Annotated in this window: 54 protein-coding genes, 1 tRNA gene and 3 pseudogenes (1 of these 58 only partly in view); 25 read left to right on the top strand and 33 right to left on the bottom strand. The window is 66.5% G+C overall.

Features of this window, described 5'->3' with window-relative positions; translation table 11 throughout:
• Both H5395_RS10315 and trxB read right to left on the bottom strand, forming a co-directional pair.
• Window positions 1–1,049: the 5' portion of a bifunctional sulfate adenylyltransferase/adenylylsulfate kinase gene (locus tag H5395_RS10315; protein ID WP_182792491.1), read on the bottom strand. The gene continues 664 nt to the left of window position 1, outside the view; the window shows 1,049 of its 1,713 coding nt (coding positions 1–1,049); the start codon lies at window positions 1,047–1,049; the stop codon falls past the left edge of the window.
• A 143-nt stretch (window positions 1,050–1,192) separates the two neighbouring features.
• Window positions 1,193–2,215: a thioredoxin-disulfide reductase gene (trxB, locus tag H5395_RS10310; protein ID WP_182792490.1), complete on the bottom strand. Its 1,023-nt coding sequence runs from the start codon at window positions 2,213–2,215 to the stop codon at window positions 1,193–1,195.
• 308 nt (window positions 2,216–2,523) lie between these two features.
• On the opposite strand from trxB, the gene H5395_RS10305 reads away from it, so the two are divergent.
• A complete protein-coding gene (locus H5395_RS10305; protein WP_182792489.1) occupies window positions 2,524–3,015 on the top strand; it encodes an Lrp/AsnC family transcriptional regulator in 492 nt (163 codons plus the stop codon).
• On the opposite strand, the gene pgeF is transcribed toward H5395_RS10305, so the two are convergent.
• The 3 genes from pgeF to lgt are packed head-to-tail and all read right to left on the bottom strand — an operon-like array spanning window position 3,005 to window position 5,750.
• A complete protein-coding gene (pgeF, locus tag H5395_RS10300; RefSeq protein ID WP_182792488.1) occupies window positions 3,005–3,763 on the bottom strand; it encodes a peptidoglycan editing factor PgeF in 759 nt (252 codons plus the stop codon). The genes H5395_RS10305 and pgeF overlap by 11 nt on opposite strands.
• A gap of 20 nt (window positions 3,764–3,783) precedes the next feature.
• Window positions 3,784–4,887 carry a class I SAM-dependent methyltransferase gene (locus H5395_RS10295; RefSeq protein WP_182792487.1) on the bottom strand — a complete coding sequence of 368 codons (1,104 nt, stop codon included), beginning with the start codon at window positions 4,885–4,887 and terminating at the stop codon, window positions 3,784–3,786.
• Window positions 4,884–5,750 carry a prolipoprotein diacylglyceryl transferase gene (lgt, locus tag H5395_RS10290; RefSeq protein ID WP_182792486.1) on the bottom strand — a complete coding sequence of 289 codons (867 nt, stop codon included), beginning with the start codon at window positions 5,748–5,750 and terminating at the stop codon, window positions 4,884–4,886. The genes H5395_RS10295 and lgt overlap by 4 nt, the downstream gene beginning before the upstream one ends.
• Before the next feature lie 126 nt (window positions 5,751–5,876).
• On the opposite strand from lgt, the pseudogene H5395_RS18930 reads away from it, so the two are divergent.
• Window positions 5,877–6,125: pseudogene (locus H5395_RS18930) on the top strand (accessory factor UbiK family protein); the annotation flags it as partial.
• A 290-nt stretch (window positions 6,126–6,415) separates the two neighbouring features.
• A complete protein-coding gene (locus tag H5395_RS10280; RefSeq protein ID WP_182792484.1) occupies window positions 6,416–6,913 on the top strand; it encodes a hypothetical protein in 498 nt (165 codons plus the stop codon).
• Here H5395_RS10280 and H5395_RS10275 read toward each other — a convergent pair.
• The gene (locus H5395_RS10275) at window positions 6,898–7,278 is read right to left on the bottom strand and encodes a helix-turn-helix domain-containing protein (protein WP_182792483.1); all 381 of its coding nucleotides are present in this window, start codon (window positions 7,276–7,278) and stop codon (window positions 6,898–6,900) included. The genes H5395_RS10280 and H5395_RS10275 overlap by 16 nt on opposite strands.
• An 85-nt stretch (window positions 7,279–7,363) precedes the next feature.
• Between H5395_RS10275 and H5395_RS10270 the strand changes: the two genes are divergently transcribed.
• Window positions 7,364–7,954, top strand: coding sequence for an NADPH-dependent FMN reductase (locus H5395_RS10270; protein ID WP_182792482.1), 591 nt, complete (start codon window positions 7,364–7,366; stop codon window positions 7,952–7,954).
• 128 nt (window positions 7,955–8,082) lie between these two features.
• Here the strand turns inward: H5395_RS10270 and H5395_RS10265 are convergent, their stop codons facing one another.
• On the bottom strand, window positions 8,083–8,715 hold the full coding sequence (locus tag H5395_RS10265; protein WP_182792481.1) for a BRCT domain-containing protein: 633 nt from the start codon (window positions 8,713–8,715) through the stop codon (window positions 8,083–8,085).
• A gap of 48 nt (window positions 8,716–8,763) precedes the next feature.
• Window positions 8,764–9,735, bottom strand: coding sequence for a cobaltochelatase subunit CobS (cobS, locus tag H5395_RS10260; RefSeq protein ID WP_182792561.1), 972 nt, complete (start codon window positions 9,733–9,735; stop codon window positions 8,764–8,766).
• Window positions 9,736–9,879: 144 nt separating this feature from the next.
• Here cobS and H5395_RS10255 point away from each other — a divergent pair, with 144 nt between their 5' ends.
• Window positions 9,880–10,851 carry a DUF808 domain-containing protein gene (locus H5395_RS10255; RefSeq protein ID WP_182792480.1) on the top strand — a complete coding sequence of 324 codons (972 nt, stop codon included), beginning with the start codon at window positions 9,880–9,882 and terminating at the stop codon, window positions 10,849–10,851.
• Window positions 10,852–10,985: 134 nt separating this feature from the next.
• Here H5395_RS10255 and H5395_RS10250 read toward each other — a convergent pair whose 3' ends face one another.
• The 5 genes from H5395_RS10250 to H5395_RS10230 all read right to left on the bottom strand — a co-directional run bounded on the left by H5395_RS10250 (window position 10,986) and on the right by H5395_RS10230 (window position 14,021).
• Window positions 10,986–11,186 (bottom strand): CsbD family protein, encoded by a 201-nt coding sequence (locus H5395_RS10250; RefSeq protein WP_182792479.1) that lies wholly within the window; start codon window positions 11,184–11,186, stop codon window positions 10,986–10,988.
• An 81-nt stretch (window positions 11,187–11,267) separates the two neighbouring features.
• Window positions 11,268–12,218, bottom strand: a complete 951-nt coding sequence (locus H5395_RS10245) for a D-glycerate dehydrogenase (protein ID WP_182792478.1) — start codon at window positions 12,216–12,218, stop codon at window positions 11,268–11,270.
• On the bottom strand, window positions 12,218–12,568 hold the full coding sequence (locus H5395_RS10240) for a tRNA-binding protein (RefSeq protein ID WP_182792477.1): 351 nt from the start codon (window positions 12,566–12,568) through the stop codon (window positions 12,218–12,220). Before H5395_RS10240 ends, H5395_RS10245 begins: the two co-directional genes overlap by 1 nt.
• The gene (gene proC, locus H5395_RS10235) at window positions 12,565–13,374 is read right to left on the bottom strand and encodes a pyrroline-5-carboxylate reductase (protein ID WP_182792476.1); all 810 of its coding nucleotides are present in this window, start codon (window positions 13,372–13,374) and stop codon (window positions 12,565–12,567) included. Before proC ends, H5395_RS10240 begins: the two co-directional genes overlap by 4 nt.
• Before the next feature lie 143 nt (window positions 13,375–13,517).
• A complete protein-coding gene (locus H5395_RS10230) occupies window positions 13,518–14,021 on the bottom strand; it encodes a YbjN domain-containing protein (RefSeq protein ID WP_182792475.1) in 504 nt (167 codons plus the stop codon).
• A gap of 194 nt (window positions 14,022–14,215) precedes the next feature.
• On the opposite strand from H5395_RS10230, the gene H5395_RS10225 reads away from it, so the two are divergent.
• From H5395_RS10225 to H5395_RS10215, 3 genes are all read left to right on the top strand, one after another.
• On the top strand, window positions 14,216–15,433 hold the full coding sequence (locus H5395_RS10225) for a glutathionylspermidine synthase family protein (protein WP_182792474.1): 1,218 nt from the start codon (window positions 14,216–14,218) through the stop codon (window positions 15,431–15,433).
• 4 nt (window positions 15,434–15,437) lie between these two features.
• Window positions 15,438–16,094: a DUF1190 domain-containing protein gene (locus H5395_RS10220; protein ID WP_182792473.1), complete on the top strand. Its 657-nt coding sequence runs from the start codon at window positions 15,438–15,440 to the stop codon at window positions 16,092–16,094.
• Window positions 16,095–16,283: 189 nt separating this feature from the next.
• The gene (locus tag H5395_RS10215; RefSeq protein WP_255440605.1) at window positions 16,284–17,510 is read left to right on the top strand and encodes an MFS transporter; all 1,227 of its coding nucleotides are present in this window, start codon (window positions 16,284–16,286) and stop codon (window positions 17,508–17,510) included.
• Here H5395_RS10215 and xseA read toward each other — a convergent pair.
• Window positions 17,507–19,192, bottom strand: a complete 1,686-nt coding sequence (gene xseA, locus H5395_RS10210; protein WP_182792472.1) for an exodeoxyribonuclease VII large subunit — start codon at window positions 19,190–19,192, stop codon at window positions 17,507–17,509. The two genes, H5395_RS10215 and xseA, sit on opposite strands and share 4 nt — an antisense overlap.
• A gap of 103 nt (window positions 19,193–19,295) precedes the next feature.
• On the opposite strand from xseA, the gene purD reads away from it, so the two are divergent.
• Complete coding sequence (purD, locus tag H5395_RS10205) at window positions 19,296–20,558, top strand: phosphoribosylamine--glycine ligase (protein ID WP_182792471.1); 1,263 nt, start codon at window positions 19,296–19,298, stop codon at window positions 20,556–20,558.
• 39 nt (window positions 20,559–20,597) lie between these two features.
• Here the strand turns inward: purD and H5395_RS10200 are convergent, their stop codons facing one another.
• Window positions 20,598–21,617 carry a ribose-phosphate pyrophosphokinase gene (locus H5395_RS10200; RefSeq protein WP_182792470.1) on the bottom strand — a complete coding sequence of 340 codons (1,020 nt, stop codon included), beginning with the start codon at window positions 21,615–21,617 and terminating at the stop codon, window positions 20,598–20,600.
• A gap of 101 nt (window positions 21,618–21,718) precedes the next feature.
• Between H5395_RS10200 and H5395_RS10195 the strand changes: the two genes are divergently transcribed.
• Window positions 21,719–22,309, top strand: coding sequence for a 2-hydroxychromene-2-carboxylate isomerase (locus H5395_RS10195; RefSeq protein ID WP_182792469.1), 591 nt, complete (start codon window positions 21,719–21,721; stop codon window positions 22,307–22,309).
• Entirely contained in the window at window positions 22,306–23,079 is a 774-nt protein-coding gene (locus tag H5395_RS10190; protein ID WP_182792468.1) for an alpha/beta fold hydrolase, read from the top strand. Before H5395_RS10195 ends, H5395_RS10190 begins: the two co-directional genes overlap by 4 nt.
• A 3-nt stretch (window positions 23,080–23,082) precedes the next feature.
• On the opposite strand, the gene H5395_RS10185 is transcribed toward H5395_RS10190, so the two are convergent.
• From H5395_RS10185 to H5395_RS10155, 7 genes and pseudogenes are all read right to left on the bottom strand, one after another.
• A complete protein-coding gene (locus tag H5395_RS10185; RefSeq protein WP_182792467.1) occupies window positions 23,083–23,433 on the bottom strand; it encodes an H-type lectin domain-containing protein in 351 nt (116 codons plus the stop codon).
• Between the two features lie 115 nt (window positions 23,434–23,548).
• Window positions 23,549–23,998: a F0F1 ATP synthase subunit epsilon gene (locus H5395_RS10180; RefSeq protein WP_182792466.1), complete on the bottom strand. Its 450-nt coding sequence runs from the start codon at window positions 23,996–23,998 to the stop codon at window positions 23,549–23,551.
• 9 nt (window positions 23,999–24,007) lie between these two features.
• Entirely contained in the window at window positions 24,008–25,477 is a 1,470-nt protein-coding gene (gene atpD / locus H5395_RS10175; RefSeq protein WP_182792465.1) for a F0F1 ATP synthase subunit beta, read from the bottom strand.
• Window positions 25,478–25,500: 23 nt separating this feature from the next.
• On the bottom strand, window positions 25,501–26,373 hold the full coding sequence (locus tag H5395_RS10170; protein ID WP_182792464.1) for a F0F1 ATP synthase subunit gamma: 873 nt from the start codon (window positions 26,371–26,373) through the stop codon (window positions 25,501–25,503).
• A 13-nt stretch (window positions 26,374–26,386) separates the two neighbouring features.
• Window positions 26,387–27,922 carry a F0F1 ATP synthase subunit alpha gene (gene atpA, locus H5395_RS10165; RefSeq protein WP_182792463.1) on the bottom strand — a complete coding sequence of 512 codons (1,536 nt, stop codon included), beginning with the start codon at window positions 27,920–27,922 and terminating at the stop codon, window positions 26,387–26,389.
• Window positions 27,922–28,488 (bottom strand): F0F1 ATP synthase subunit delta, encoded by a 567-nt coding sequence (locus H5395_RS10160; RefSeq protein WP_182792462.1) that lies wholly within the window; start codon window positions 28,486–28,488, stop codon window positions 27,922–27,924. Before H5395_RS10160 ends, atpA begins: the two co-directional genes overlap by 1 nt.
• 336 nt (window positions 28,489–28,824) lie before the next feature.
• Window positions 28,825–29,580, bottom strand: a pseudogene (locus tag H5395_RS10155) (methyltransferase domain-containing protein); the annotation flags it as partial.
• 99 nt (window positions 29,581–29,679) lie between these two features.
• On the opposite strand from H5395_RS10155, the gene gloB reads away from it, so the two are divergent.
• The 10 genes from gloB (at window position 29,680) to H5395_RS10105 (ending at window position 39,569) form a co-directional block, all read left to right on the top strand.
• Window positions 29,680–30,420 carry a hydroxyacylglutathione hydrolase gene (gloB, locus tag H5395_RS10150; RefSeq protein ID WP_182792559.1) on the top strand — a complete coding sequence of 247 codons (741 nt, stop codon included), beginning with the start codon at window positions 29,680–29,682 and terminating at the stop codon, window positions 30,418–30,420.
• A gap of 187 nt (window positions 30,421–30,607) precedes the next feature.
• On the top strand, window positions 30,608–32,923 hold the full coding sequence (gene clpA / locus H5395_RS10145; protein WP_182792460.1) for an ATP-dependent Clp protease ATP-binding subunit ClpA: 2,316 nt from the start codon (window positions 30,608–30,610) through the stop codon (window positions 32,921–32,923).
• Between the two features lie 149 nt (window positions 32,924–33,072).
• Window positions 33,073–33,969 (top strand): polyphosphate kinase 2, encoded by an 897-nt coding sequence (gene ppk2, locus H5395_RS10140; RefSeq protein ID WP_182792459.1) that lies wholly within the window; start codon window positions 33,073–33,075, stop codon window positions 33,967–33,969.
• A gap of 5 nt (window positions 33,970–33,974) precedes the next feature.
• Window positions 33,975–34,292, top strand: coding sequence for a DUF1330 domain-containing protein (locus H5395_RS10135; RefSeq protein WP_182792458.1), 318 nt, complete (start codon window positions 33,975–33,977; stop codon window positions 34,290–34,292).
• 46 nt (window positions 34,293–34,338) lie between these two features.
• Complete coding sequence (locus tag H5395_RS10130) at window positions 34,339–34,788, top strand: TerB family tellurite resistance protein (RefSeq protein WP_182792457.1); 450 nt, start codon at window positions 34,339–34,341, stop codon at window positions 34,786–34,788.
• Window positions 34,789–34,851: 63 nt separating this feature from the next.
• Window positions 34,852–35,679: an ABC transporter ATP-binding protein gene (locus H5395_RS10125; RefSeq protein WP_182792456.1), complete on the top strand. Its 828-nt coding sequence runs from the start codon at window positions 34,852–34,854 to the stop codon at window positions 35,677–35,679.
• A gap of 19 nt (window positions 35,680–35,698) precedes the next feature.
• A complete protein-coding gene (locus H5395_RS10120; protein ID WP_182792455.1) occupies window positions 35,699–36,478 on the top strand; it encodes a transporter substrate-binding domain-containing protein in 780 nt (259 codons plus the stop codon).
• Window positions 36,479–36,527: 49 nt separating this feature from the next.
• Complete coding sequence (locus tag H5395_RS10115) at window positions 36,528–37,406, top strand: ABC transporter permease subunit (protein WP_182792454.1); 879 nt, start codon at window positions 36,528–36,530, stop codon at window positions 37,404–37,406.
• Complete coding sequence (locus H5395_RS10110; RefSeq protein ID WP_182792453.1) at window positions 37,403–38,230, top strand: ABC transporter permease; 828 nt, start codon at window positions 37,403–37,405, stop codon at window positions 38,228–38,230. The genes H5395_RS10115 and H5395_RS10110 overlap by 4 nt, the downstream gene beginning before the upstream one ends.
• A gap of 1 nt (window position 38,231) precedes the next feature.
• A complete protein-coding gene (locus tag H5395_RS10105; RefSeq protein WP_370576439.1) occupies window positions 38,232–39,569 on the top strand; it encodes a glutamine synthetase family protein in 1,338 nt (445 codons plus the stop codon).
• A gap of 252 nt (window positions 39,570–39,821) precedes the next feature.
• Here the strand turns inward: H5395_RS10105 and H5395_RS10100 are convergent, their stop codons facing one another.
• Window positions 39,822–40,670: a neutral zinc metallopeptidase gene (locus H5395_RS10100; protein WP_182792451.1), complete on the bottom strand. Its 849-nt coding sequence runs from the start codon at window positions 40,668–40,670 to the stop codon at window positions 39,822–39,824.
• A 119-nt stretch (window positions 40,671–40,789) separates the two neighbouring features.
• Here H5395_RS10100 and H5395_RS10095 point away from each other — a divergent pair, with 119 nt between their 5' ends.
• The 3 genes from H5395_RS10095 (at window position 40,790) to gyrA (ending at window position 44,741) form a co-directional block, all read left to right on the top strand.
• Window positions 40,790–41,386, top strand: coding sequence for a DedA family protein (locus tag H5395_RS10095; RefSeq protein ID WP_182792450.1), 597 nt, complete (start codon window positions 40,790–40,792; stop codon window positions 41,384–41,386).
• Between the two features lie 13 nt (window positions 41,387–41,399).
• Window positions 41,400–41,879 carry a disulfide bond formation protein B gene (locus tag H5395_RS10090; RefSeq protein WP_182792449.1) on the top strand — a complete coding sequence of 160 codons (480 nt, stop codon included), beginning with the start codon at window positions 41,400–41,402 and terminating at the stop codon, window positions 41,877–41,879.
• 87 nt (window positions 41,880–41,966) lie between these two features.
• Window positions 41,967–44,741 carry a DNA gyrase subunit A gene (gene gyrA, locus H5395_RS10085; protein ID WP_182792448.1) on the top strand — a complete coding sequence of 925 codons (2,775 nt, stop codon included), beginning with the start codon at window positions 41,967–41,969 and terminating at the stop codon, window positions 44,739–44,741.
• Between the two features lie 129 nt (window positions 44,742–44,870).
• On the opposite strand, the gene H5395_RS10080 is transcribed toward gyrA, so the two are convergent.
• From H5395_RS10080 to H5395_RS10065, 4 genes are all read right to left on the bottom strand, one after another.
• Window positions 44,871–47,432, bottom strand: a complete 2,562-nt coding sequence (locus tag H5395_RS10080; protein WP_182792447.1) for a mechanosensitive ion channel family protein — start codon at window positions 47,430–47,432, stop codon at window positions 44,871–44,873.
• 5 nt (window positions 47,433–47,437) lie between these two features.
• Entirely contained in the window at window positions 47,438–48,469 is a 1,032-nt protein-coding gene (locus H5395_RS10075; RefSeq protein WP_182792446.1) for a cysteine synthase A, read from the bottom strand.
• A gap of 72 nt (window positions 48,470–48,541) precedes the next feature.
• Entirely contained in the window at window positions 48,542–49,621 is a 1,080-nt protein-coding gene (locus H5395_RS10070; RefSeq protein WP_370576433.1) for an NUDIX domain-containing protein, read from the bottom strand.
• Complete coding sequence (locus H5395_RS10065; RefSeq protein WP_182792445.1) at window positions 49,618–50,517, bottom strand: hypothetical protein; 900 nt, start codon at window positions 50,515–50,517, stop codon at window positions 49,618–49,620. Before H5395_RS10065 ends, H5395_RS10070 begins: the two co-directional genes overlap by 4 nt.
• 112 nt (window positions 50,518–50,629) lie before the next feature.
• On the opposite strand from H5395_RS10065, the gene H5395_RS10060 reads away from it, so the two are divergent.
• Window positions 50,630–50,719 (top strand) — tRNA-Ser (locus H5395_RS10060).
• A 405-nt stretch (window positions 50,720–51,124) separates the two neighbouring features.
• On the opposite strand, the gene H5395_RS10055 is transcribed toward H5395_RS10060, so the two are convergent.
• From H5395_RS10055 to H5395_RS10035, 6 genes and pseudogenes are all read right to left on the bottom strand, one after another.
• Window positions 51,125–52,309: a GIY-YIG nuclease family protein gene (locus H5395_RS10055; RefSeq protein ID WP_182792444.1), complete on the bottom strand. Its 1,185-nt coding sequence runs from the start codon at window positions 52,307–52,309 to the stop codon at window positions 51,125–51,127.
• Window positions 52,302–54,347: a DEAD/DEAH box helicase gene (locus tag H5395_RS10050; RefSeq protein ID WP_220494961.1), complete on the bottom strand. Its 2,046-nt coding sequence runs from the start codon at window positions 54,345–54,347 to the stop codon at window positions 52,302–52,304. The genes H5395_RS10055 and H5395_RS10050 overlap by 8 nt, the downstream gene beginning before the upstream one ends.
• 3 nt (window positions 54,348–54,350) lie before the next feature.
• The gene (locus H5395_RS10045) at window positions 54,351–55,322 is read right to left on the bottom strand and encodes a hypothetical protein (RefSeq protein WP_182792443.1); all 972 of its coding nucleotides are present in this window, start codon (window positions 55,320–55,322) and stop codon (window positions 54,351–54,353) included.
• On the bottom strand, window positions 55,319–55,579 hold the full coding sequence (locus H5395_RS10040; protein WP_370576438.1) for a type IIL restriction-modification enzyme MmeI: 261 nt from the start codon (window positions 55,577–55,579) through the stop codon (window positions 55,319–55,321). The genes H5395_RS10045 and H5395_RS10040 overlap by 4 nt, the downstream gene beginning before the upstream one ends.
• A 9-nt stretch (window positions 55,580–55,588) precedes the next feature.
• Window positions 55,589–55,666: pseudogene (locus H5395_RS19475) on the bottom strand (type IIL restriction-modification enzyme MmeI); the annotation flags it as partial.
• Between the two features lie 52 nt (window positions 55,667–55,718).
• Window positions 55,719–56,136 (bottom strand): transposase (locus tag H5395_RS10035; RefSeq protein WP_182792442.1); only part of this gene is annotated, 418 nt, incomplete at its 5' end.

Genomic DNA, 56,136 nt, shown 5'->3' with positions numbered 1-56,136 from the left:
GTCGCGCCCTCCTCGACCTCGTCGCGGGGTTCATATTGGGCACGTTCCTGCACATAGACCATCTGTTTGAAATCGACCATCTCGATGCCGATCTCGTCCTGGTGCTGCCGGAACAGATCCTGCGCGGCGTAGGGGTCGTAGAAGTCCTGCCCCTGGCTGTTCTTGCCCGGCCCCGCGTGGTCGCGACCGACGATCATGTGGGTCAGCCCGTGGTTGCGGCGGATCATGCCGTGCCATACCGCCTCGCGCGGGCCGCCCATCCGCATCGCAAGGTTCAGCAGCGACAGATGCGTGGTCGCCTGCGGGTATTTGTCCAGCACGGCCTCGTAGCAGCGGACGCGGGTGAAATGGTCCACGTCGCCCGGCTTGGTCATGCCGACGACCGGGTGGATCAGCAGGTTCGCCTGCGCCTCGCGCGCCGCGCGGAAGGTCAGTTCCTGATGGGCGCGGTGCAGCGGGTTGCGGGTCTGGAAGGCCACGATGCGCCGCCAGCCCATCTTGCGGAAGAAGGCGCGCAACTCGTTCGGCGTGTCGCGGCGGGCGCGGAAGTCGTAATGCGTCGGCGGCTGGATGCCGGTGATCGGCCCACCCAGATAGACCGGACTCGCGACGTTGTGCAGGTAGTTGACCGCCGGATGCGCCACGTCGTCGGCCCCAAAAACCTTTTCGGCCTCGCGCTTCTTGTTCGGCACCCATTTGTCGGTGACCGACAGGATGGCGAGGATCACGCCCTCCTGGTCACGAAGCGCGATGTCGGTGCCCGGCTCGATCTTGTCGGCAAACTCCTGGCTCACGTCCAGGGTGATCGGCATCGGCCACAGCCCGCCCGAGGACAGGCGCATGTTCTCGACCACGCCGTCATAATCGGCCTCGGTCAAAAAACCCTTGAGTGGGTGGAAGCCGCCGTTCATCAGCAGCTCGACATCGCAAAGCTGGCGCGGCGTCAGGTCCCAGGACGGCATGTCGCCGGCGTCCGCCTTGAGCTTCTGCGCCGAGTCGGCGTTGACATAAAGTTCCGGGATCGGCGCGAGGTTCGGCGGCTGGGTCATCTTACACTCGATGGTTCGTGACATGGCGCTGCACCGCGCAACAGGCTCACGGTGTGCGCCCGCCCCTTAGCCCCAAGGCCAGTCTTCTGCAACCTGCGGCCGAGCCGAGGGCTGGGTTTCGCTTAACGCATGGCTGGCGGGTGTCACCCGTCGGCCACTTGCGGCTGGGGAAGCTCGGTCGCGGTGGCGGGCGTGGTCGTGCCCTGAGCCAGACCCTGCGCGGCCAGCCACTGCTCGGCGTCCAGCGCCGCCATGCAGCCCATGCCGGCGCTGGTGATGGCCTGCCGATAGGTGTCGTCGGTCAGGTCGCCCGCAGCGAAGACGCCGGGAACCGAGGTGCGGGTGCTGCCCGGCTCGACCTTCACATAACCGCCATCGCGCAGTTCAAGCTGGCCCTTGACCAGTTCGGACGCGGGCGAGTGGCCGATGGCGATGAAGACGCCGTCGCCGCCGACCATGCGGGTGCTGCCATCCCCGGTCGAGCGCAGCAGCACGCCGGTCACGCCAAGCGGCTGGTCGGTGCCGGTGATCTCGGCAATCTCGTGGTTCCAGATGACCTCGACCTTGGGGTGCTTGAACAGGCGGTCCTGCAGGATGCGCTCGGCCCGCAGGCTGTCGCGGCGGTGGACCAGCGTCACCTTGCTGGCGAAGTTGGTCAGGAACAGCGCCTCCTCGACAGCGGTATTGCCGCCGCCGACGACGATCACCTCGCGGCCGCGATAGAAGAAGCCGTCGCAGGTCGCGCAGGCGCTGACGCCGAAGCCTTGGAAGCGGCTTTCGCTGTCCAGCCCCAGCCAGCGCGCCTGCGCCCCGGTGGCAAGGATCAGCGCATCCGCCGTCAGCCGCGCGCCGCTGTCGCATTCCAGCACGAAGGGTCTTTGCGACAGGTCGAGCCGCGTGACGGTGTCCGAGACGATCCGCGCGCCCATCTCGCGCGCATGGGTTTCCATCCGCAGCATCAGGTCGGGACCCATGACCGAGGCATCGCCCGGCCAGTTCTCGACATCGGTGGTGATGGTCAACTGGCCGCCGGGCTGGATGCCCTGAATCAGCAGCGGCACAAGCATGGCGCGGGCGGCATAAACAGCGGCGGTATAACCCGCAGGGCCGGAACCTATGATGATGAGCCGGTGATGCGTCGGCAGGGTCTCGGCGGTCTGGGTCACGGGCGGGCCTCATGGATGCGTGTTCCGCCCGAGTTAACCCCGCCCGCCCCGCGGTTCAACCGCAAGGGCCCGTGGGGCCGGGTCGGATCGCCGGACTGCCTGTGCTTCACTCTTCCTTGCCGAAAGAAAAGAACTTCCTCCCCCATGTTCCAGCATTTCTCACTGGAGCCAAATACCCCCACCGGAGGCAGGCCGGACCGCACGCCCCGGTCTTCCACAACGGCGCAAACCCTCAGGCCGCGAAACAATGTTGCGAACCGAAGCTGCGGAAGATAGGAAAGCTGCGATTTCCCTTTATCGGATACATCATGGCTGGCGCCCGGCTGGACGACATCGACCGACGCATCCTCAAGGAACTGCAGGCCGACGGCCGAATGACGAATGTCGAACTGGCGCGCCGCGTCGGCATCTCGGCCCCTCCCTGCCTGCGCCGCGTCCGCACGCTCGAGGAGCAGGGCTTCATCCGCGGTTATCACGCCGACGTGGACCCGCGCAGCCTCGGCTTCGAGGTGCAGGTCTTCGCCATGGTCCGCCTGCACAGCCAGTCCGAACGCGACCTGACCGCCTTTGAAAGGCGCGCCCGCGAATGGGCGCTGGTGCGCGAATGCCACATGCTGAACGGCGAGATCGACTTCATCCTGAAATGCGTGGCCCCCGACCTGTCCACCTTCCAGCGCTTCCTGACCGACCAGTTGACGGCTGCCGAGAACGTGGCCAGCGTCAAGACCAGCCTCGTCATCCGCTGCGCCAAGGACGAGCCGGGCGTGCCCTTCGAACTGATCGAGCACGTCAGAGCGTGATGGCCGAGATCAGCCGCCCGTAATCCGCCGCGCCTTCGTGCGTGGAACGGCGATAGCTGAAGAAGCGGTCGGGGTCGGAATAGGTGCAGTGGCGGGTCCATTCGGCCTCGACCCCCAGATCGCGCAGGACAGACAGGCCGAAGCCCGGCAGGTCGAACATGGGCCGCCCGTTCGGCCCGCCTGCGAAGAAGCGGGCATGGCCGTCGTCCTCTGTCAGGAAGCGGTCCATGAAGTCCTCGCCGACCTCATAGGCGCGCTGGCTGATGCAGGGGCCGATGACGGCGCGGATGTCCGTGGCGCCCGCGGCCTTCATGGCGGCGACGGTTTCCTGCAGGATGCCGTCCAGCGCGCCTTTCCATCCCGCATGGGCGGCGGCGATCACGCCCGCCTCGGGGTCGGCAAACAGGATCGGCTGGCAGTCGGCGGTCAGCACCGCGATGGCGATGCCGGGGATGGTGCTGACGATGGCGTCGGCCTCGGTCATCGCCACGGCCTCAAGGTCGTCGCCTTCGGTCAGTGTCACGACCTGCGCGGAATGGGTCTGGTGGACCGTGGCCAGCCGGTCGGGGCCAACGCCCAGCGCCTCGGCCACGCGGGCGCGGTTGATGGCCACCATGTCGCGCTGGTCCGTGGACCCTCGCCCGCAGTTCAGCCCCGAGAACAGGCCCGAGGAGGCCCCGCCCTTGCGGGTGAAGAACCCGTGGCGGATCGGCTGCAGCGAGGGGTGCGTCAGGATTTCCAGCGTCATCGGATCGTCCCGCAATTGCGTCATGATCGGGGGGCGAGGCCGGGCTGCCCGGCAGTCGCAGAGGCTTGGGTCGGGGCGGCGGTCGGCAAGGGCCTGAACCCCGCCGGCGGCGGAAGATGGCGCGGCCAGACCGCCATCGCCTTGAACAGGTGGCCCATCTCGGCCGCGTCGGTCAAGCGGTGAAGCGCGGCTTCGGCCCCCGCATCGCCAGCCGCGGCAAGCCGCGCCGCCCGCGCCTCGATCCCCAATGCGCGCAACCAGTCGCCCTGCCGCTCGGGCGCCGATGCCGCAGCACCCGCCCGGATCGCCGCACCCGCAAGCGGAGCAAAATCGACATGCGCGGTCAGGTCGGCTTCCCCCGGATGGGTGAGGATGCCCTCGGGCGCGTGGCGGCGCAGCGCCTGCAGGCTGTCGCCCTTGCCGTCCCAGGTGCCGTAATCGACCACGATCGCCACGCCGCCATGCACGGCGAGGCGCTGGGCCACGGTGGACATGATGGCGGTCCCCTCGGCGCAGATCTCCCAGATCTCGCCCTCCGGCGCCGCGCGGGGCAGCGCGACCGGCGCAGCAAGCGCCAGGGTCAGCGCGCCGCTGTCGTCCAGCGTCACCATGCGCTCGGCCCAGCCACCCTCGGCGCGCTGCATCTGGCGGATCGGCAGGGCGTCGAAGAACTCGTTGGCGACCAGGAACAGCGGGATCTCGGGCAGGTCCGCGACCGAGGAAAGATGCGTGATCTCGCCCAGCCGCTTGCGCTGGACCTGCCGCAGATGCGGCGAGGTTTCGACCAGCGTCACCCGCGCTGCATCGTGAAAGCCCGGCACCCGGCGGGTCGCCCGCAGCAGGTCCGCCATCAGCGTCCCCCGCCCCGGGCCCAGTTCCGCCAGCGTGAAGGGGGCGGGCGAGCCCTGATCCAGCCAGGCCTGCGCCAGCGCAAGGCCCACCAGTTCCCCGAACATCTGACTGATCTCGGGCGCGGTGGTGAAATCCCCTTGGGCGCCAAAGGGGTCGCGGGTGGCGTAATAGCCGTGATCCGGGTGCATGAGGCAGAGCCGCATGTAGTCGTCCAGCCCCATCGGCCCCTCGGCGGCGATCCGGCCTGCGATGATGCGGCCCAGCGGCGTCATCTCCGCAACGTCCAGAGGACGAAGCCCAGGCCCACCGCGATCATCGGCAGCGACAGAAGCTGCCCCATGGTGATGCCCCAGACCGGCCCGCCGAGGACATGGCCCCAAGGGTTGTCAGGCGTGACGAACTGCGCGTCGGCCTGCCGGAAGAACTCGACCACAAAGCGCGCAAGCCCGTAGCCCGCGAGGAACACGCCCAGCACGAGACCGGGCCGTGCGAGGCCGCCGCGGCGGACAAGCAGAAACAGCACCAGCCCCAGCAGCAGCCCTTCCAGCCCTGCCTCGTAAAGCTGGCTCGGGTGGCGGGCGCAGAGGCCCTCGACGCCGGGGCAGTCCTGCGCGGCCTCGCCGGGAAAGATCACGCCCCAGGGCGCATCGGTAGGACGACCCCAAAGCTCGGCGTTGATGAAATTGGCGATGCGGCCGAGGAACAGCCCCACGGGGGCCGCGACTGCCAGCGCATCGGCCAGCCGCAGGGGCGCGATGCCGTTCTTCCGCGCATAGGCCCAGGCGGCCAGCACGACGCCCAGGAAGCCGCCGTGGAACGACATGCCGCCCTGCCAGACCTTGATGATCTCGGCCGGGTTCGCAAGGTAATAGGCTGGCTCGTAGAACAGGACGAAGCCCAGACGCCCGCCGAGGATCACGCCGACGACGACCCAGGTCAGCAGTTCCTCGACCGCGCCGGGGCGCATGGGGGCGGTGCCGCCCCACAGATGCGGGCGGCGCATCAGCGTGGCGATCATCCACCAGCCCAGCAGCAGCCCGACCAGATAGGCCATCGCATACCATCGCAGGGCGAATTCCCGCCCTGCGATGGTGATGGTGAAGATGTCGGGAGAGATCTCGGGGAAAGGGATCATGGGGGCCTCGCGCGTGCCGGGGCTGCTTGGCTGCGCGTGCCGGGGGTGTCAACCGGCGCGCGGGACATTGAAGCCGGGGGCGGGGGCCGTCATATTGAGCCTACCGCCTTGCGAGAGGATTGCGCGATGACCACCCACAGCAGCGGCCCAGGCCGCTTTTTCGACGATGTGTCCAAGCTGATGACCAACGCCATGGGCGTGGCGCAGGGGGCCAAGGACGAGGCCGAGACCGCCATGAAGGGCTGGGTGGACCGCTGGCTCGCCGACCGCAACCTCGTCACCCGCGAGGAATTCGACGTCGTGCGCGAGATGGCGATCAAGGCCCGGGCCGAGAATGCCGAGCTGCGGGCGATGATTGCGGGCATGAGCGGACAGGCAGGCGGCCCGGACAAGGATGAAGCGCCCCATGTCTCCGAGGCGGACGCGCCGGCGGGCAACATGAACCCGCCGGATGTCGGGGATGTGAACACGGGCGACGCGCCGCATGTCAGCGAGGTTGAAGCTCCGGCGGCGGACATGAACCCGCCGAAAACCGCGGATTCCGACAAGGGCTGAAGATAGCCCCGCAACAGGCGGACGGCAGGCTTCGGCCCGCCGTCCGCCAGAAGGCACGAACCTTGCGGCCCCGTCCTGCGTTCGGGATGCAAACCGCCTGAGGAGTCGTGATGCGCGCCCTTTCCGCCACCCTAGTCCTGTTCGCCCTGCCCGCCTTTGCACAGGATTGCCAGCCCGCCGTGGATGCCGCCTGGCGCAAGGGCTTCACCGAGGGGGTCGATGCGGTGAACGCCCAGCTGGGTGCCGTCACCGCGAAGATGCAGCAGGACGTGCAGGCGCAGGTGAACGCCCAGCTTTCCCAGCTTGAGGAACGCCGCGTGCGCGAGCTGGAACAGCAGCTTGGCGCTGCACAGGCACAGGCCCTGGCCGAACAGGGACCGGTGCGGGCCGAAGGGATGCCGCAACTGCCGCCGCTGATCGTGGCGCCGGGGGGTGGGGTCGCGCCGATGCTGCCACCGGGGATGGCGGCGGCAACCGGGATCACCCAGCGCCCCGCTTCGCCCGGGGACCCCGCGGCCCTGCCTCCCGGGACGACCATCACCATCACCGATCCGCAGAAACTTCCGCCCGAGTTGTTCCGCGCGCTGATGGACTATGCCGCGCGCTGAGCCTCACGCTGATCATAGGCCGCCCGCGCCGCGTCGATGCAGTCGGCATGGGTGATCGTCCAGTCCGACAGCGCGGTGATGGGACCGAACAGGTCCTCTCCCATCGCCGTCAGCGCATATTCCACCTGCGGCGGCGTGCTGGGAGTCACCTTGCGGCTGACCAGTCCGTCGCGTTCGAGGTTCCGCAGCGTTCGCGTCAGCATCTTCTGCGAGATGCTGCCCAGTTCCCGCCGCAGGGCCGAGAAACGACGGGGGCCGTTCCCCAGCGCTCGCACCACCAGCAGCGTCCACTTGTCGCCGATCCGCGACAGCATCTCGCTGATGCGGTGGCAGGTGCCGCTGTCGTGAGTATCCCATGGTTTCATCGAGGTGCCTTCTTGCGGGGTCGTCCCGCGGTCTCTAATTGATACGAAGTATCTTCTGGAAACCTAGTTAATCACGGAGACCACGATGTCCAAGCCCAAGATCGCCGTCATCATCGGATCGACCCGCAAGGCGCGTTTCGCCGACAAGCCCGCCGCCTGGCTGATGGAGAAGGTCAAGGATCACCCCGAACTCGACTTCGAGCTGGTGGACCTGCGCGACTATGACCTGCCCTTCTTCGACGAGGCGGCCTCGAACGCCTGGGTGCCCTCGCAGGACCCGCGCGCGGTGCGCTGGCAGCAGAAGGTGGCCGAATTCGACGGCTATCTGTTCGTGCTGGCGGAATACAACCACTCGATGCCCGCCTCGGTGAAGAACGCCTTCGACCAGGATTACGTGGGCTGGAACCGCAAGCCGATCGGGGCGCTGGCCTATGGCTCGATGGGCGGCGCGCGGTCGCTGGAGCATTTGCGCAATGTCGCAGTGGAATTGCAGATGGTCCCGCTGCGGAACGCTGTCCACATCGGCGGGTCCGAGTTCTTCAAGGTCTGGAGCGGCGGTCAGGATGCGCCGATCAGCGAGATCGAGGGCGTGCTGGAAGGCTCGCTGAAAGGGATGCTGAAGGAACTGGTCTGGTGGACCAAGGCGACGAAGGCGGCGCGCGAGGGTCAGGCGTAAAGCTTAAGATAAACGGGCGCGTGGGCCATGTAGTCCGCGCTTCCGACATGCAGCCTGAATAAATAACTTAATCTTCTCCAGAATTACAGGAATTAATATTTTATTAAACCCAAGCTTGAGGGCACTGATTAATATTCCTGCATAGTTCGTTGCATGATGTCATAGACAATCTTAAAAGTTTCATCTCTCGCTAGTCGAGCATAACTATTGTGAGTTCCTCGGCTGAACCTGCGAGCATTCCAAAGCTTTGCATAGTCGGAAAGGCTGGAGTCGTTCACCAATAAAGCAGCAACCACAACCTCTGCGTCAGAACTTACTCTGCCTCCTTCCCGTCGAATAATGCGTGCAACAGCTTGCACGTAATCCCGTATGCTAAGCAAGGTATTAGCTTGCACCTCGGTCATCTCAAAATCTATTTCAGTATTGTAGAAATTCTCGATTGATGCGAGTTGAGCCTCACTCGCAAGCTTACGTTGAGGAGCAAATCCGGGGAAAAAGTGAGAAAACGGCTTAAAGGCCATCAACTCTAACAGTTTTGATTCATCAACAATTTGTATGTTGCACTCTTTCGCAATACGAATCTTCCTTGCTGAGATGTGATCTTCGCCGACAACAAGGAAAGCAGTCTCGGAATTAACGATATTCGAACACTTAGCTCCGAAGTGGGCAGCTATCGCGCGCTGATCACTTCGGCTCAGCGTAGAAAGCGAACCAGTGAACACTATGGTCTTTCCCGCAAGAGGAAGATCTTTCTCGTTCATGCGGATTAATGTCCAGAGTTTCTGTTGAATGCTACTTTAACGTTGTCCTTACCCCGCCTTCGCAGCCGCGCTTTCCGGCAGTTCCTCGTCGAACAGGCGCTGGTAGAACTCGGCGACCGTCTGGCGTTCCAGTTCGTCGCATTTGTTCAGGAAGGTCAGGCGGAAGGCATAGCCCACGTTGTCGAAGATGCGGCTGTTCTGCGCCCAGGAAATCACGGTGCGGGGCGACATGACCGTGGACAGGTCGCCCTGCATGAAGGCCGTCCGCGTCAGGTCGGCCAGAGTCACCATCTGCGCCACGCATTTGCGGCCCTTTTCGGTGTTCATCTGCGGCACCTTGGCCAGCACGATGGCGACCTCGGCGTCGTGGGACAGGTAGTTCAGCGTCGCCACCAGGTTCCAGCGGTCCATCTGGCCTTGGTTGATCTGCTGGGTGCCGTGATAGAGGCCGGTCGTGTCGCCCAGGCCCACGGTGTTTGCCGTCGCGAACAGTCGGAAATAGGGGTTCGGGGTGATGACCTCGTTCTGGTCCAGAAGGGTCAGCTTGCCCTCGGCCTCCAGAACGCGCTGGATCACGAACATCACGTCGGCGCGCCCCGCGTCATATTCGTCGAAGACGATGGCGGTCGGGTTCCGCAGCGCCCAGGGCAGGATGCCTTCGTGGAACACGGTGACCTGCTTGCCGTCCACCAGCTTGATCGCGTCCTTGCCGATCAGGTCGATCCGCGACACGTGGCTGTCCAGGTTCACCCGCACGGTGGGCCAGTTCAGGCGGGCGGCGACCTGCTCGATATGGGTGGATTTCCCGGTGCCATGATAGCCTTGGATCATCACCCGGCGGTTATAGGCAAAGCCCGCCAGAATCGCGAGGGTGGTATCGGGGTCGAACTTGTAGGTCGGGTCCAGTTCCGGCACGCGGTCGCTGCGCTCGGAGAAGCCCTTGACCTTCATGTCGCTGTCCACGCCGAAGACGTCGCGGACGTCGATCTCCTCGGTCGGTTTCGCGTTCTGCTCCAGCATGGCCATCGCCCGGTCCCCCTTTGGTCCATCCGGCCGGTGATGGAACATCCTTTGGCCGCGCGCAAGGCGTGATGCCCCCGCATGATCGAACCGAAACCCCGCTGCCCGCGTTCGCCAGCACGCAGGATTGCAGAAGAGGCGGGGATGAGCGGGCTGATCGCATTATTGGACGACGTGGCGGGGATAGCCAAGGTCGCGGCGGCATCGGTGGACGATGTCGCGGGCATGTCCGCCAAGGCGGGGATGAAGGCCGCGGGCGCCGTCATCGACGACGCGGCGGTGACGCCGAAATACGTCCACGGCTTCGACGCGGAACGCGAGATTCCCATCGTCTGGCGCATCGCCAAGGGCTCGATCTTCAACAAGGTGGTGATCCTGCTGCCGATCGCGCTGATCCTGTCCGAGTTCGCGCCCGGGGCGATTACGCCCCTGCTGATGATCGGCGGCGCCTATCTGTGCTTCGAGGGCGCCGAGAAGGTCTGGCACGCCATCAGCCCGCACGACCCCCACGACAGCTATGAAGGCGAGGAGGTCGGCGACCCCTGCCAGCTTGAGGAATCCAAGGTCAAGGGCGCGATCAAGACCGACTTCATCCTGTCGGCCGAGATCATGACCATCGCGCTGTCCACCATTCCGCCGGATCAGGGGCTGGTCATGCGCGCCGTGGTCCTGCTGGCGGTGGCCGTGGGGATCACCGTGGCGGTCTATGGCGCGGTTGCGCTGATCGTGAAGGCGGACGACTATGGCATGTCGCTGGCCCGCACGCGGGAAGGTTTCCTGCAGACTGCCGGACGGCGGATCGTCAAGGCGATGCCGGGCTTCATGAAGGCGCTGACCATCGTGGGGACGGCCGCGATGCTGTGGGTCGGCGGCAACATCGTGCTGCACGGGCTGGATACGCTGGGCTTCGGCCTGATGTACGACACCATCCATCACTGGTCCGATTTCGCCGCCCATGCCGTGCCTGCGGCGCAGGGCTTCGTCGGCTGGGCTGTGACGGCCTTCTTCGACGGGCTGTTCGGGCTGGCGCTGGGTCTGGCGCTGATCCCCCTGTCCAAGAACGTCCTTGCGCCGCTATGGCGCGGCGGACAAAGGATGCTGGGGCGCGAGGCATAAGACGCCTCCTTGACCGCCACAACGAAAAGGGGCGTCTTGGACGCCCCATACTCGTTACATCGCGCAACACTCGTCAAAAAAAATCGAGGGTGCCCTTGGGCACCCCCTTTCCTCGTCAACCTCGGACTATCCGCTCAGCTGTTGCGGCGGACGAAGTCGTTCATCTTCTCGTCGACCTCGGTCTTGGCCCAGCCATAGCGTTCCTGCAGCTTCCCGGATAGCTTGTCGCGGTCGCCGTTGATCTGCGTCAGATCGTCGTCGGTCAGATCGCCCCACTGCTGCTTGACCGATCCCTTCATCTGGTCCCACTTGCCCTGGATGATATCCCAGTTCATCGGATGACCTCCTTTATTGCGTCGCTGCATCAACGTGCAGCCAACCTTCGAGTTCCAAAGGAGATTTTTCACGAAATCGTGTCAGGCCACCCGGTCAGGCGGAGCCTCGCCCCGGAAGAAGGCCGTCAGGTTCCCCAGCGCCCGCAGGGCCATGTCGGTGCGGACTTCCTCGGCGGCCGTGCCCAGATGCGGCAGCAGCACGACGTTCTCGCGGTCGCGCAGCGCCTCGGGCACCAGAGGCTCGCGCTCGTAGACGTCGAGGCCGGCACCGGCAAGCTTTCCCGCCTCCAGCGCCGCGATCAGTGCGGCCTCGTCCACCACGTCGCCCCGCGCGATGTTGATCAGGATCGCGCCCGGCTTCATCGCGGCAAGCTCGGCCGCGCCGATCAGGTGGCGGGTCGAGGCGCCGCCGGGCACCGCCGCGACCACGATATCCGCCTGCGCCAGCAGATCCGGCAGCGGCACCTGCCGCGCGGGCAGGTCCAGCCCCGTGACGGTCGAGCGGTTGTGGAAGATCACCGGCATCCCGAAGCCGAGATGCCCCCGCCGGGCGATGGCCTGCCCGATCCGGCCCATGCCGATGATCCCCAGGGTGCGCCCGGTGACATGCATCCCCAGCATTTGGGTCGGGTGCCAGCCCGTCCACCGGCCCGCGCGGACCAGCCGCTCGCCCTCGCCCGCGCGGCGGGCGGTCATCAGGATCAGCGTCAGCGCGATGTCGGCAGTGGCGTCCGTCACCACGTCCGGGGTGTTGGTCACGACGATGCCTGCGGCTTTTGCGGCCGCGATGTCGATATGGTTGAAGCCCGCGCCGAAATTCGCAAGCACCTTCGTGCGTCGTTCGGGCGTGGCAAGCACCGTTGCGTTGAAGGGATCGCCCAGCGTCGGGATGATGGCGTCGTTCTCGCGCAGGGCAGCGGCCGCCTCATTCTCGGTCAGCGGCGTGGTCTCGTCGCGGAACGTCGCGTCGAAGGCGTCCGAGATCGCCTGTTCGGCGGCGGCGGTCATGCGTCGGGTGACGAGCAGGCGCATCAGTACATCCTTCCTCCGTTCGGGACCGGGCTGTCAGGGCCGATCAGGACCACCTGTCCGTCCGCATCCGGCAGACCAAGGACCAGCACGTCCGAGAGGAACTTGCCGATCTGGCGCGGGGGGAAGTTGACCACCCCCAGCACCTGCTGCCCGATCAGGGCGGCAGGCTCGTAATGGCGGGTGATCTGGGCGGAACTGCGGCGCTCTCCGATTTCGGGGCCGAAATCGATCCACAGCTTGATCGCGGGCACCCGCGCTTCCGGGTAGGGTTCGGCGCGCAGGATGGTGCCCACGCGGATATCCACGCGGGCGAAATCGTCAAAGGTGATCTGCGGGGCGGCTGCGCTCATCTGCCAAGCTCCCGTCCCCGTTCGGCGGCGGCGGCCACCGTGCGGCGCATCAGGGGTCCAAGGCCGGTTTCCGGGTCCATCAGGTGCGACAGCCCCGCCGCCGTCGTCCCGGCGGGCGAGGTCACCGCCTCGCGCAGCCGGGCCGGGTCGCCGCCCTCGTGCATCGCCAGCGCCCCTGCCCCCGCCACCGTCGCGCGGGCGAGATCGAGCGCGAGACCGGCGGGCAGCCCCTCGGCCTCGCCTGCCGCGGCAAGGGTTTCGATCAGGTGGAACACATAGGCAGGGCCAGAGCCTGAAACGGCCGTCACCGCGTCCATCTGCGATTCATCGCTCAGGCGGACCACGCGCCCGACCGCCGACAGGAGCGATTCGGAAAGCGCCAGCGCGGCTTCGTCCGCCCGCTCGTTACCGATGATCGCGGTGATCCCCTGCCCGATGGCGGCCGGCGTGTTGGGCATCGCCCGCACCACCGGCGCGCCCGGAAAGGCGCGGCCATAGGCATCAAGCGTCACCCCGGCGGCCACCGACAGCACCAGCCGGTCCCCGGAGGCTGTCGCGGAAAGATCCGACAGCACCGGCCTCATCATCTGCGGCTTGACCGCCAGCACCACGACCGCCGGATCGCCGGGCATTGGACCCTCGACCGAAACGCCCCGGTCGCGCACCCAGTCGGGGACATTCGGATCTACGACGCGCACCCCCGCCGGTGCGAGCCCGCGCGCAAGCCAGCCCTGCAGCAGCGCCCCGCCCATCCGGCCGCAACCGACAAGCACGAGCCCTCTTTCATTCAGATGCGTCAGATCCATGTGCCCCTCTTTCACCGGGGAAGGGGTAACGATCAGGGCGACGCTGTCCAGAGGCACCTGCTTGCCGCGATGCCGGACCGGCGCCCTGCCCGGACCTCGGTATATTTCCAGACAGAAGATGCCCGTGGGGTCGCGCCGGGCATTCAGGCCCTGCCGGCGGGTTCGGCGATGGCGATGCCCATGGCGTCACGCGGCGCAATCTCGCAGCGGCAGGCAAGCTGGAAGGCCGGGTAGAAACGTTCCGAGTTCTCGATGGCGCTGCGGATCATGCGGTCGATCTGCTCGGGCGTGGCAACCGTACCGCCCGCAAGCACCAGCCCATAGCGCCAGACCATCTGCCGGTGCTGCGCCCAGAACGAGAACCCGCCCTCCCACACCGCGTCGTTGGCAAGGTTCAGCGCCTCGTGAAGCGCGCCCATTCGCGCCTCGGGCGGGTCCAGGTCGAAGCTGCAGATCAGCCGCAGCACCTCGTCCCGTTCCGACCAGGCGAGCGTCAGCGCATAGATCCGCCACAGCCCCTCGACCGTCATTGCGATCTGGTCGTCCGCCAGCCGGGCGAAATCCCAGTCGCGGCGGGCGGCGACCGCCTCGACCAGGTCGATGGGATGGCTTTCGTCGCCGAGAAGGTCGTGATCCGGTTGCGCCATGTGCCTGTTCCTGCGCCGAAGGGCGGGGATATCTCAAGCTGTTGTGCTTGCCACCACTGTCTGAGGCAAGAGGCTGGTTCGCCACAATATCATGTCGATGCCGTTTCGCAGCGCCTGACGCCCGGTCTTGCCGCCCTTGCATCCCCCCGCCCTGCTTGCCACATCGGAACGATGACCAGCGGAACGCCCGATTGATGCAGAAACTTTCCCTTCCCGAACGCCCCGGCTGGCGCGAACGTGCCAAAGAACTGGGCTTCACCTTCGCCGACATGAACGGCGAACCCTATTGGGACGAAACCTCGGCCTATCGCTTTACCCTGCGCCAGATCGAGGAGGATATCGAGGCCCCCGGCAGCGAGCTGCACGGGATGTGCCGCAAGGCGGTGGCACATGCCGTCACGTCCGAGGAATGGCTGACCCGGCTGGAGATCCCCCGCGCGCATTGGGACTTTGTCGAACGCAGTTGGGCCAATGGCGAACCTGAGCTTTATGGCCGGTTCGACCTCGCCTATGACGGCAAGGGTCCGGCGAAGCTGCTGGAATACAACGCCGACACGCCGACCTCGCTGTATGAATCCGCCTCCTTCCAATGGCTGTGGTTCGAGGAAAGCCGGGACGCGGGGGGGCTGGGTCCGAACACCGACCAGTTCAACCGCATCCACGAGGCGCTGACCGAACGCTGGGCCGCCATCTGTGTGCCGGGCGAGGATGTCCATTTCGCCGCCGACAAGGAAAACCCCGAGGATTACGCCACCGTCGAGGCGCTGGCCTGGGCCGCGCGCGAGGCCGGGCTTGGCGCGCATTTCACCGATCTCGCGAACATTGGTATCACCGATCAGGGGCAGCTTGCCGACGACCACGACCGGGTGATCGGGACGCTGTTCAAGCTTTATCCGTGGGAAGACATGCTGCGCGATGAGTTCGCGCCGAATCTGCAGCCTTCGCAGACCCGCTTCATCGAGCCGCCGTGGAAGGCGCTTCTTTCCAACAAGGGGCTGCTGCCGCTGCTGTGGCACCTGTTCCCCGATCATCCCAACCTGTTGCCGGCATTCTTTCAGTCAGACCTTGAAGCCGCGCGCCGGGGTGAGGACACGCTCTTCGCCCAGGCGATTGCCGCCGCCGAGCCGCTGCTGGCGCAGGGCCATGTCACCAAGCCCATCTTCTCGCGCGAGGGTGCGGGCGTCGTCATCCACGAGGCCGGGCGGGAAACCGACCGCGCACCGGACGACAGCTACTCGCACCACCCCCAGGTCGTGCAGGCGCTCGCGGCGCTGCCCGACTTCGAGGGTTTCCACCCCGTCCTCGGCGCCTGGATCGTGGGCGAGGACTGCGTGGGGTTGGGCATGCGCGAGGATCGCGCCCGGATCACCCACAACCTGTCGCGCTTCAAGCCGCATTTCATCGAAGGGTAAGGCCATGACCGATCTCGCTGACCGCCCCGAAGAGGCCTCCGCGCCCCGCCGCAAGCGCTCGCGCCATGTCGCGCTGCTGCTGGCAGGAGCGGCCGTCCTGACGCTGGCCGCCTGCGAGGACGACGCGGTGGACGCGCAGGCCTTCCCCGACCTGGACAGTTGCCTTGCCGCCGCGCAGACGGATGGGCTGTGGTTCACCGCCGATGACTGCCGCACCCAGTTCGCCGCCGCCGAGCAGACCCATCTGGAAACCGCCCCCCGCTATGAATCGCGCGAGTTGTGCGAGGAGGAGCATGGCGCGGGCGCCTGCGGGGCCGACCCTGCGGCGGGCGACCCGGCGGCACAGCAGCAGGGCGGCGGCGGCTTCAGTTTCATGCCGCTGCTGGTGGGCTACATGATGGGGTCGATGCTGTCGCGCGGCGGCGGCGTCTTCAGCCAGCCGATGGTGCGGACGCCGGGCGGCTATTCGACGCCCTCGGGCAACCAGACCTTTGCCAGCAACAGCGGCTCGGGCCGCGTTCCGGCGCAGGCCTTCAACCGCGCGCCCACGACCATCGGCCAGCAGCCGATGAGCCGCGCGCAGGTCGCCCAGCGCGGCGGCTTCGGTGCAGGCGCCACGGCCCGGACGGCGACGGGCGGAAGCCGCGGCTTCGGGGGGTGACGGCAGACCACAGCCGCCCCTATTGCAGCCTTGCCGTTCATGGCCGACAAGGCGCGCGATGCGGCTTGCGCGGAAAGGGCTTGCAATGAACTCGGTCAGCCAGTCTGCCCCTGTCGGCGGGATCGGCGCTTTCCGCGGCTGGAGCCTGCCTGAGAGCATCGTCGCCCGCTCTGCAGGCGGTCATTCCCGTTGACGGCAGCGGTCGAGGACAGCCCGGCCAACCGTCGCCGGGCTTGGTCCAACGTCGCGGTGCTGACGCTGGCGCAGGGCATCCTCGGCGCGCAATTGTCGATGATCTTCATCACCGCCGGGCTGGCCGGGGCGATGATCGCGCCGAATCTCTGCTTTGCCACGCTGCCGGTGTCGATGGTGATGCTGAGCTCGGCCGTCTCGGCGCGGTTCCTGTCGGGCTTCATGGCCCGGCACGGACGACGCGCGGGCTTCACCATTGCCTCGTTGATCGCCGCCATCGGGGCGGGGATCGCCTTTGCGGGGCTGGAACGCGGCAGCTTTGCGCTGTTCACGCTCGGCTGCACGCTGATCGGGGCGCAGATGTCGGCGCAGGGCTTCTACCGCTTCGCCGCTGCTGATGTCGCGCCCGCGGCCCTGCAGCCGAAGATGATCAGCCTCGTGCAGGCGGGCGGGCTGGTGTCCGCGTTGATCGGCCCACGCATCGCCACCATCACCGCCGAGGCGAGCGCGATCCCCTTTGCCATGACCTTCGCGGCCATCATCGGGATCAACCTGCTCGGTCCCTTCATCTACGCGCTGCTGCGTATCCCGGTGGCCCCGCAAGCGCGGGCGGGGAGCGCAGGCGGGCGCAGCCTCGGCGAGATCCTGCGGACCCCGGGGATCGTGGTGGCGATGATCTGCGGGACCGTCAGCTATGCGCTGATGAACCTGGTGATGACCTCGACGCCGCTGGCGATGGTCGGCTGCGGCTTTGCGACCGCCGACGCCGCCAACGTCACTGCCGCGCATATGGTGGCGATGTTCGCGCCCGCCTTCTTCACCGGTAACCTGATCGCTCGCTTCGGGGCCGAGCGGATCGTGACGCTGGGGCTGGTGATCCTCGCCGCCGCCGGGGCGTTCGCGCTCAGCGGAGTGGAACTCGACCACTTCTACATCGCGCTGATCCTGCTGGGGCTGGGCTGGAACTTCGGCTTCATCGGGGCGACGGCGATGCTGACCGCGCAGCACACGCCCGAGGAACGCGGCCGGGTGCAGGGGATCAACGACACCATCGTCTTCGGCGGGGTGTTCCTTGCCTCGCTGTCCTCGGGGGCGCTGATGGGCTGCGCGGGTGGCACGGCGCAGCAAGGCTGGTCGGCGGTCAACATGATGATGCTGCCCTTCCTGACGCTGGCCGGCGGAGCGCTGATCTGGATGGCCCTGCGCCCGCGCGACACGCGCTAGAACAGCGAGCCCTGTGCCGGCGGCTTCTTCTTGGGCGCGCGGCGGGACGTGGGCGCAGCCCCTTCGGGATGCACGGCCACGCGACCGTCGTGGAACTCGATCTCAAGCGCCGCGGCCTTGCCCGCCACGCTGGCCGAGGTGACCAGCCCCTCTGTCCCCCGGACGATGGCAAAGCCGCGCCGCAGGGTCTCGGCATGGCCGAGCGTCTGCCGCAGCCGGTCCAACGTCTCAAGCTCGTCCCGCCGTTCGGTTGTCAGCCGGGGCCCGAGCGCGTCAAGCCGTCGCCCGGCCTCGTCCATCCGTGCCCGCCCCTCGGCCTGCCGGCGTTGAAGCCGGCCCTGCGCCGTGTCGTGCCGCAGGGCCGCCGCTTGAAGCCGCTGCGCTGCCAGCGAGGTGGCGCGCCGGATCACCGGATCAAGACGAGGCGCCGCGCCCGCAAGCCTGCGTGCCGCCGAGACCTGCGCCATCCGCACCGCGCCGGGCCGCACCACCGGCAGCGCCGCGCGCCTGCGCTGCTGGTCGCGGGCTTGCGCCTGATCCAGGCCGCGCCCTGCCCGTTCCACCGCCGCGCGGCGGTCGGCCATGAAACCGCGCAGGGCAAACAGCGGCAGGTGCAGCGCCTCGATGCTGCGGCGGCGGTCGCGGGTGAAGGCGCGCAACACCGGCTCCAGCCGCGGGGCGGTCAGGTCCAGCCGCTGCCGCGCCGGGTCGGTCAACGCCTGCGGACGGCCCAGCGCGCGGCCGAGGTCGCCCAGCCGCTGGGTGGAACGGTCCAGCCGCGCGCGGGTGCAGCGCAAAAGCCGCGCCTGCGTCTCGGTCAGCCGCGCGGCAAGGTCGGCCAGCACCGGGACCGCCATCTCGGCCGCGGCCGTGGGCGTGGGCGCCCGCAGGTCGGCGGCATGGTCGATCAGTGTCGTGTCCGTCTCGTGTCCCACGGCCGAGATCAGCGGGATCGTGCCCGCCGCGACCGCGCGGACCACCGCTTCGTCGTTGAAGCCCCACAAATCCTCGACCGAGCCACCGCCGCGGGCCACGATGATGAGGTCGGGGCGCGGCACCGGCCCTCCGGGCTGGATCGCATTCAGCCGGGTGATCGCGTCGGCGACCTGCGGGGCGCAGGCGGTGCCCTGCACGGCCACTGGCCAGATCAGCACCCGGCTGGGAAAGCGGTCGCGCAGCCGGTGCAGGATGTCGCGGATCACCGCGCCCGAAGGCGAAGTCACGACCGCGATCACTCCCGGCAGGTAAGGAATGGGCCGCTTGGCGGATGCGTCGAACAGCCCCTCGGCGGCCAGCGCCTTGCGGCGGCTCTCCAGCATCGCCATCAGCGCGCCGAGACCCGCCGGTTCCACCTGCTCGACGATCAACTGATACCTGGACTGGTTGGCGAAAGTCGTCAGCCGGCCGGTGACGATGATCTCCATCCCCTCTTCGGGACGATGCGCCAGTCGTCCGGCCTGCCCCTTCCAGCAGACCGCGGCGATGCTGGCATTGTCGTCCTTGAGGTCAAAGTAAAGATGCCCCGAGCCGGGCCGGGATACCCGCCCGACCTCTCCCCTCACGCGGACGCGGCCGAACTCGCCCTCGATCACGCGCTTCACCGCGCCCGAGATCTCGGAAACCGACAGGGCGGGGGCGTTGTTGCCTGCCGCTGCAGGGGCGTCGTCTTCGAACAATTCCATGCGCCGAACATGGACCGGCAAGGCCGCGGGGACAAGCTGCGGCCAGTCGCTTGCCGCCCCTGTCCTGTCGCCCTAAAGCGGGCGAAAGCAGAAGGGGCCTTGCATGAACATCCTGATCCTCGGCGGCGGGGGGCGCGAACACGCGCTTGCCTGGGCGATCCGGCAGAACCCGAAATGCGACCGGCTGATCGTAGCGCCGGGCAATGCGGGAATCGGGGAAATCGCCCGCTGCGCGGAGCTTGCCATCGAGGACGGCGCCGCGGTCGCAGGCTTCTGCGAGGAACACGCCATCGACCTCGTGGTGATCGGCCCCGAGGCGCCCCTGGCCGCGGGCGTGGCCGATGCGTTGCGCGCGGCCGGGATCGCCGTCTTCGGCCCGTCGCAGGCGGCGGCGCGGCTTGAGGCGTCCAAGGCCTTCACCAAGGAAATCTGCGACGCCTGCGGCGCGCCGACCGCCACCTGGGCGCGGTTCACCGAGGCCGGGCCGGCCCGCGACTACATCCGCAGCAAGGGCGCGCCCATCGTCGTCAAGGCGGACGGGCTGGCGGGGGGCAAGGGCGTCACCGTCGCCATGACCGAGGACGAGGCCATGCAGGCCATCGACGCGGCCTTCGGCGGAGCATTCGGCGCGGCGGGCGCCGAGGTGGTGATCGAGGAGTTCATGGAAGGCGAGGAGGCGAGCTTCTTCGTCCTCGTCGATGGCACCACCTGCCTGCCAATCGGCACCGCACAGGATCACAAGCGGGTTGGCGAAGGCGACACCGGCCCCAATACCGGCGGCATGGGGGCCTATTCCCCCGCCCCGATCCTGACGGCGCAACTGCAGGCGCAGGTCATGGCCGAGATCATCCAGCCGACAGTGGACGAGATGGCGCGGCGTGGGATGCCGTTCCAAGGGGTCCTCTACGCCGGGCTGATGATCCGCGACGGCCGGGCGCGGCTTGTGGAATACAATGTCCGCTTCGGCGACCCGGAATGTCAGGTGTTGATGATGCGGCTGGGGGCGCAGGCGCTGGACCTGATCCATGCCTGCGCGGAATCGCGGCTGGACAGCGTGTCGGTGACTTGGGCCGACGATCATGCGCTGACCGTAGTGCTGGCGGCCAACGGCTATCCCGGCGACTATGCCAAGGGGGCTGCCATCCGCCTGCCCGAAGACCTGGCCGAAACCTCCTCGGCCATGATCTTCCATGCGGGCACGGCGGAACGGGGCGGGCAGTTGATCTCGGCCGGGGGCCGGGTGCTGAACGCCACCGGCCGAGGGGCCTCGCTGGCCAAGGCCCGCGACCGCGCCTATGCGCTGGCCGAGGCCGTGGACTGGCCGCAGGGCTTCTTCCGCCGCGACATCGGCTGGCGAGCCCTCTGACGAAGAAGGGTGCGGGGAAACCACGCACCCTGCGAGCCCTCACACCGCCGAATACATCCCCTCATAGATCGGCTGCAGCGTTTCCAGCTCGAACAGCGAGGATACCGAGGTGCCGTTCCAGGTGGACATGATCGCCTGCGCGAACAAGGGCGCGGTCGGGACGATGCGGATGTTGCGGGCGTTCTTGACCGACTCGGGCTGAGTGATCGAGTCGGTGATGACCAGCGACTTCATGATCGATCCCTCGATCCGCTCAACCGCAGGCCCCGACAGGACGCCATGGGTGATATAGGCATGGACCTCGGTGGCGCCGTGGTCCGAAAGCAGTTGCGCGGCCTTCACCAGCGTTCCGGCGGTGTCGCAGATGTCGTCCACGATGATGCAGGTCTTGCCCGCCACTTCGCCGATCACCGTCATGTCGGCGATCTCGCCCGCCTTCTCTCGCCGCTTGTCGACGATCGCCAGCGGCGCGTCGATCCGGGCCGCGATCTCGCGCGCCCGCGCCACGCCGCCCACGTCGGGCGAGACGATCATCAGGTCGTCCATGCGGCCCTTGAAATGGTGCATGATGTCCAGAGAGAAGATCGGCGCCGCATAGAGGTTGTCCACGGGGATGTCGAAGAACCCCTGGATCTGGGTCGCGTGCAGATCCAGCGTCAGCACACGGTCCACCCCGGCTTCGGTCAGGATGTTGGCCACCAGCTTGGCGCTGATGGGCGTGCGGGCCTTGGCGCGGCGATCCTGCCGCGCATAGCCGAAATAGGGGATCACGGCGGTGATGCGGTTGGCCGAGCTGCGGCGCAGCGCGTCGGCCATGATCAGCAGCTCCATCAGGTTGTCGTTCGCGGGGTTCGAGGTGGACTGGATGATGTACATGTCCTCGCCGCGAACGTTCTCGTAGACCTCGACGAAGATTTCCTGGTCGTTGAAGCGCTCGACGCGCGCGTTCACCAAGTCCACGTTCATGCCGCGGTGCATCGACATCCGCCGTGCGATTCCGGTGGCCAGCGGGCGATTCGCGTTGCCCGCGATCAGCTTGGGTTCGGTCATGGCAGGCATCGGAATCCTTGATGGCTAGGGCCGCCCGGCCGGGAATCGCCGGATTGCGCCCCGATTAGCACCGCGATAGCGTCCGGGCAAACCGCTGGAAAGGGCAGACCATGGCTCAGATCGACTATTACTTCAGCACGATCAGCCCTTGGGCCTATCTCGCCGGCGACCGGCTGGAGCGGATTGCGCAACGTCACGGCGCGACCATCACCTACCGCCCGCTCGATGTCCTGCAGCTTTTTGACCGCACCGGAGGGGTCCGCCCGCAGGATCGTCACCCTGCGCGGCTTGCGTATCGCGGGCAGGACCTGCCCCGCTGGGCCGAGCATCTGGGAATGCCGATCCGCATCGACGTGCCGATGACGAACGCCGCGCCCTCTTCCTATGCCATCATCGCCGCGCAGGATGCGGGCGGCGACGTGGCGGCACTGGCGCGGGCGATCCTCGCGGCGCGCTTTGCCGAGGGCCTCGATATCGCCGAGGACGAGGTCATCCGCGAGGCGCTGACCAAAAGCGGCTTCGATCCGGGACTGGCCGACCGTGGCCTCTTCGTCGGGGCCGAGACCTATGCCCGCAACCTTGAACGCGCGGTCGAGGCCGGGGTGTTCGGCGTCCCCTTCTACCACGTCCTTGACACCGACCAGCGGTTCTGGGGGCAGGACCGGCTCGACTTCCTTGACCGGCATCTGGCCGCGCTGTGAGCGGCGTCCATGTCCGGCACTGGCCGGGCGATCCCTCGCGTCCGGCGCTGGCGATCCACTGCATGATGGGCAGCGGCCGGGCCTTCGACCCCATGGCGCGGCGGCTGCAGGGTCGGGTGGAGCTGACTGCCTTCGACCTGCCCTCTCACGGGCGCAGCGCCGCGTGGCGGCCTGAGGCGGATGAGGATTACCATTCGGCCGTGACCCGCATCGCGGAAGCCCTGCTGGGGGACCAGCCTGTTGACCTGATCGGCCATTCCATCGGCGGCACGGTCGCCCTACGGCTTGCGGTGGCCGCGCCGCAGCGGCTCAGGTCGCTGACGGTGATCGAGCCGGTGCTGTTCGCCGCCTCGAATTCGGGCCATGCCTTGGACGACGAGCTTGCCGCCCTTGCCGCCGCGGGAAAGATCGAGCAGGCGACGCGGCTTTTCCTCAGCGTCTGGGGCGCCCCGGGCGGATATGACGCAATGCCGCGGTCGATGCAGCAGGCCGCGGTCGCGCTGATGCCGCTGATCCTTGAAACCGACGCGGCGCTGAGCGCCGACATCCACGCCATCCTGCGGCCGGACGCGTTGGAATCGGTTGCAGCCCCCGCCATGCTGATCGCGGGCGCTGAATCGCCTGCAGTCGTGGGCGAGATCCTCGATACGCTCGGCAGCAGGCTGCCAGAGGCTCGCCGCGCGATCGTTCCCGGCGCGGGTCACATGGCCCCGATAACCCACCCTGACGAGGTCACGGCGCTGGTGGCGCAGAACCTCGACCGGGCGTGACGGTCAATCAGGCTCGAAATCGTCGACGTGATCGGCGGGGCCGATGGCCAGCCAGTCGGCCCGGACCCGCGCCACGCGGGTATCGCCCCAGGTGCGGAAGGCAAGGGTGAAGCCTGAAGGCGTCACATCCTCTGCGGTGATGTCGACGCGCTGGTTGGCTTCGACCGAGATGTCCCACATCGACAGGCCGACATGCACCAGCGGGGTATCGCGGAACGGGGTGGCAAAGGCCACTGCGACGCGCTCGACCCGCGGACCACGCTGGGTCCACATCGGGCCGCCATCCTCGAACGCCGAAAACAGGAAGGCCCTGCCTTGCTGAACGCCGACCGCCGTGTGACTGAACCGGAGCATCCGCCCCCTCTTGCGCGGCGCCGCTGCCACGAGCCGCTTTCCAGATGGATGGAACAACAACACCCCGCCCGTGGAAACGAGCGAGGTGCCTGTCTTTACAGATAGTCCCCTGCCTTCAGTCCGGGACGGTGGACTGGTTCGGGTCCAGTCCGATATGGGTTCCCAGCGCCTGCATGTCGCCCAGCATCTTGGCCGAGGCGGCAACCATCTCGTCGCCGACCGACTCGCGCCGGGCCTCGACACCCTGATGGGAACGCTGCGCGTCGCGCATCATCTCGTTGTAGACGTCCTGCGTGATCTCGGCGCGGGCATGACCCCGTTCGGCCAGCAGGCTGACCGATTCGCCATTGATCTCGGCAAAGCCGCCGGTCACGGCGAACTCGGTCGCCGTGCCCTGCGCGTCCACCACCGTGACGAGGCCCGGCCGTAGCGTGACCATCGTCGCGGCGTGACCGGGCATTGCCGTCAGATCGCCGTCGGTGCCCGGCAGGCGAACCTCTCGCACCGGGATCGAGACGAGTCTCCGTTCCGGCGACACCAGGTCGAACTGCATTGTGTCGGCCATGTCGCCCCCTTACGCCGCGTCAGCGGCGAGGCGCTGCGCCTTGGCTTTCACGTCCTCGATGCCGCCCACCATGTAGAAGGCCGATTCCGGCAGATGGTCGTATTCGCCGGCCACGACAGCCTTGAAGCTGCGGATCGTGTCTTCCAGCGGCACCTGCACACCGTCCGAGCCGGTGAAGACCTTGGCCACGTCGAAGGGCTGCGACAGGAAGCGCTGGATCTTCCGGGCGCGGGCGACCGTCAGCTTGTCCTCCTCGCTCAGTTCGTCCATCCCGAGGATGGCGATGATGTCCTGCAGCGACTTGTATTTCTGCAGGATGCCCTGAACGTCGCGAGCGACCTGATAATGCTCCTCGCCCACGACACCCGGATCGAGGATGCGCGAGTTCGAGTCGAGCGGGTCCACGGCCGGGTAGATCCCCAGTTCCGAGATCGCGCGCGACAGAACGGTCGTGGCGTCAAGGTGGGCGAAGGTCGTCGCGGGCGCGGGGTCGGTGAGGTCGTCGGCCGGAACATAGACGGCCTGGATCGAGGTGATCGAACCCGACTTGGTCGAGGTGATGCGTTCCTGCATCGCACCCATGTCGGTCGCCAGCGTCGGCTGATAGCCCACGGCGGACGGGATGCGGCCCAGCAGCGCCGACACCTCGGACCCCGCCTGGGTGAAGCGGAAGATGTTGTCCACGAAGAACAGCACGTCCGTCCCGGTGGAATCGCGGAACTGCTCGGCCACGGTCAGGCCGGTCAGGGCCACCCGCATCCGCGCGCCCGGAGGCTCGTTCATCTGACCATAGACGAGGGCCACCTGCGACTTCTCGAGGTCGGCCTCGTTGATGACGCCCGATTCCACCATCTCGTGGTAAAGGTCGTTGCCTTCGCGGGTCCGCTCGCCCACGCCGGCGAAGACGGAATAGCCCGAGTGCACCTTGGCGATGTTGTTGATCAGTTCCATGATCAGAACGGTCTTGCCGACCCCGGCGCCGCCGAACAGGCCGATCTTGCCGCCCTTGGAATAGGGCGCCAGCAGGTCGATGACCTTGATGCCGGTGACAAGGATTTCCGAGCTGGTCGCCTGCGCCGCGAACGAGGGCGCGGGCTGGTGAATGGCGCGGGTCTCGGTCGCCTCGACCGGACCGCGCTCGTCCACAGGCTCGCCCACGACGTTCAGGATGCGGCCCAACGTCGCCGGCCCAACCGGCACCATGATCGGACCACCGGTATCGGTCACGGGCGCGCCGCGGACCAGGCCCTCGGTCGCGTCCATGGCGATGGTGCGGACGGTGTTCTCGCCCAGGTGCTGGGCGACTTCCAGAACCAGCTTCTTGCCGTTGTTCTCGGTGTCCAGCGCGTTCAGGATCGCCGGCAGGTGTTCGTCGAACTGAACGTCGACGACGGCGCCGATGACCTGGGTGATCTTGCCCTTGGCGCCTGCGCGCGACGGCTCGTCGGCCAGGATGTTGCGGGCTTCAGCCTCTGCCATCTTTCAAACCCCTTATATTCCGGTCAGAGCGCCTCGGCGCCTGCGATGATTTCAATCAGTTCGGTGGTGATCGCCGCCTGACGCGAGCGGTTGTACTGCGTCGTCAGCCTGTCGATCATGTCGCCCGCGTTGCGGGTCGCGTTGTCCATGGCGGTCATCCGCGCGCCCTGTTCCGAGGCCGCGTTTTCCAGCAGCGCCGCAAAGACCTGCGTGGTGATCGACCGCGGCAGCAACTCGGACAGGATCGCTTCCTCACCGGGTTCGTAGTCATACAGCGCGTTCGCCTCGACCTGCCCTTCCTCGATCACGGCCGGGATGATCTGGCGGGCCGTGGGAATCTGGCTGATGACGGATTCGAAGCGGCTGTAGAACAGGGTGGCCACATCGAAGTCGCCCGCCTCGAAACGTTCGAGGATGCCCTGCGCGATCTCGCGGGCGTTCTCGTAGCCCACGCGCTTCACCTCGGACATGTCCACATGATGGACGAAGCGGTTCCCCATGTCGCGGCGCAACTGCTCACGGGCCTTCTTGCCCACGGTGACGATCGCCACTTCCTTGCCTTGGCCCAGCAGCGTTTCCGCCTGCTGGCGCGCGAGCTTGACGATCGCGCTGTTGAATCCGCCGGCAAGCCCGCGTTCCGAGGTCAGCACCACCAGCAGGTGGCGCCGGTCCTCGCCCGTGCCGGCAAGAAGGCGCGGCGCGCCATCCGACCCGCTGGCGGCCGCAGTCAGGCCCGCCATCACGGCGGACATGCGGTCGGCATAGGGGCGTGCAGCCTCCGCCGCTTCCTGCGCGCGGCGCAGCTTGGCGGCGGCGACCATCTGCATCGCCTTGGTGATCTTCCGCGTGTTCTTGACGCTTCCGATCCGGGTTTTAAGCGCCTTGAGGCTGGGCATCTTTCCCCTCTCCTCAGGCGTAGGTCTTGGCGTAGGCGTCCAGGACCGTCTTAAGCCGGGTCTCCGCCTCGCCTTTGATCTTCGGGTCTTCGCGGGTCAGCCAGTCCAGAACGTCGGCGTGCTGGTTGCGCAGGAAGGCGATGAGCCCGTCTTCCCAACGCCCGACCTCGCGCACCGGGATGTTGTCCAGGTAGCCCTTGGTGCCGGCATAGATGACGGCCACGATTTCCGCGTTGGTCAGCGGCGAATACTGCGGCTGCTTCATCAGTTCGGTCAGGCGCGCACCGCGGTTCAGAAGCCGCTGGGTCGCGGCGTCAAGGTCCGAGCCGAACTGCGCGAAGGCCGCCATTTCCCGATACTGCGCCAGTTCCAGCTTGACCGGACCGGCGACCGACTTCATCGCGTTGGTCTGGGCGGCAGAACCCACGCGCGACACCGACAGGCCGGTGTTCACGGCGGGGCGGATGCCTTGGAAGAACAGGTCGGTTTCCAGGAAGATCTGGCCGTCGGTGATCGAGATCACGTTGGTCGGGATATAGGCCGACACGTCGCCCGCCTGCGTCTCGATGATCGGCAGCGCCGTCAGCGAGCCCGCGCCGAAGTCCTCGTTCAGCTTGGCCGAACGTTCCAGCAGGCGCGAATGCAGGTAGAACACGTCGCCCGGATAGGCCTCGCGCCCCGGCGGACGGCGCAGCAGCAGCGACATCTGGCGATAGGCCACGGCCTGCTTGCTGAGGTCGTCATAGATGATCAGCGCGTCCATGCCGTTGTCGCGGAAATATTCCGCCATGGCGGTCGCGGAATAGGGCGCCAGATACTGCATCGGCGCGGGTTCCGACGCGGTCGCGGCGATGACGGTGGTGTAAGCCATCGCGCCGGTTTCTTCCAGCTTCTTGACCAGCTGGGCGACGGTGGACCGCTTCTGGCCGATGGCCACATAGAAGCAGTGCAGCGTCTTCATGCCGTCGTTTTCACGGCCGTTGTAGTTCTTCTGGTTCAGGATGGTGTCCATCGCGATCGCCGACTTGCCGGTCTGGCGGTCGCCGATGATCAGTTCGCGCTGGCCGCGGCCGACCGGGATCATGGCGTCCACGGACTTGAGGCCCGTTGCCATCGGCTCGTGCACCGACTTGCGCGGCATGATGCCGGGGGCCTTCACGTCGGCCACGCGGCGCTCGGTCGTCTCGATCGGGCCCTTGCCGTCGATGGGGTTGCCCAGCGCGTCCACGACGCGGCCCAGCAGGGCGCGGCCCACCGGCACGTCCACGATGGACCGGGTGCGCTTGACGGTGTCGCCTTCCTTGATCGAACGGTCGTCGCCGAAGATCACGATGCCGACGTTGTCGGTTTCAAGGTTCAGCACCATGCCCCGGATGCCACCGGGGAATTCGACCATCTCACCGGCCTGCACCTTGTCCAGGCCGTGAACGCGGGCGATGCCGTCGCCGACCGACAGCACCTGGCCGACCTCGGCCACCTCGGCGTCCTGACCGAAATTCTTGATCTGATCCTTGAGGATCGCCGAAATCTCGGCAGCCTGGATTCCCATTATCCGACCTCTTTCATGACATTCTGGAGAGAAGCGAGCTTCGAGCGGATCGAGCTGTCGATCATCTGCGAGCCCAGCTTGACGATCATTCCGCCGATGAGACCCTCATCGACGCGGGTGTTCAGTTTCACGGTCTTGCCGGATTTCTGCGCCAAGGTCTCGGTCAGGCGGCGCTGCTGTTCGTCGGACAGCGGGGCTGCGCTGACGACATCGGCCGTGACCTCGCCGCGTTCCTTGGCGATCAGGTCGCCCAGGCGCTCGACCAGTTGTGGCAGGGTGAACAGGCGGCGGTTCTGCGCCATCAGCCGCAGGGTGTTGATCAGGATCTGCGACAGGCCCATGCGTTCCGCAATGGCGGTGATGGCCGATTCCTGTTCCTCGCGCGAATACAGCGGCGAGCCGATCAGGGTCCGCAGGTCGGCGCTGTCGTCCAGCGCCGTGCGCAGGCTCTCGACCTCGGAGGAAAGACGGTCGCCGCCGCCTTCCTCCTTGACCAGGTCGAACACGGCTTGCGCATAACGCCCGGCGATGTTTGCGGAAATCGAAGCGGTATTGGCCACGGACACCCCTTTGGTTTGCGCGAAACCCCGCGGTCGGGCCGCCTTGCGGGCGGTCGGGCGCGGGGTGCGGTCAAGGCAGGACGGACCTGTGGACGGCGCGCCCCTGAATCTGGCGCGTCTCTAGCAGCACTCGCCCGTCACACGCAACCGTTCCTGCCGTGTAAAAATGCTGCAGTCGCCCGGCGAGAGGTCCGCGCGACACGACGGGCCGCCCGGACAGGGGCTCCCGGCCGCCTCAAGCGCAGAAGCCTGCCCCGAGTTCCCGCGCGGACGCAGAACCCGCGAATCGTCAGCTTTCGCCCCCTCGCCGCCGCTCCTGCCCTGCCCGCCCGAGGGATGCGGCGCGGGCCGGGCCGAGGGACGCGGCCTGCGGATGCCGTCCAGCAGGTCGAGCGGCCCCGGCACCAGCAGCCGCTGCGCCGGGCCGATCATCGCGGGCACCTGCTTGGCGAATTCGGCGATCACCACCCCTGCGATAAGGACCGAGGCGATGCGGCTTCCTGCCCGTTCCCACATCTGCGCGCTTTTCAGCCAGAAGCGGCGGTCCGAGGGGGGGATGTACAGCGCAGCTCCCGTCACCTCGGAGACGAAGCCCGCGGCGCGGGCCTGACCCTCCAACTGGCCGCGCGTGTAGCTGCGGCCGATCCCGAAGGGAGTCCCCTCGCTTTGCGCCCATAGCCCCGCGCGGTTCGGCACCATGACGATCAGCCGCCCGCCCGGGCCAAGGATGCGCCAGCATTCGGCCAGCAGCGCATCGGCATGATCCGCCGTCTCAAGCCCGTGCAGAAGGATCAGCCGGTCGATGCTGCCGGTGTCCAGCGGCCAGGCGGTTTCCTCGCACAGGACCGAGTGGTTCGGCGCCCCCGCCGGCCAGGGCATCACCCCTTGCCGGGCCGGCATGAGCCCGATCACCCGCCGCGCCCGCGGCAGGTAGGGCCGCAGCAACGGCGCGGCAAAGCCATAGCCCGCGACGGTCATTCCAGTGGCGCGCTCGGGCGGCCACATGGCGGTCAGCCGGTCGCGCAGGATGCGCTGGACCACCCGGCCCAGCGCCCGCTGGTAATAGAAGGCGCGCAGATCGACGACGTCGTGATGCATGGGCCATATCAGGGCCCTGCCCTTGCGGCGGCGTCAAGCCGCCCGCCGGTTTGCCAATGCCGGAACCCGTGCCTATCGTGGCCCCGACACGAGGAGGACATCATGGCCGAACTGGTGACGATCCACTGCCTGAGCGACAACTATGCCTATCTTGTCCACGACCTGGGCTGCACCCTGCTGGTCGATGCGCCCGAGGCGGGGCCGATCCTTTCGGAACTCGACCGCCGAGGCTGGGGCCTCGACGCGGTCCTGCTGACCCACCATCATGACGATCACATTCAGGCGGTGCCCGAAATCGTGGCCGCGACCGGCGCGCAGGTCTGGGGCAACGCCGAGGATACGGGCCGCCTGCCGCCGCTGGACCGGGCGCTTGAGACCGGCGACTGGATCGAGGCCTGCGGCCAGCCGGTCCATGTGATCGACGTGCCGGGCCATACGGTCGGCCATGTCGCCTTTCATCTGCCCAACGCGGGAATGGTCTTCACCGCCGACAGCCTCATGGCGATGGGCTGCGGCCGACTGTTCGAAGGGACAGCCGCGCAGATGTGGGCCTCGCTGTCGAAGCTGGCGGAGCTGCCGGACGAGACGCTGGTCTGCTCGGGCCACGACTATGCCCGCGGCAACGGCGCCTTCGCCCTGTCGGTGGACCCCGACAACAGGGCGCTGAAGGACCGGCTGGATGCCACGCTGGCGGGGAAGCGCCCGGCCTCTCCCGCCACGCTGGCCGAAGAAAAGGCCACCAACCCCTTCCTGCGCGCCGCCGAACTGGCCCGTGCGGGAGAGTCGCCCATGGAAAGCTTTGCCCGCCTGCGCGCGGCAAAGGACTCGTTCCGAGGCTAGGCGGAACTTGAAACACGGGGACCGCGTGATCACATCTGCCTCAGCCGCCGCATCTTCGGCCGGGCGTATCCAAAGTACCCCTTGCATCGCGCCGAAATGCACCGATTCTTAATCGTATCGTGACAGTCTGGTCAGGTGGGACCGTGTATCGGCCCCAGACCGCCAGTCGACTGACAGGAGCAGTGCCGTGCCGTCCTTCTCGACCACCCTGGAACAGGCGATCCATTCCGCCTTGTCGCTGGCCAACCGCCACCGCCATGAACTTGCCACGCTTGAACATCTGCTGCTGGCCCTAACCGAAGAACCCGATGCGGTGCGCGTCATGCGCGCCTGCAACGTCGATCTGGACGAATTGCGCCGGCTGCTGACCGATTTCATCGACGACGATCTTTCGACGCTGATCACCGACGTGGACGGGTCCGAGGCGGTGCCGACCGCCGCCTTCCAGCGCGTCATCCAGCGCGCGGCCATCCACGTCCAAAGCTCGGGCCGCAGCGAGGTCACGGGCGCCAACGTGCTGGTCGCGATCTTCGCCGAGCGGGAATCCAATGCCGCGTTCTTCCTGCAGGAACTCGACATGACCCGCTATGACGCAGTGAACTTCATCGCGCATGGGGTGGCGAAGAACCCGTCCTTCTCGGAATCGCGCTCGGTCAAGGGCGCCGAGGCCGAGCAGGCACAGACCGAGGAACGGCAGGGCAAGGAGGATTCCGCCTTGGCCAAGTATTGCGTCGATCTGAACGTCAAAGCCTCGAAGGGCGACGTGGACCCTCTGATCGGCCGCGCCGACGAGGTCGAGCGCTGCATCCAGGTCCTGTGCCGCCGCCGCAAGAACAACCCGCTGCTGGTGGGCGATCCGGGTGTGGGCAAGACCGCCATCGCCGAAGGGCTGGCGCTGAAGATCACGCGGGGCGAGACGCCGGACGTGCTGGCGGGCGCCACGATCTTCTCGCTCGACATGGGCTCGCTGCTGGCGGGCACCCGCTATCGCGGCGACTTCGAGGAACGCCTGAAGGCCGTCGTGAAGGAGCTTGAGGAGCATCCCGACGCGATCCTGTTCATCGACGAGATCCATACGGTGATCGGCGCGGGCGCGACCTCGGGCGGCGCGATGGACGCCTCGAACCTGCTCAAGCCCGCGCTGTCGGGCGGCAAGCTGCGCTGCATGGGGTCCACGACCTACAAGGAGTTCCGCCAGCACTTCGAGAAGGACCGCGCGCTGTCCCGCCGCTTCCAGAAGATCGACGTGAACGAGCCCTCGGTGCCCGACACGATCAAGATCCTGATGGGCCTCAAGCCCAGCTTCGAGAAGCACCACGAGCTGCGCTATACGTCCGAGGCGATCAAGACCGCGGTGGAACTCGCCTCGCGCTACATCAACGACCGCAAGCTGCCCGACTCGGCCATCGACGTGATCGACGAGGCAGGGGCGGCCCAGCATGTCGTGGCCGAAAGCCGCCGGAAGAAGGTGATCTCGCCCAAGGAGATCGAGGCCGTCGTCGCCAAGATCGCCCGCATCCCCCCGAAAAGCGTCAGCAAGGACGACGCCGAGGTGCTGCGCGACCTTGAAAAGACGCTCAAGCGGCTGGTCTTCGGGCAGGACAACGCCATCGAGGCGCTGGCGTCGTCGATCAAGCTGGCCCGTGCGGGCCTGCGCGAGCCGGAAAAGCCCATCGGCAACTACCTGTTCGCGGGTCCGACCGGCGTCGGCAAAACCGAGGTCGCCAAGCAGTTGGCGAACACGCTTGGGGTGGAACTGCTGCGCTTCGACATGTCGGAATACATGGAGAAGCACGCGGTTTCCCGCCTGATCGGCGCGCCCCCCGGCTATGTAGGCTTTGACCAGGGCGGGCTGCTGACCGACGGCGTGGACCAGCATCCGCATTGCGTGCTGTTGCTCGACGAGATCGAGAAGGCGCACCCGGATGTCTACAACATCCTGCTGCAGGTCATGGACCACGGCAAGCTGACCGACCACAACGGCCGGCAGGTCGATTACCGCAACGTGATCCTGATCATGACCACCAACGCGGGCGCGGCCGACCAGGCCCGTGCGGCCATCGGCTTCGGCCGCGACCGGCGCGAGGGCGAGGACAAGGAAGCGATCGAGCGCACCTTCACGCCCGAGTTCCGCAACCGGCTTGACGCGGTGATCTCCTTCGCGCCACTGCCGCGCGAGGTGATCGTGCAGGTAGTCGAGAAGTTCATCCTGCAACTGGAAGCGCAGCTCATGGACCGCAACGTCCATATCGAGCTGACCTCCGAAGCCGCGAACTGGCTGGCCGAGAAAGGCTACGACGACCGCATGGGCGCGCGTCCGCTGGCCCGTGTGATCCAGGAGACGATCAAGAAGCCTCTGGCCGAGGAGCTACTGTTCGGACGGCTGATGAAAGGCGGGATCGTCAAGGTCCGCATCGAGGACGACAAGCCCGTCTTCGACATAGAGGGGCCGTCCACGCCCCGGCTCGGCAAGGATCGTACGCCCCTGCTTACGGCCGAATGATGCAGATAACGGCAAAGGCGTCCCCCTGGGGCGCCTTTTCCTTTGAGACGTAATGGAGAGTTGCCAGCGCCGTCCTGTCACCTCGCTGTCATGATTTCTTCATTGATCCATGCTTCAAGGGCCGGAGTTGCTTGACAGGAAAGCGCATCATGGCCTCTGACCTCGACCTGCTCACCATCGACGAAGGACTGGACGAGGATTTCGAGCTTGATCTTGAGGATGCGATGCTGCCCTTGCAGATCGCCGCCGCCTATCGCGAGATGCACCCCAGCCCGCTGCCGCGCAGCGTCTATTTCCACGACCTGCTGCGCCTGCAGTCGGAACTGATCAAGCTGCAGGACTGGGTCAGCCACCACAAGGAAAAGGTCGTCGTCCTGTTCGAGGGGCGAGATTCCGCCGGCAAGGGCGGCGTCATCAAGCGCATCACCCAGCGCCTGAACCCCCGCGTGGTCCGCACCGTGGCCCTGCCCGCGCCCTCGGACCGCGAAAAGACCCAGTGGTATTTCCAGCGCTACGTTCCCCACCTGCCCGCCGGCGGCGAGATCGTGCTGTTCGACCGCAGCTGGTACAACCGAGCTGGCGTCGAGCGCGTGATGGGCTTCGCTACCGAACCCGAGGTCGAGCAATTCTTTGACGACGTCCCCGAGTTCGAGCGGATGCTGGTCCGCTCGGGCATCCGGCTGGTGAAATACTGGTTCTCGATCACTGACGTTGAACAGCAGATGCGCTTCCTCATGCGCATCCACGACCCGCTGAAGCAGTGGAAGCTGTCGCCCATGGACCTGCAGTCCCGCATCCGGTGGGAGGCCTATACCAAGGCCAAGGAGGACATGTTCGAGCGCACCTCGATCCCCGAGGCGCCCTGGTACATCGTCCCCGGCAACGACAAGAAGCGGGCGCGGCTGAACTGCATCAGCCACCTGCTGAGTCTCATCCCCTATACCGAGGTCGAGCAGGAGACGATCACCCTGCCCGACCGCGTCTTCAACCCGGACTATGAGCGCGAGGTCCTGCCGCGCGATCTTTACGTCCCCGAACGGTACTGAAAACCATGGCCAAGGCTTACTGGATCGCCCATGTGACCATCGACGACCTTGACGCCTATCAGGCCTATCGACAGGCGAACGCGGCGGCCTTCGCAAAATACGGCGGGCGCTTCCTCGTTCGCGGCGGCCCGCAGACGGTGATGGAGGGCGCCGTCCGCCCACGCGCGGTGGTGATCGAGTTTCCCTCGATGAAGGCCGCGCAGGATTGCTACCGCAGCCCGGAATACCAAGCGGCCTTGGCATTGCGGCAACCTGTCAGCACCGCAGACCTGATCATCGTCGAGGGGCATGACGAGCCGAAGATCTCTGACAAAAGCGACTGATCTTATTTAACTTGCGCCGGATGGAACCGGACCTGATAATCCCCCCATGTTCCGTAGCCTTCTGCCTCGCCTGTTGGGAGAAACCCCGCCCGACGCCACTCTTTCGCATGATGATGCGGAGGTCGCGATCGCAGCGCTTCTGGTGCGCATCGCCCGCGCCGACAATCATTACGGCAAGGATGAGCGCAGGCATATCGATGCCCTGCTGGCACGCCGCCGCGGGTTGTCCGAGGCCGATGCCGCCGACCGCCGCGCCGCGGCCGAGATGGTCGAGGCCGAGGCGCCCGACACCGTCCGCTTCACCCGCGCCATCAAGGACCGCATCCCGCTGGACGAGCGGGCCGAGGTCATCGGCGACATGTGGGAAATCGCGCTCTCCGACGGGAAGCGTTCGGCCGACGAGGACGCGGCGATCAGGCTTGCCGCAAGCCTTCTGGGCGTGACGGATGTCGAAAGCGCAAGGATGCGGCAGAAAGTGACGCAGTCTGCCCGCTGAGGCCAGCCCGCCCTTGACGACATCGTTGCAATCCGTTGCCGATTTGCGCCAGATGCACGGATCATGACTGCCGATCTCTCCGCCCCACAGCCCGGCCCGCCGGGACATGCTGCCCTGGCGGCGGCTGCCCCGGTCATCCAGATCCGCGGGCTGCACAAGTCCTATGGCTCGCTGCAGGTGCTGAAGGGCGTGGACATGACCGCGCCGCGCGGCCATGTGGTGACGCTGATCGGCTCCTCCGGGTCCGGGAAATCCACGCTGCTGCGCTGCTGCAACCTGCTGGAAATCAGCCAGGCGGGCGAGGTGGTGATCGAGGGCGAGCCGGTCCGCTGGACCGGCGCCGGCCCCGACCGCCAGCCCGCCGACCGGGCGCAGGTGCGGCGGCTGCGGACGAACCTGTCGATGGTGTTCCAGCAGTTCAACCTGTGGTCCCACATGACCATCCTGCAGAACGTGATGGAGGCGCCGCTGACCGCGCTGGGCCAGCCTGCAGCACAAGTCGAGGCGCGGGCGCGCAAGCTGCTGGACAAGGTCGGCATCGGCGACAAGGCCGACGCCTGGCCCGCCCAGTTGTCAGGGGGCCAGCAGCAGCGCGCCGCCATCGCCCGCGCCTTGTGCATGGAACCCCGCGCCCTGCTGTTCGACGAGCCGACCAGCGCGCTCGACCCCGAATTGCAGCAGGAGGTCGTCAGGGTGATCAAGGATCTTGCGGGTGAGCATCGGACGATGATCCTCGTGACCCATGACATGCGGCTGGCCGCCGATGTCAGCGACCATGTCGTGTTCCTGCACCAGGGGCGGATCGAGGAGGAAGGCCCGCCCGACCAGATTTTCCGCGCAGCCCGGACGGACCGGCTGCGCCAATTCCTCAGCGCCACCGCAAGCGCCTGAGCACCAACGGGAGACTGCCATGAAGAACCTGCTGATCGCCGCCGCCGTGCTGGCCCTGAGCGCGGGCGCGACCCTCGCCGAGCCGCTGCGGATGGGCACCGAAGGCGCCTATCCTCCCTACAACTTCGTCAATGAAAACGGCCAGGTGGACGGCTTCGAGATCGAGCTGGGCAATGAATTGTGCAAGCGTATCGGCGCCGAATGCACCTGGGTCCGCAATGACTGGGACTCGATCATTCCGAACCTCGTCAGCGGCAACTACGACACGATCATGGCGGGAATGAACATCACCGACGAACGCCGCCAGTCCATCGCCTTTTCCGACGCCTACACCCCACCGCCGCCCTCGGCCTATCTGGCTCTGACGCCCGACGTTGACGTGACCGGCATCGTGGCCGCGCAGACCAACACCATCCAGGCGGGCTATGTGGCCGAATCCGGTGCCACGCTGGTCGAGTTCGCCACCGGCGAGGAAGCCATTGCCGCCGTCCGCAACGGCGAGGCCGACGCCGTCTTCGCCGACCGCGACTTCCTTGTGCCTTTCGAGCGCGACTCGGACGATCTCGTGTGGATCGAGGGCAAGGACCGCGTCGTCGTGGGCGAGGGCCTGGGCATCGGGATGCGCCAGTCGGACACCGAGCTGAAGGCCCGCTTCGACAAGGCCATCGCGGACATGAAGGCCGACGGCTCGCTGGACGCGCTGATCGTCAAGTGGCTGGGCGCCGAGGCCAAGACCTTCGCCGGCATCGCAGCTGAGGGTGCCGCCACGGACGCGGCGCCCGCCGCTGCGTCGAACTGACCCGCTGATGGGACCGCCGTCCTGATCCGGACGGCGGCCTGCACCCGCCATGTTCGCCATCTGCGCCGACCCGAAGGCCCTCGAAGGGCTCGCCTGGATGCTGTGCTACCTCACCTCGGGGACGCACATGCTGTTCTATGCGTCCTTCGGAACGGTGCTGGGGCTGCTGGCCGTGACCACGCCGCTGGCGCTGCTGCTGGGGTTCCTCGGCGCGCTGGCCGCACGATCCCACGCAGCGCCTCTGCGCTGGATCGGGCAGACCTATGCGGCCATCGTGCGCGGCGTGCCGGACGTGGTGTTCTTCCTCTTCGTCCCCATCGCGCTGGATCAGGGGATCGAGTGGCTGCGCTCGCGTTTTCTCTGCGATCCCTCGGTGCCGGTGCGGCAGGGCAACGAGTTCGTCGTCTGCCCCGCCGCCAAGATGCCGCTGTCCACCAGCGCCGAATGGGTGCATGACCTTTACGGCATCGCGCTGGCCATCGCGGCCTTCGCCTTCGTCTTCGGCGCCTTCGCGGCGAACGTGCTTTACGGCGCCATGAAGGCCGTGCCGCAGACCCAGCTTGAAACGGCAGAGGCTTACGGCATGTCCCCGCGCCAGATCAACCGGCGCATCCTGATCCCGCAGATGTGGACCTATGCTCTGCCGGGCCTGTCGAACCTGTGGATGATCCTCATCAAGGCCACGCCGCTGCTGTTCCTGCTGGGGGTCGAGGACATCGTCTACTGGGCGCGGGAACTCGGCGGGACCAAGACCACGACCTTCGCCTATCCGCATGGCGACTGGAGGGTGTGGTATTTCCTGGCGCTGCTGGTCTTCTACCTTGGCATGACCTGGATTTCCCAGCGCCTGATCGACCGGCTGGCGTCGCGCCTGTCGCGGGGGCAGGCCACCATGGCGGGTGAGGCGATGCGGAAGGCCCCCGCATGAACCAGTGCCTGCAGACCATCTCCGACTACGGGCTGCGGTCCATCGGGATCGGGGAACGGCTGCTCCCGCGCAGCGACTTCACGCTCTGCCAGCAGTTCACGCTGATCGGCTCGGGGCTGATCTGGAACCTTTACTTCGCCATCCTGTCGCTCGGCTTCGGCTTCGTGCTGGCGAATGCGCTGGCGCTGGCCAAAGCCAGCCCGAACCCTTGGCTACGGAAGCCTGCCGAGGGCTTCATCTTCGTCTTCCGCGGCAGTCCGCTGTTCATCCAGTTCTTCCTGGCCTATTCGGCGCTGGTGCTGCTGCCGCGCGACGGGCTGTCCTTCCTGGGCCTGACGCTGCCGACAGGCTGGCTGACCCGCGCCTGGGCGGGGGCGCTGATCGTCCTGACGCTGAACACCGCCGCCTATTCGGCCCAGATCTTCCACGGCGCCCTGCGCAACGTCCCCAAGGGCGACCTCGAGGCTGCAGACGCCTATGGTCTGACTGGCTGGAAGCGGTTCCGCCGCATCGTCTGGCCCACGATGATGCGGCTGGCGTGGCCCTCCTACACCAACGAGGCGATCTTCCTCTTCCATGCCACGACGCTGGTCTTCTTCTCGGCCTTCCCGGCGATCCAGCAGAAAGGCGACAGCCTGTATTACGCCAGCTATTTCGCCGACAAGACCTTCAACCCCTTTGTGGCCTATCCCATCGTGGCGGGCTATTTCATCCTCCTGACCCTGTGCCTGATCGGGCTGTTCGGGGTCGTCAACCGGCGGCTGAATCGCCATCTGCCGGGCGCGGCCAAGCGGCTGCGCTATCGGCCGAAACTTATCAGGTGATATCATGGACTGGCTGAGGGATCATCCGGAGGTCAAGACGATCCGCGTGGCGGCATCCGATCTGAACGGCGTTGCCCGCGGCAAGCGGGTGCCCGCGCGCTTTGCCGACAAGCTGCTGACCGAAGGCACCAAGTTCCCCTATTCCGTCCTGAACATGGACATCTGGGGCGAGGACGTCGAGGACAGCCCCCTGGTCTTCCAGGCGGGCGACCCGGACGGGCTGCTGATGCCGACGGAACGCGGCTTCATGCCGATGCCCTGGCTGGACGCGCCCACGGGGCTGCTGCCCTTGTGGATGTTCCACCCGGACGGGCGGCCCTATGACGGCTGCCCGCGGCAGGCGCTCGCCCGCGTCGCGGACCGCTACAAGGCCGCGGGGCTGACGCCTGTGGTCGCGACCGAGCTTGAGTTCTTCCTGATCGACGACAGCAAGTTCGGCGAGTTGCAGGTGCCCCCCTCGCCACGGTCCGGCAAGCGGCGGACGGGTGCGGAAACGCTGTCGCTGCGGGCGCTGGACGCCTTCGACCGCTTCTTCACCCAGCTTTACGACAGTTGCGAGGCGATGGACATTCCCGCCGACACCGCGATTTCCGAGGCGGCGCCGGGACAGTTCGAGATCAACCTGATGCACCAGCCCGATCCCTTGAAGGCGGCGGACGACGCCTGGCTGTTCAAGATGCTGGTCAAGGGCATCGCCCGCCGCTTCGGCTTTGCGGGTTCCTTCATGGCCAAGCCTTACGAGCTTTTCAATGGCAACGGGATGCACATGCATTTCTCGGTCCTCGATGCCGAGGGGAACAACATCTTCGACGACGGAACGGAGGCCGGTTCGGCCATGCTGCGCCATGCCGTCGCGGGCTGCCTGAGGGCGATGCCGGGGTCCACGCTGCTGTTCGCGCCGCATGAGAACAGCTACGACCGGCTGGTGCCGAACGCCCATGCGCCCACCGGCATCGGCTGGGCTTATGAGAACCGGACCTCGGCCATCCGCATCCCTTCCTCTCACCCCAAGGCGCGGCGGATCGAGCATCGGACACCGGGCGGCGACGTGAACCCCTATCTGACCGTGGCGGCCATCCTCGGGGCCGCGCTGAACGGGATCGAGGACCGGCTGGACTGTCCGCCCCCCATCACCGGCAACGCCTATGACCATGACCTTGAGCAGTTGCCGGGGTCATGGGCCGCGGCCATCGACCGCTTCGGCAGGTGCCCGGACATCAAGCGCATCTTCTCGCAGCACCTGATCGACAACCTGCTGATGACCAAGCGGCAGGAACTGCATTACATGGCCGAACTGTCGGACGCAGAGACGATCGAACTGTATCTGGATACGGTCTGAGCCCTGCAGGGCAGAGCAGTCTCGATGGCAAGGGCGCAGGCCATTCGCCTCAACTTGTCCGCTGGAACCTGCGGACAAGGGTGAACCACCGGCGCAGGTGCCCCCAACAGTATCGTGACCTGACACCATGGCCATCTGCGATGGAGGACTTGCAGCGCCATGGGTACCAAGCCGGTATGTTTCAGAAGGCGGAGGTTATACCCGGTTTATCCTTGCGGATCATGCCTGTGGTTCCGGCCACGAGGCACCTCGTCAAAGCCCGGCCTCGGCGAAGGTGTTGCAGTCGGCCATCTCGCCCGACTCCATGCCCCGGATCAGCCACCCGCTGCGCTCGGCCGCCGAGCCATGGGTGAAGCTGTCGGGCATGGGCGCGCGGCCCGCCTTTTCCATCAGGATGTCATCGCCCACGGCGCGGGCGGCGTTCACCGCCTCGTCGATGTCGCCGCGCTGGATGCTGCCGAAACGCTCGCCCGCGTGACGCGCCCAGATGCCCGCAAAGCAGTCGGCCTGCAGTTCCGTCAGCACCGACAACTGGTTCGCATCCGCCTGCCCCACCCGCGCGCGCAGGCTGTTCACGCGCGGCAACACGCCGATCAGGTTCTGGACGTGGTGGCCGATCTCATGCGCGATTACATAGGCATAGGCGAAATCGCCCCCTGCGCCCATCTGCCGCTGCATGACCCGGAAGAAGTCGGTGTCCAGATAGACGCGCTGGTCGCCGGGGCAGTAGAACGGCCCCATCGCCGAGGACGCGCCGCCGCAGGCCGACTGCACCGTGCCGGAGAACATCACCAGCGTCGGGTCGCGGTAATCCAGCCCGGTCTGGCCGGGCAGGACGTCGCCCCAGATCTCCTCGGTATCGGCCAGCACGACCGAGACGAACTGCCCGATCTCGCCTTCCTCGGCGGTCAGTTGCCGCTCGGCGCCTGGGCGGCTTTCGCCCTGCATTCCCCCGACAAGGGGCGAGATGTCCACCCCGAAGAACAGGCCGACCGCCAGCACCACGAGCGTGCCGATCAGCCCCAGGCCGCCTGCGCTGGCGGTGCCCATGCCGCGCCGGTCCTCGATGTTGCCGCTGCCGCGGCGGCCTCTCCATTCCATGGCGCGCATCCTCAAGGCTTGTTGATCCAAGGGTTACGCAGGCTTGACGCACCGCGCAAGACTTGGAAAGGAAACGTCGTTACGGACGTCTGAACCGTGGCGAAGCGCGCGAGGGTCGGATGTTCGAGTGGGTTCTGTCGGTGATCGAGGGCTGGGGCTATCCCGGGGTCTTCTTCCTGATGCTGGCGGAGAACCTGTTCCCGCCGATCCCTTCCGAGGTCATCATGCCGCTGGCGGGCTATCTGGCGGCCGCGGGCAAGCTGTCCTTCCTGCCGACGGTGCTGGTCGGCACCTTGGGCTCGGTGATGGGCACGAGCTTCTGGTATTTCATCGGCCTGTGGATCGGCGCGCCGCGCCTGAAACGCTGGTCGGCGCGTTACGGCCGGCTGCTGACGCTGGCCCCTTCGGACATCGACCGGGCGCAGGCGTGGTTCGACCGCCACGGCGGCGCGGCGGTCCTGATCGGGCGGATGATCCCGGCGGTCCGCACGCTGATTTCCGTCCCGGCGGGCGTGGCGCGGATGCCCTTCGGCCGCTTCCTCGCCTTCACGGTCGCCGGCAGCCTTCTGTGGACGCTGGTGCTGACCGCCGCAGGGATGGCGCTGGAGGCCAACTATCACCGTGTCGCCGATTTTATCGACCCCTTGTCCAAGGTCGTCGTGGTGACGGTCGTGCTGGTCTATCTCTACCGCGTTGTCACCTGGCGACCACATTGACGGGGGCGGGCGGATGATGCGCCTTTCCCCCCGCGCCCTCGCCCTGCTGGCCGGCGGCGGCTCGGCTGCCATGCTGGCCGCCGCCCTGTTCTTCCAGAGCATCGGCTATGCCCCCTGCGAGTTGTGCATCCTGCAACGCTGGCCGCATCTTGCGGCGGCCGTAATCGCCGTGGCCATCGCCGCGACGGGGTTCCGACGGGCCTGGGCCGCCCTCGGGCTGGTCGCGGCGGTTCTGGCGACAGCTTTCGCCATCCACCACGTCGGCGTGGAACAGGCATGGTGGGCGGGTCCGTCCGCCTGTTCAGGGGGCTTGGGCGATCTGTCGGCGGTCACTCCGCAGGAGCTGCTGGCCCGCATCCAGGGCGCGCCCGTGGTCCGCTGCGACGAGCCGAACTGGCATTTCCTCGGCCTGACCATGGCGGCCTGGAACGCCATCCTGTCTGCCGTTCTGGTGGTGGTCTGGGCGATGGCGCTTCGCCGCTCAAACCGCTGAAATCTCGCCGTTTCGAAGGGCTGAAGCGTTGAAACAAGGGGCGGTGGATGTTACATCCACAAGCAACGAGACATTGAGGCGAACCCCTTGGCCGACACCCCCGAAGACGACCTTCCGACCGACGACGATGCCGAGGGCTCCGAGACGCCTGCGCGCGCCGTGATGTTCCACGACGGCCCGACCATCGACATTGCGACCGAGATGCGGACGGCCTATCTCGATTACGCCATGTCGGTCATCGTCAGCCGTGCGATCCCCGACCTGCGCGACGGGCTGAAGCCGGTCCACCGTCGCATCCTCTTCGCGATGGACGAGACGAACAACACATTCGACAAGCCTTATCGCAAGTCGGCCCGGCCCGTGGGTGACGTGATGGGGAAATACCACCCGCATGGCGACGCCTCGATCTATGACGCGCTGGTGCGGATGGCGCAGGACTTTTCCATGTCCCTGCCGCTGCTGGACGGCCAGGGCAACTTCGGGTCCATGGACGGCGACCCGCCGGCGGCGATGCGCTATACCGAGGCGCGTCTGGCCAAGGCGTCCAACTGGCTGCTGATGGACATCGACAAGGAAACCGTCGATTTTCAGGACAACTACGACGGCAAGGACCGTGAACCCACCGTCCTGCCCGCGCGTTTTCCCAACATGCTGGTCAATGGCGCGGGCGGCATCGCCGTCGGCATGGCGACCAACATCCCGCCCCACAACCTGGGCGAGGTGATCGACGCCACCCTTGCGCTGATCGAAAACCCAGACCTGCCGACCGAGCGGCTGATGGAGATCGTGCCCGGTCCTGACTTTCCCACCGGCGGCGTGATCCTCGGTCGTTCCGGCATCCGCAAGGCCTATCTGGAAGGCCGCGGGTCCATCATCCTGCGCGCCCGCACCCGGATCGAGACCGTGCGGGCGGGGCGCGAGGCGATCATCCTCGACGACGTGCCCTATCAGGTGAACAAGTCCACGCTGATCGAGCGCATCGCCGATCTGGCCAAGGAAAAGAAGATCGAGGGAATCGCCCTTGTCCAGGACGAATCCGACCGTCAGGGCGTCCGCGTCGTCATCGAACTCAAGCGCGATGCCACGGCCGAGGTCGTGCTGAACCAATTGTTCCGCTTCACCCCGATGCAATCGACCTTCGGCGCCAACATGCTGGCGCTGAACGGCGGCCGGCCGGAACAACTGACCCTGCGCGACTTCCTGACTTATTTCCTGTCCTTCCGCGAGGAGGTCGTCGCCCGCCGCACGGCGTTTGAACTGCGGAAGGCGCGGGAACGCAGCCATATCCTCTGCGGTCTGGCGGTCGCCGTGTCGAACGTGGACGAGGTCGTGGCGACGATCCGCGGCTCGAAGGACGCGGCCGAGGCCCGCGACCGGCTGATGGAACGGCGCTGGCCAGCGCATGAGATCCTCGAATACCTGCGGCTGATCGACGATCCGCTGCATCCGGTGAACGAGGACGGCACCTACAACCTGTCCGACACGCAGGCCCGCGCGATCCTTGATCTGCGGCTGCAGCGGCTGACCCAGCTTGGGGTGCAGGAGGTCACGAACGAACTGAAGGCGCTGGCCGATGCGATCCGCGACTATCTGGCGATCCTCGCCAGCCGCCAGCGGGTGCTGGGCATCATCAGCGACGAGCTGCGCGAGGTGCGCGAGCTGTTCGCGGTCCCCCGCCGGACCGAGATCGTCGAATGGGCGGGCGATCTGGAAGATGAGGACCTGATCGAGCGCGAGGACATGGTCGTCACCATCACCTCGGGCGGCTATGTCAAGCGCACGGCGCTGACCGAGTTCCGCAGCCAGCGGCGCGGCGGCAAGGGCCTGTCCTCGATGGGGACCAAGGAAGACGACGTGGTGACGACCCTGTTCGTGGCGAACACGCATACGGAACTGCTGTTCTTCACCACCCAGGGGATGGTCTATCGGCTGAAGACTTGGCGGCTGCCCTTGGGCGGGCGAACCGCGCGGGGCAAGGCGCTGGTCAACATCCTGCCGATCGACGGCGGCACCTCGATTGCGGCGCTGATGCCGGTGGACGTGCCCGAGAAGGAATGGGACTCACTGCAGGTGATCTTCGCCACCTCGGACGGCGACGTGCGCCGCAACGCGCTGTCGGATTTCACCAACATCATGCGCAACGGCAAGATCGCGATGAAGCTGCCCGAGGGCGTCAGCCTCGTGAACGTCCGCATCGCGGACGAGGATGACGACGTGATGCTGGTCACGGCCATGGGCCGGGCGATCCGCTTCCCGACCACGGACGTCCGCATCTTCAAGGGCCGCGATTCGACCGGCGTGCGCGGCATCCGGCTGGCGACGGGCGACCGCGTGGTGTCCATGTCGATCATCCGCCACTTCGAGGCTTCACCCGAGGAACGCGCGGCCTATATCAAGATGCGCCGCGCCGTCGAGGGCGCGCTGGACGACGGGGCCGAGCCGGACGAGGACGAGAGCGTGGCCGAGGCCGCGCTGTCATCCGAACGCTATGCCGAGATGAGCGCACATGAGGACCTGATCCTGACCATCACCGCGCGCGGCTACGGCAAGCTGTCCTCGGCGCATGACTATCCGGTGAGGGGCCGCGGCGGCCAGGGCGTGATGGCGATGGACCGGGCCATGCGTGGCGGGCCGCTGGTGGCAAGCTTCCCGGTGGAACTGGACGACCAGATCATGCTGGCAACCTCGACCGGGCAGTCGATCCGGGTGCCGGTCGAGGGGATCAGCTTCCGTTCCCGTTCCGCCGGCGGCGTGCGCGTCCTGAACGCAGCCGAGGGCGAAGAGGTGGTGACCGTCGCGCGTGTCGCCGATCAGGGTGACGAGAATGGAGGGCCGGAAATCGAGACCGAAGCCGAAGCCTGAGGCCTCCCCCCATGAGGAAACGCCGCGCTTGCTGAAAGCGCGGCGTTTTCCTTTTGGAAAGCGGCCGTCCAGCCCGCTGGTCTCGTATCCGTCTCCGCGGCCAGCCCAAGGGCGCCGGAGACGGAACGTTTACCGCTGATCCGGCCCGCTGCTGTCGCCTGCATCCTCCATCCCGCCGGACGAGGCGCTGGCGATGCGGGGATCAAGGCCCTCGGAACCGCCGCCGGCATTCAGGCGGTCCGGGTGGCTGATCGCGGCGGTTCTCAGCAGGCCCTGCTCGTCCGCAGGCTCCTCGGCGGCGTCGAGGCTCTTGCCCGTGATGGCGACGGCCTGGGACAGGACCGCGCCTTCCTCGTTGTAGAAGTCGCGCACGGTGAAGGGGATGGCGATGCATTCGGCACGGAAGCGTTCCACGATCTGGTGGCGGATCTCGGTGGAAACGCCCATGCCCTGGTTGATGTCCGAGATGATGGCCCGGATCTCGAAGGTCATGCCCTCGTTGGCGAAGCCGGTGAACAGGACCGAGGGCGCGGGGTTGATCAGGACGGTGGGCTGGTCCTCGGCGATCTCCATCAGGATCTTCGACACCCGGCGGGTGTCGGCCCCGTAAGCCACGTTCACCGCGACGATGATGCGGCCCTGCAGGTTGCCGCGCGTCCAGTTGGTGACCTCTTTCGAGATGAGGTCCGAGTTCGGCACCACGATGTCGGTGCGGTCGAAGGTCTGGATGCGGGTCGAGCGGACCGAGATCCGCCGCACATAGCCCTGCGAGGCGCCGACCTGGATCCAGTCGCCCACCGCCACGGGGCGTTCCACCAGCAGGATGATGCCCGAAACGAAGTTCGACACGATGTTCTGCAGGCCGAAGCCGATGCCGACCGACAGGGCACCGGCGACGATGGCGAAGCTGGACATGTCGATGCCGGCCGCGCTGATCGCGATCAGGGCGGCCAGCACGATCCCCACATAGCCCAGTCCCGACACGGCCGCGTTCTTCGCGCCCTCGTCCAGCCGCGTGCGCGGCAGGATCGAGGTGCGGACCACGCCCTGCACGACCCCGGTCAGCATGTAGCCCAAGCCGAAGACGAGGATGAAGGTGAGGATCGCGCCTGGCGACAGCCGCACCCCGCCCAGCGAGATGCCCTGCCGCAATTGCGTCCAGAACTCTCCCAGTTCGGTGCTGCGCGCGCCCCAGATCAGCGCCAGGACCGGAAGCGACAGCAGCACCAGCCCGTAGCCGATCAGCACCGGCGTCAGGTCGTTTCGCGAGCCGTCCCGGTTGCGGCGGACAAGAACCCAGAGGTCGGTTGCAAAATCCTGCAGCAGGATCACCAGCGTGACCAGCCCGACCGTCATCGCCATCGGCCACAGAAGCGCGTTGGACATGGTGACAAGGCCGGCCAGCAGCGCCAGCGGCGCCACAACGGCGGCAAGCCGCGCCAGATTGCCGAGGACGGCGATAATCCGGTTGCGGTAGCCGGGCGTGCCCGGCACCGTATAGGCGTTCGCCCTGTGCAGGATATGGCCCAGCCGATAAAGCGCCAGCGCCCCTAGAAGAAGGAGCGGCAGGTACCAGACGGCTGCGGCGGCCTCGCTGAACTCCATCGGGATGCGACGGCTCGCGGCGCCGGATCTCAGGCCCGACAGCGGCAGCAGCGCCTGCGCGACGACGTGATGCAGCCCCGCGGCGATGGCAAGCAGCGTGGTCAGGACCCTTGCCTGCTGCCGTTTTTCGACCGGGTAGCAGATCGGCGGGTCGGTTTTCAGCGGGAAGAATTGCCGCCCCAGCCAGCGTCCGGCAAAGACGATCAGCGCGGCCGTGGGCAGCGCCGTCAGGATCGGCCGCCCCCAGGGGCCGACAAGGCCCGTCGTGTCCACGGCGCGGATCAGCAGATAGGCGCCGACCGTGGGGATCGCGATCTGGCCCAGCGAGACGACGAATACCACCGCGTCGCGGGCATAGTCGCTGGCCCGCGACGACAGCCGCAAGGGCAGCCGGTCCACCCAGCGCCGCCCGAAGATCAGCAGTCCCAGCGCCGCCAGCAGGTAAAGGCCGACCAGCGGCAACCGCCGGACCACCGCCTCGCCGGCGGCGCCATAGGTGCGGTCGCGCACGTCCTGAACGATGCCGCGGACGACCTGCATCCCCTCGTTCGCAGCCGCCGCCCAGCTTCCCGGCAGCAGCGGCGAGGGGCTGAGCCGCAGCAGCGCGTTGGTCTGCCGCTTCCGCGCCTCTTCGTCGATGGCGCGGACAAGACTGTCGGCGCGGCTGTAGGCTTCCAAGGCGCGCTGGCCCGGCGCCTGCAACCCGGAAAGCTGCGCGTTCAGTTCCTGGCGGCGGGCGGCGATGTCCTCGGCCTCGGTCTCGCCCTCGGCCGGCGCGGGGCCGAGGGCGGCGATCTGTTCGCGCAGGGTGGCGATGCGGGGGGCGTTGATCGACTGCGCCTGAGAAAAGCGGTCGCGCCAGCCGACGACCTCGGCCCGCAGGGTGGCAAGGCCGTCGGCCGTGGCCTCGGGCGTCTCGACAAGCTGCTCGCTGCGGTTCGCCAGCCGGTCCCAAGCGGCATAGTCGGGCTCCTCGGCCCCCTGCGCCATGGCGCCCGCGGCCAGCGCCAGCCACAGCACGGCGGCCAGCATTGCCGCAAACGCCGCCAGCCGCCGGGGCGCGGCGGGACGCAGGCCATCGCGCATCGCGGTCAAACCTCGATCACGTCCGGCAGGTCGGATGCGCCGCGTTCCAGCCAATGCGGGACCGGCAGGCCCTTGCCGCGCAGGAAGATGGGGTTCCACAGCTTGGTCTGGTAGCGCGTCCCCACGTCGCAGAGGATGGTGACGATGGTCTTGCCCGGTCCCATCTCGCGCGCCATGCGGATCGCGCCCGCGACGTTGATCCCGGACGAGCCGCCAAGGCACAGGCCCTCATGCTCCAGCAGGTCGTAAAGGACCGGCAGCGCCTCGGTATCCGGCACGCGGCAGTTGAAGTCGGTGGTGATGCCTTCGAGGTTGGCGGTGATCCGCCCCTGCCCGATCCCTTCGGTGATCGAGTTTCCGGGCGCGCTCAGCTCGCCATCGGTATACCAGGAATAAAGAGCCGAGCCTTCGGGGTCGGCAAGGCCGATCTTCACGCCCTTGTCCTGCAGCGCCATCGCCACCCCCGCCAGGGTCCCGCCCGAGCCGACCGAGCAGATGAAGCCGTCCACCTTGCCCTGCGTTTGTTCCCAGATTTCGGGCGCGGTGGTTTCCAGATGCGCCTGACGGTTCGCGGTGTTGTCGAACTGGTTGGCCCAGACCGCCCCACCCGGCAGCGTCTTGGCCAGCGCCTCGGCCAGCCGTCCCGAATAGCGGACGTAGTTGTTGGGGTCCTTGTAGGGCACCGCCGGAACCTCGACCAGCTCGGCGCCGGCCAGCCGCAGCATGTCCTTCTTTTCCTGACTCTGCGTCTCGGGAATCACGATCACCGACCTGAAGCCCATCGACGCGCCGACCAGCGCCAGCCCGATGCCGGTGTTGCCCGCCGTCCCTTCCACCACCGTGCCGCCGGGACGCAACTCGCCCTTCGCCACCGCGTTCTGGATGATATACAGCGCCGCGCGGTCCTTGACCGACTGGCCGGGATTCATGAACTCGGCCTTGCCCCAGATCTCGCAGCCGGTTTCCTCTGACGCGCGATTCAGACGGATCAGGGGGGTATGGCCGATCGTGGCGGCCAGGTCGGGACAGTTGCGCATGAACGGGGCCTTTCCTTGTCGCGCCCGTTAAACCAGCAGCAACCGGGGCGGGCAACCCGGCTCGCGCAGGGTTCAGCCGGCCGCGGGCCCCTGCCGCAACTCGTCCGCCCGGCGGTCGAGCCAGAGCGCGAGGATCAGCAGCGGCCCGCTGACGATCCGCCCGTCGAGGGCCATCCGCATGAACTCGTCGCGGGGGATCACATGGCCGCGGATGTCCTCGCCTTCCGACGACAGGCCCGAGACGGTGGCCGCGTCATCCGGCAGGTCTGTGATGCCGATGAAGCCATAGATGAACTCGGCCGCGACACCCGGCGAGGGATAGAAGGCAGGCGCCGGGATCAGCCTTTCAAGTGTCAGCCCGGCCTCTTCCACGGCCTCGCGCAGCGCGGTGGATTCGGGCGTTTCGCCGGCATCGATGCGCCCCGCGACGGGTTCGTAGATCCAGGGCTGGCCGTCGCCGCGCGCCGCCGGACCGGCCCGGAACTGGTCCACCACCAGCACGCGGTCGCGCATGGGGTCCCATGGCAGCACGACCACGGCATCGCCCGACACGAACACTGCGCGCTCCAGCGGGTCGGACCAGCCGCCGCGATGCAGCCGATGCGTCAGCCGCAGCGATTCGACCGAGAAATACCTGCCATAAGGCTCGCTGCGGGATTGGATCCGCAGCCGGTCGTCGCCCTTGGGGCCGGGGGGCAGCGCAGCCCCCCGCTCGGCCGCCGCTCGCAAGCGCGAGGCGGCCCACAAGGCGATCATCGGCAACCGCGCCCGGATCTCTGCTGCAGGCTGGCCCGGGTCCCGCGCCAGCAGATCGGCCGCGACCTGCACGGCGAGTTCGGCGCGAAAGGCGCCGTCATCCGCCCGCACCCCCGCAGCCGCGCCGATTACCCTGCCTTCGGGCGCGTCGATCCCCTGCAGGTCCATGATCTCGGCATAGCGGTCAAGCTGCGGCGTCGGCCGGACAGGCTGCGCAGACATCCTGCCATCGGCTCCCCTGTCCCAACCCGGCCAGCCGTCCGGCGCGATGCCCGCGCGCGCCCCGCCTGTCAGCCTGCCCGTCAGCATCACGGGCGCGCCGTCAGGCGCCAGCCTCAGCGCCGTCATCATCCGCGGATCGGCCAGCGGCCCCACCAGAAGCAGCCGTCCGCTCACAGCCGCTCGCCCATCTGGCGCAGGCCCGAGGCGCGGCCCAGGTCGCGCGCGATCTCGGCAAAGGTGGCGCTAGCCGCCTCGTTGAGGATGATGCTGAGACGGCGGTTGCCGGGCGATCCCGCCGCCCGGATCAGCACCGCCATCTCGGCATCCGACAAGGGCGCACTGGCCATGAAGACCAGCGCCTCGATCCAGCCGGTCTGGTCGGCGCGAATCTCGGCTTCCTGCGCCCATGCATCCTCGATGATCGAAGGATCGACGTTGTCCGCCGCCTCCTGTGCACCGCGCAGGGTCGACAGCGCGATGTTCAGCGAGGCTGCTACGGCAGGCTCCACCAGATCGGCGGCCTCGATCAGGGCACGGACCTGGGCGGTACGCGGATGGTTGCGGGCCGCGGCGCCGGCAAAGGCATCCCGGGCGGTCGCCTCGATATCGGGCGCAGAGATCGCCCGCCGCGCGCCGATTTCCAGCAGGATGACGCGGCGGCCGAAGCCACTTTCCCAGAAGCCCAGGGCCTCGGCGACGGCGGCACGCTCGGCCGGGTCCCGCAGTTCCGCGACGCCGCTGGCGATGCCTTCCCGCATGCGGTTCCTAATGCGGGACGGCGGCGCGATGCGGTTCACAATGGCGGCCCATCCCTCGTCTAGGCCGCTCCCCGGCCCGGCGTCCGGCTGGAAGGGATCGCCTGCCCCGGCGATTTCCGCCGCCAGCACGTCGGCCAGCAGGTCCACCTGCATCGCCGCGGAGATTCGCGCCGCATTCACCGGCTGGAAGGCCGGGGGCGGACCGAGTTCGACGCCGGGCCGCGGCTGCGCCAGGACAGGCAGCGGCGCGGCGATGCCGAGGCAGGCGGCCAGGACAAGGCCGGTCAGGACGAAGGATGCGGATCGGATCATCGCTGCTGGTTCCCTGACGCGGCCGCTTGGCCCGAGGCGTGGATTTTTCCGCGAAAGCCCTTGCGCTTCAACCCCTGCCCGTCTAAATGCCGCCCTCACCACACCAAAGCGCGGAGAGGTGCCGGAGTGGTCGAACGGGGCGGTCTCGAAAACCGTTGAGCCTTCACGGGTTCCGTGGGTTCGAATCCCACCCTCTCCGCCATTTACCAGGCTAACTTGCTGGTTTCGTTATATTTCCTACTTGGCTCATGCTCTTCCCCACGCACTTCCCCACACGATTGTGTGAGGTAGGCTATGACCAGGATCTGCCGCCGTTGCCTGCAGATTGCCCTACTTCCCACGAACGCACGCATCGATCTAGAAAGGCTTCCTCAGTAGCCCAGCGACCGTCGATGCCGTGGTGCAAGCACGAACGAGGCTTAGAAATAGCCAGCCCCACTCACGGACTGCCAACCTCATCAAGCTCGTTTAAGAGACACGCTGAGAGCCCGCGATGGATAACGGCAGGGGCTTGTGGCATTGGGAGGCATAATTGCCGCCTGCGGCCGTCTCAGAGCCTCTGAGAGTACTCTCCGCTGCTCAAGCATCTGAGAAGCCTTCCCCTCCCTCACCGCTCTACGAGCTTCGCCTGCTTCGGGTCGTAGACGTACCGGGCAATCGTGCCGTCCTTGATCCGCTCAACGGCTTCATTGATGATAAACAGCGGCACAAGAAACCACTCCCGCGGCACCACCGGCCGTCCGAACCGATCGGCAATCTGGATCTCCAGTCGGGCAGGCTCAAAGATGCGGTGGATCAGGTTTTCGAGCTTCGTGCGGCTGATGTTGTAAAGCTCGTAGGTTGCAACAACCTCGACATCGGCCATCAGGAACGTCGTCTGCAAACGCGCTCCCGCAATCCGCTGCTTGACGCTCATGTTGGTCACGCCGATCTTGTGCACCAACTCGCGGTTCTGCGCGACCAATGGGTGGTCGGATTTGCTGCGCAGCACATAGATCGTGCCGCTGGCTTCGTCGCCCGCCTCTGACGCATCGGAGAACAAGGGGCCGGCATCAGGCTCCGTGATCCGCCGGCCGGCCTCGTCTGCGTTAAGCGCGCGCTGCAGCGAGCGCATCAGCATCCTGCTCTCCGTCCCGTTGTCGAAGATCACCCGCAGACGCGCATCCGTGCGGCCCTGAGGGGTGAGCTCCAGCTCGCCCATCTCGGCCACATAGGCCTTCTGCCCACCGACGATGAAGAACCGGCCCGGCTGGATCTCTGCCTTGAGTTCGAACGGCCGGGTCATCCGCACGCCGGCGTCCATATCCCGCTGAACAGCCTCGAACAGCGGCTTGAACTTGTCGAAGTCCTCGCAGCGCTCGCGGCTGGCAACATCTTCCGCGGCGCGCTTCTCGGCGCTCGATCGGACATGCCGCAGCTCGGTCAGTCCCGACGGCGCGGTATCGATCCCCAGTTCGGCCAGCAGCGCCTCGTCATCAAGCTCATCAGCGACGGCTGGGACATCGCCGAGGGGTCCCCCAAGCAGGCCCTGTGTGTCCATCGGCTCCAGCAGCGTGCGGCAGTCATCCAGTTCCCGCAGCCGATCGAGCCGCACCGCATAGAGGCGTTCGAAGATGTCGCGGTCCTCGCCATGTCGCGGCGCGTGGCCGTGCTCTTCATAGAAGCGCTGGATGTCCTCGAACCCCGCAATGATGCGCTCCTCGCGGGGCGTGCGGCTTGGAACAGCCTGTGACGCGACCTCAACACCGAGCTCGCTCAGGAGGGCATCATCCTCGTCGGTGAAATCAGCCATTCGCTGCCTTTGCCTTCATCCGTGCCAGAAAGGCGACACCCTCTGCCATGCGCCGCTCCCATGCGTCCTGAGAGGTGAGCAAGGGCAACCGGCCACGTTCCTGTTTGAACTTGAGGGCGCGCCGTGCAAGGTCCCGCGCCTCCTCCGGGGTCATCGAGATCTTCTTGGCGGTGATGATCGCGGCCACCTCCTTCAGGCTCGCCTCGCTCATGGTCTTGGCGAGGATCGAGTAGGCCTCGCTGAAAGGATTGATCCGGTCGATCAGGTCAATGTCGAGTTCTCGCACATCCATCGCGAACTTGCGCACCCCATCGATCAGGGCCATGTTCGAGCTTGTCTCAGGGTCGCGGCCCAGCAGCGTTTCCTTGGCCTTCTGGGTGAGGTTCAGCGCAGCGATCGCATGCTGACGCACGGCTTCCTGATCGTGCTCATCAAGTTCGGGGTACTTGTCCTTGATGATCTTGCCCATCCGAACCTGCGTCAGTTCCTCGGGCACAAGCTCCTGATCAAACAACCCGCGCTCAATCGTTGTCTTGTCTTGGACAAAGGCGGTGATGACCTCGTTCAGATCCTGCTGGCAGATGCGGGTCGCCTCAAGGCTCCTGGGCTCGGCAAGCCCCTTGATCTCGATCTGGAACGTGCCGCTTTCCTCGTTGAACCCGACATTGCACTTGCTCGGCTCATAGCCGCCTTCCCCATAGTCAAAGCCCGGTTCTGCGGTGTTGGTGGGCGCTTTCGGCTTGAACTCGAAGCGCGGGGCCAGCACCTGCTCCATCAGGAGGCTGGCGGCAATCGCCTTCAAGGTGTCGTTGACGGCCTCGGTTACAGCCCCTTCCGAGGCATCCGGCTCCGCAATCAGATTGGTGAAGCGGGCACGCGCCTTGCCAGGGGCATCCCGCGTGGCGCGGCCGATGATCTGGACGATCTCCGTCAGGCTAGCGCGATAGCCGACCGTCAGCGCATGCTCGCACCAGATCCAGTCAAAGCCTTCCTTCGCCATGCCCAGCGCGATGATAAGGTCGACGTGATCGCGATTGCTCTTCTGGGCCGGGTCTTTCAGGGCCGTTGAGACCCGATCGCGCTTCGGCCCGTCATCGTCCACAAGATCCGCGATGCGCAGCACCCGGCCATCCGGGCGCTTCACCAGCTGGAAGCCGGTGGCGGGGTCCGTGCCCTGCCAGTCGCCCAAGGCGTCGATGATGTGCTCGACTTCCCGGTGCTTGTCCTTGGTGCTCTCGCGCGAGTTCACGTTCGGGATGTGAAGGATCGTCTTTTCGAGCGGGTCGAGCACCTTCAGCAGGTCATCGACATAGGAACCGGTGTAGAAGAAATATCCGATGTCCAGCGCCTTGAGGTAGGTGTAGCCGTTCAGCTGCTCGTAATAGGTGTAGGTGACGGTCTCGAACCTTGCCTCGTCGCTGGGCGCCAGAACCGCCTCCGCATCGCCGCGGAAATAGCTGCCGGTCATGGCGACGATATGCACCCGATCGCGCGCGATAAAAGCGCCCAGATGCGTCCCCAGCTTGTTGTCGGGATTGGCGCTGACATGGTGGAACTCGTCAACCGCAATCAGGCGATCATCGAAGGCGTCAATGCCGAACTTGTCCACGGCAAAGCGGAAGGTCGCATGCGTGCAGACCAGAACCCGATCGGCGCTCTCCAGGAAGGCACCCACCGAGTTCACTTTGCCCCCGTCCGTGCCGGGTGAGTTGCAGAGGTTCCACTTGGGCGCCACCGACCAGTCCGCCCAGAAACCGAACTGAGACAGGGGCTCGTCGGCAAAGCTCGATCCGATCGTCTTCTCCGGCACTACGATGATCGCCTGCCGAAGGCCCTGATTGTGGATCTTGTCAAGTGCGATGAACATCAGCGCGCGCGACTTGCCGCTGGCCGGAGGCGACTTGATCAAGAGGTATTGCTCGCCGCGCTTTTCAAAGGCGCGCTCCTGCATCGGGCGCATCCCGAGTTCGTTCGCCTTGGTGGAGCTCCCATTCTGAGCATAGGTGACGGAGACAGAGGGAACCTGTTTGCTGCGCAAGATCTACGACTTTCTACCAAATGATTTGATCGCGGCATGAGCTGCGCGCCATGCGACCTCGATATCTGCCTCGGAAGCGAGATAGAATTCACCGCCCAGCCACTCGGCACTTTCAACCAAATACTGCTTCATGACATATTCGCTCGACACTGCGGCGTCAAAGGAAGGGCATTTTCCGAAGCCCGCAGAGCTGCTTGTGCGATCAACAGACCACCGGAACGCTCCACGGGGCATGGCATTTTGCAACGTCTGCCGACGCATATCCGGGCTCGCGGATAGCCCGATCTTGTAGATTGCCCGACCGTTTGCGGGGCGTCCTAGATAGGTGTCGGCATTGCCATGCAACCGCAGAACATAAAGGTCGCGTGACAAACTCCGGGTGCCATCGTGCACGACGTAACCGTCTTCGTTAGCTGGGCCGGCCCTAACCATGCCCTGCGCAGGCCAAGATGCGGCAAACGGCGGCTCACTAGAAGGCCCTGAGTATATCTCAACTTCCTCGAAGGGCATCTCACGCAGTCGGTTGATCTGAGGAAAGTTAGTAAGAACCCAACCTTTAGCTGATATGTATAAAGCTCGCTGCGCAGTTTCCGGGTCGAGTTCCGTCATCGAAATGCTATATTCCGGAAGATACCTAAAGGCTCGCACAGCGCGGAGTGAATGCTTCCATCTCCCCGTGTCCTCTCTATGGTGCACAGGATGTGTAAAATCATCCCGATCCCCGGTTTGATGGGTGACCAGCATGAAGCCGAGGATTTTTCCTCGCTCATTTACCGGGGCTATAGGCGAAGTTTTAGTTATGGCACAGATCGTTATGAATGGATCGCTTAGTTCCTTTAAGATCCAAGTGCGGTAAGCTAGTCCACTATTGCCCGTCCAGCCGATTGTTCCCCACGTTTCAGGCGTCCAATTCCAGTTTGAAGTGAGAAGAACGGAGGTGTCGTCCGTCCAAAAGTCCAGAGCAAGTGCATTCACTCTGCTGGTACCTTCTTGGTCATCTTGGAGTACATCTCGAATAGCTTTTCCAAGCGCTCAGTGTCGTTACGGAAACGGCGGCCGATGTAGATGCGTTCCAGCACCTCATCATTGCGATCATGAGCGGTGCGAAGGTCGGCAGGCATACTTTCGGGATCGTAGAGATCCGCAATAGTAGCGGGGAAATGCGCCTCGCGTGCCAAAAGGATGTCTTCGGCGCAGCGGGTCAGGTCGGCCTTGTTCTTTTCAGTGAGGATCGGAAGCGGGAAGGTGTTCCAACCAAGTGTGTTTGAATAGCTGAAGTCCGTCCGCATCCGCACGCAAACAGTACCAATCCAGACCGGCGTTGTTGCAGAACTCGGCCGCTAGTGGCGACTTCCCCTTTCCCTTTTGACGTCAGGCCACGCGTTCGATTTCGGCCGTGCCGAGTGCATTGAAGCGGTTCATCAGTGCAATGCGGACGTGGATTTCGGCGGTCTGACGGTCGGGGTCCCGGGATGCGATCCTCTCGCCGAACGACTTGAGGCATCTCATCCTGGCCTCGATCCGACTTCGAACGTGATAGCCTGACCATCGTTTCCAGATAGCCCTCCCGAAGCGCTGGGTCGTCCGGAGGGTGTCATTGCGTGCTCTGGCAGCAGGGCAGTCCTCCTTCCAGCGGCGTCCGTTCTTGCGGATCGGTATGACGGCGGTGCCGCCCCGTTCGAGGATCGCGGCATGGCACCTGCGGGTATCGAAGGCGCCATCCCCGGTCACGGTGCCGATCTGTTCATCCGGTGGGATCTGATCCAGAAGGTCAGGCAGAACGGGGCTG

It is taken from the genome of Paracoccus sp. MC1854 (assembly GCF_014164635.1).
Classification (GTDB): Bacteria; Pseudomonadota; Alphaproteobacteria; order Rhodobacterales; family Rhodobacteraceae; genus Paracoccus.
This window is presented reverse-complemented; position numbering and strand designations above follow the sequence as displayed.

Bases quoted from the DNA above. Each gene is read 5' to 3' on its own strand.
- H5395_RS10185 (WP_182792467.1), bottom strand. From the start codon at position 23,433: ATGCTCCGGTTCAGTCACACGGCGGTCGGCGTTCAGCAAGGCAGGGCC.
- atpA (WP_182792463.1), bottom strand. From the start codon at position 27,922: ATGGGAATCCAGGCTGCCGAGATTTCGGCGATCCTCAAGGATCAGATC.
- H5395_RS10295 (WP_182792487.1), bottom strand. From the start codon at position 4,887: ATGACGCCGCTGGGCCGCATCATCGCAGGCCGGATCGCCGCCGAGGGG.
- H5395_RS10275 (WP_182792483.1), bottom strand. From the start codon at position 7,278: ATGAAACCATGGGATACTCACGACAGCGGCACCTGCCACCGCATCAGC.
- H5395_RS10180 (WP_182792466.1), bottom strand. From the start codon at position 23,998: ATGGCCGACACAATGCAGTTCGACCTGGTGTCGCCGGAACGGAGACTC.
- H5395_RS10225 (WP_182792474.1), top strand. From the start codon at position 14,216: ATGCAGAAACTTTCCCTTCCCGAACGCCCCGGCTGGCGCGAACGTGCC.
- H5395_RS10125 (WP_182792456.1), top strand. From the start codon at position 34,852: ATGACTGCCGATCTCTCCGCCCCACAGCCCGGCCCGCCGGGACATGCT.
- H5395_RS10240 (WP_182792477.1), bottom strand. From the start codon at position 12,568: ATGAGCGCAGCCGCCCCGCAGATCACCTTTGACGATTTCGCCCGCGTG.
- H5395_RS10195 (WP_182792469.1), top strand. From the start codon at position 21,719: ATGGCTCAGATCGACTATTACTTCAGCACGATCAGCCCTTGGGCCTAT.
- H5395_RS10135 (WP_182792458.1), top strand. From the start codon at position 33,975: ATGGCCAAGGCTTACTGGATCGCCCATGTGACCATCGACGACCTTGAC.
- ppk2 (WP_182792459.1), top strand. From the start codon at position 33,073: ATGGCCTCTGACCTCGACCTGCTCACCATCGACGAAGGACTGGACGAG.
- xseA (WP_182792472.1), bottom strand. From the start codon at position 19,192: ATGGAATTGTTCGAAGACGACGCCCCTGCAGCGGCAGGCAACAACGCC.
- H5395_RS10170 (WP_182792464.1), bottom strand. From the start codon at position 26,373: ATGCCCAGCCTCAAGGCGCTTAAAACCCGGATCGGAAGCGTCAAGAAC.
- H5395_RS10250 (WP_182792479.1), bottom strand. From the start codon at position 11,186: ATGAACTGGGATATCATCCAGGGCAAGTGGGACCAGATGAAGGGATCG.
- H5395_RS10280 (WP_182792484.1), top strand. From the start codon at position 6,416: ATGCGCGCCCTTTCCGCCACCCTAGTCCTGTTCGCCCTGCCCGCCTTT.
- H5395_RS10200 (WP_182792470.1), bottom strand. From the start codon at position 21,617: ATGCCTGCCATGACCGAACCCAAGCTGATCGCGGGCAACGCGAATCGC.
- cobS (WP_182792561.1), bottom strand. From the start codon at position 9,735: ATGCTGGAGCAGAACGCGAAACCGACCGAGGAGATCGACGTCCGCGAC.
- H5395_RS10090 (WP_182792449.1), top strand. From the start codon at position 41,400: ATGATGCGCCTTTCCCCCCGCGCCCTCGCCCTGCTGGCCGGCGGCGGC.
- atpD (WP_182792465.1), bottom strand. From the start codon at position 25,477: ATGGCAGAGGCTGAAGCCCGCAACATCCTGGCCGACGAGCCGTCGCGC.
- H5395_RS10065 (WP_182792445.1), bottom strand. From the start codon at position 50,517: ATGATCCGATCCGCATCCTTCGTCCTGACCGGCCTTGTCCTGGCCGCC.
- H5395_RS10220 (WP_182792473.1), top strand. From the start codon at position 15,438: ATGACCGATCTCGCTGACCGCCCCGAAGAGGCCTCCGCGCCCCGCCGC.
- H5395_RS10110 (WP_182792453.1), top strand. From the start codon at position 37,403: ATGAACCAGTGCCTGCAGACCATCTCCGACTACGGGCTGCGGTCCATC.
- H5395_RS10115 (WP_182792454.1), top strand. From the start codon at position 36,528: ATGTTCGCCATCTGCGCCGACCCGAAGGCCCTCGAAGGGCTCGCCTGG.
- H5395_RS10080 (WP_182792447.1), bottom strand. From the start codon at position 47,432: ATGCGCGATGGCCTGCGTCCCGCCGCGCCCCGGCGGCTGGCGGCGTTT.
- H5395_RS10075 (WP_182792446.1), bottom strand. From the start codon at position 48,469: ATGCGCAACTGTCCCGACCTGGCCGCCACGATCGGCCATACCCCCCTG.
- lgt (WP_182792486.1), bottom strand. From the start codon at position 5,750: ATGATCCCTTTCCCCGAGATCTCTCCCGACATCTTCACCATCACCATC.
- H5395_RS10255 (WP_182792480.1), top strand. From the start codon at position 9,880: ATGAGCGGGCTGATCGCATTATTGGACGACGTGGCGGGGATAGCCAAG.
- H5395_RS10130 (WP_182792457.1), top strand. From the start codon at position 34,339: ATGTTCCGTAGCCTTCTGCCTCGCCTGTTGGGAGAAACCCCGCCCGAC.
- proC (WP_182792476.1), bottom strand. From the start codon at position 13,374: ATGGATCTGACGCATCTGAATGAAAGAGGGCTCGTGCTTGTCGGTTGC.
- H5395_RS10270 (WP_182792482.1), top strand. From the start codon at position 7,364: ATGTCCAAGCCCAAGATCGCCGTCATCATCGGATCGACCCGCAAGGCG.
- H5395_RS10120 (WP_182792455.1), top strand. From the start codon at position 35,699: ATGAAGAACCTGCTGATCGCCGCCGCCGTGCTGGCCCTGAGCGCGGGC.
- H5395_RS10305 (WP_182792489.1), top strand. From the start codon at position 2,524: ATGGCTGGCGCCCGGCTGGACGACATCGACCGACGCATCCTCAAGGAA.
- H5395_RS10245 (WP_182792478.1), bottom strand. From the start codon at position 12,218: ATGCGCCTGCTCGTCACCCGACGCATGACCGCCGCCGCCGAACAGGCG.
- H5395_RS10055 (WP_182792444.1), bottom strand. From the start codon at position 52,309: ATGGCTGATTTCACCGACGAGGATGATGCCCTCCTGAGCGAGCTCGGT.
- H5395_RS10230 (WP_182792475.1), bottom strand. From the start codon at position 14,021: ATGGCGCAACCGGATCACGACCTTCTCGGCGACGAAAGCCATCCCATC.
- pgeF (WP_182792488.1), bottom strand. From the start codon at position 3,763: ATGACGCTGGAAATCCTGACGCACCCCTCGCTGCAGCCGATCCGCCAC.
- H5395_RS10095 (WP_182792450.1), top strand. From the start codon at position 40,790: ATGTTCGAGTGGGTTCTGTCGGTGATCGAGGGCTGGGGCTATCCCGGG.
- purD (WP_182792471.1), top strand. From the start codon at position 19,296: ATGAACATCCTGATCCTCGGCGGCGGGGGGCGCGAACACGCGCTTGCC.
- H5395_RS10100 (WP_182792451.1), bottom strand. From the start codon at position 40,670: ATGGAATGGAGAGGCCGCCGCGGCAGCGGCAACATCGAGGACCGGCGC.
- H5395_RS10265 (WP_182792481.1), bottom strand. From the start codon at position 8,715: ATGAACGAGAAAGATCTTCCTCTTGCGGGAAAGACCATAGTGTTCACT.